The sequence below is a fragment of the Pseudomonas sp. MF08817 genome (assembly GCF_059862705.1).
The window spans coordinates 57,672-114,406 of sequence record NZ_JCBCUY010000012.1 but is presented as its reverse complement, the minus strand read 5'-3'; the positions used below and the strand labels follow the sequence as shown (position 1 = coordinate 114,406).

General features: G+C 63.1%; 53 protein-coding genes (2 of these 53 cut by a window edge). 18 read left to right on the top strand and 35 right to left on the bottom strand.

All coding sequences use genetic code 11. The annotated features are described in order from the left end of the window. Positions 1-185: the 3' end of a DMT family transporter gene (locus AC19YR_RS09760; protein ID WP_500598209.1), read on the top strand. It extends 727 nt beyond the left edge of the window; 185 of the gene's 912 nt are visible here — the last part of the coding sequence; its start codon lies off the left edge, out of view; it ends in the stop codon at positions 183-185. Positions 186-214: 29 nt separating this feature from the next. Here the strand turns inward: AC19YR_RS09760 and AC19YR_RS09755 are convergent, their stop codons facing one another. The 8 genes from AC19YR_RS09755 to AC19YR_RS09720 form a co-directional block, all read right to left on the bottom strand. Continuing rightward, the gene (locus AC19YR_RS09755; RefSeq protein ID WP_095106342.1) at positions 215-1,216 is read right to left on the bottom strand and encodes a response regulator; all 1,002 of its coding nucleotides are present in this window, start codon (positions 1,214-1,216) and stop codon (positions 215-217) included. A gap of 48 nt (positions 1,217-1,264) precedes the next feature. Then, positions 1,265-2,275, bottom strand: coding sequence for a chemotaxis response regulator protein-glutamate methylesterase (locus AC19YR_RS09750; RefSeq protein WP_095106341.1), 1,011 nt, complete (start codon positions 2,273-2,275; stop codon positions 1,265-1,267). Continuing rightward, positions 2,272-4,575, bottom strand: coding sequence for a hybrid sensor histidine kinase/response regulator (locus AC19YR_RS09745; protein WP_500598207.1), 2,304 nt, complete (start codon positions 4,573-4,575; stop codon positions 2,272-2,274). The genes AC19YR_RS09750 and AC19YR_RS09745 overlap by 4 nt, the downstream gene beginning before the upstream one ends. Next, positions 4,572-5,252, bottom strand: coding sequence for a chemotaxis protein CheW (locus AC19YR_RS09740; RefSeq protein ID WP_095106336.1), 681 nt, complete (start codon positions 5,250-5,252; stop codon positions 4,572-4,574). Before AC19YR_RS09740 ends, AC19YR_RS09745 begins: the two co-directional genes overlap by 4 nt. Beyond that, positions 5,249-6,520 carry a CheR family methyltransferase gene (locus AC19YR_RS09735; protein ID WP_095106331.1) on the bottom strand — a complete coding sequence of 424 codons (1,272 nt, stop codon included), beginning with the start codon at positions 6,518-6,520 and terminating at the stop codon, positions 5,249-5,251. The genes AC19YR_RS09740 and AC19YR_RS09735 overlap by 4 nt, the downstream gene beginning before the upstream one ends. Continuing rightward, a complete protein-coding gene (locus AC19YR_RS09730) occupies positions 6,517-7,026 on the bottom strand; it encodes a chemotaxis protein CheW (protein ID WP_095106327.1) in 510 nt (169 codons plus the stop codon). Before AC19YR_RS09730 ends, AC19YR_RS09735 begins: the two co-directional genes overlap by 4 nt. Continuing rightward, positions 7,026-8,648: a methyl-accepting chemotaxis protein gene (locus AC19YR_RS09725; protein ID WP_500598205.1), complete on the bottom strand. Its 1,623-nt coding sequence runs from the start codon at positions 8,646-8,648 to the stop codon at positions 7,026-7,028. The genes AC19YR_RS09730 and AC19YR_RS09725 overlap by 1 nt, the downstream gene beginning before the upstream one ends. A 272-nt stretch (positions 8,649-8,920) precedes the next feature. After that, positions 8,921-9,637 carry a tellurite resistance TerB family protein gene (locus tag AC19YR_RS09720; RefSeq protein ID WP_095106322.1) on the bottom strand — a complete coding sequence of 239 codons (717 nt, stop codon included), beginning with the start codon at positions 9,635-9,637 and terminating at the stop codon, positions 8,921-8,923. 195 nt (positions 9,638-9,832) lie between these two features. Here AC19YR_RS09720 and AC19YR_RS09715 point away from each other — a divergent pair, with 195 nt between their 5' ends. The 8 genes from AC19YR_RS09715 (at position 9,833) to AC19YR_RS09680 (ending at position 20,071) form a co-directional block, all read left to right on the top strand. After that, complete coding sequence (locus tag AC19YR_RS09715) at positions 9,833-10,747, top strand: LysR family transcriptional regulator (RefSeq protein ID WP_095106320.1); 915 nt, start codon at positions 9,833-9,835, stop codon at positions 10,745-10,747. A gap of 103 nt (positions 10,748-10,850) precedes the next feature. Further along, entirely contained in the window at positions 10,851-12,338 is a 1,488-nt protein-coding gene (locus AC19YR_RS09710; protein ID WP_095106318.1) for a gamma-aminobutyraldehyde dehydrogenase, read from the top strand. Positions 12,339-12,469: 131 nt separating this feature from the next. Next, positions 12,470-13,621 (top strand): putative ABC transporter substrate-binding protein YdcS, encoded by a 1,152-nt coding sequence (gene ydcS / locus AC19YR_RS09705; protein WP_500598202.1) that lies wholly within the window; start codon positions 12,470-12,472, stop codon positions 13,619-13,621. Between the two features lie 223 nt (positions 13,622-13,844). Beyond that, entirely contained in the window at positions 13,845-14,882 is a 1,038-nt protein-coding gene (locus AC19YR_RS09700; protein WP_500598201.1) for an ABC transporter ATP-binding protein, read from the top strand. Between the two features lies 1 nt (position 14,883). Further along, positions 14,884-15,813 (top strand): ABC transporter permease, encoded by a 930-nt coding sequence (locus AC19YR_RS09695; RefSeq protein WP_095106312.1) that lies wholly within the window; start codon positions 14,884-14,886, stop codon positions 15,811-15,813. Then, complete coding sequence (locus AC19YR_RS09690) at positions 15,803-16,612, top strand: ABC transporter permease (RefSeq protein ID WP_095106310.1); 810 nt, start codon at positions 15,803-15,805, stop codon at positions 16,610-16,612. The genes AC19YR_RS09695 and AC19YR_RS09690 overlap by 11 nt, the downstream gene beginning before the upstream one ends. Positions 16,613-16,678: 66 nt before the next feature. Then, positions 16,679-18,103, top strand: a complete 1,425-nt coding sequence (locus tag AC19YR_RS09685; RefSeq protein ID WP_500598198.1) for a gamma-aminobutyraldehyde dehydrogenase — start codon at positions 16,679-16,681, stop codon at positions 18,101-18,103. Between the two features lie 105 nt (positions 18,104-18,208). Beyond that, positions 18,209-20,071: an NAD(P)-binding protein gene (locus AC19YR_RS09680; RefSeq protein WP_500598196.1), complete on the top strand. Its 1,863-nt coding sequence runs from the start codon at positions 18,209-18,211 to the stop codon at positions 20,069-20,071. A gap of 500 nt (positions 20,072-20,571) precedes the next feature. Here AC19YR_RS09680 and AC19YR_RS09675 read toward each other — a convergent pair whose 3' ends face one another. After that, positions 20,572-20,757 (bottom strand): hypothetical protein, encoded by a 186-nt coding sequence (locus tag AC19YR_RS09675; RefSeq protein ID WP_095106305.1) that lies wholly within the window; start codon positions 20,755-20,757, stop codon positions 20,572-20,574. Between the two features lie 273 nt (positions 20,758-21,030). On the opposite strand from AC19YR_RS09675, the gene AC19YR_RS09670 reads away from it, so the two are divergent. Beyond that, positions 21,031-22,212, top strand: a complete 1,182-nt coding sequence (locus AC19YR_RS09670; RefSeq protein WP_500598194.1) for a DUF418 domain-containing protein — start codon at positions 21,031-21,033, stop codon at positions 22,210-22,212. A gap of 48 nt (positions 22,213-22,260) precedes the next feature. Here the strand turns inward: AC19YR_RS09670 and AC19YR_RS09665 are convergent, their stop codons facing one another. The 3 genes from AC19YR_RS09665 to AC19YR_RS09655 form a co-directional block, all read right to left on the bottom strand. Next, positions 22,261-23,367, bottom strand: a complete 1,107-nt coding sequence (locus tag AC19YR_RS09665) for an NADH:flavin oxidoreductase/NADH oxidase (RefSeq protein ID WP_500598192.1) — start codon at positions 23,365-23,367, stop codon at positions 22,261-22,263. A 184-nt stretch (positions 23,368-23,551) separates the two neighbouring features. After that, positions 23,552-25,261: a single-stranded-DNA-specific exonuclease RecJ gene (recJ, locus tag AC19YR_RS09660; protein ID WP_095106300.1), complete on the bottom strand. Its 1,710-nt coding sequence runs from the start codon at positions 25,259-25,261 to the stop codon at positions 23,552-23,554. A gap of 60 nt (positions 25,262-25,321) precedes the next feature. Further along, positions 25,322-25,864, bottom strand: coding sequence for a YaeQ family protein (locus AC19YR_RS09655; protein WP_095106298.1), 543 nt, complete (start codon positions 25,862-25,864; stop codon positions 25,322-25,324). A gap of 148 nt (positions 25,865-26,012) precedes the next feature. On the opposite strand from AC19YR_RS09655, the gene AC19YR_RS09650 reads away from it, so the two are divergent. Continuing rightward, entirely contained in the window at positions 26,013-27,212 is a 1,200-nt protein-coding gene (locus AC19YR_RS09650; protein WP_095106297.1) for a CaiB/BaiF CoA transferase family protein, read from the top strand. Next, complete coding sequence (locus tag AC19YR_RS09645) at positions 27,193-28,134, top strand: TIGR02285 family protein (protein WP_500598189.1); 942 nt, start codon at positions 27,193-27,195, stop codon at positions 28,132-28,134. The genes AC19YR_RS09650 and AC19YR_RS09645 overlap by 20 nt, the downstream gene beginning before the upstream one ends. 167 nt (positions 28,135-28,301) lie before the next feature. On the opposite strand, the gene AC19YR_RS09640 is transcribed toward AC19YR_RS09645, so the two are convergent. From AC19YR_RS09640 to ffh, 12 genes are all read right to left on the bottom strand, one after another. After that, positions 28,302-28,589, bottom strand: coding sequence for a DUF3509 domain-containing protein (locus AC19YR_RS09640; RefSeq protein ID WP_095106293.1), 288 nt, complete (start codon positions 28,587-28,589; stop codon positions 28,302-28,304). 152 nt (positions 28,590-28,741) lie between these two features. Further along, positions 28,742-30,082 carry a transporter substrate-binding domain-containing protein gene (locus AC19YR_RS09635; RefSeq protein WP_500598187.1) on the bottom strand — a complete coding sequence of 447 codons (1,341 nt, stop codon included), beginning with the start codon at positions 30,080-30,082 and terminating at the stop codon, positions 28,742-28,744. Positions 30,083-30,203: 121 nt separating this feature from the next. Further along, on the bottom strand, positions 30,204-31,613 hold the full coding sequence (gene thrC, locus AC19YR_RS09630) for a threonine synthase (RefSeq protein ID WP_095106289.1): 1,410 nt from the start codon (positions 31,611-31,613) through the stop codon (positions 30,204-30,206). Between the two features lie 104 nt (positions 31,614-31,717). Further along, complete coding sequence (locus AC19YR_RS09625) at positions 31,718-33,022, bottom strand: homoserine dehydrogenase (RefSeq protein ID WP_095106287.1); 1,305 nt, start codon at positions 33,020-33,022, stop codon at positions 31,718-31,720. A 129-nt stretch (positions 33,023-33,151) separates the two neighbouring features. Continuing rightward, complete coding sequence (locus AC19YR_RS09620; protein WP_500598184.1) at positions 33,152-33,883, bottom strand: DsbC family protein; 732 nt, start codon at positions 33,881-33,883, stop codon at positions 33,152-33,154. A 111-nt stretch (positions 33,884-33,994) separates the two neighbouring features. Beyond that, on the bottom strand, positions 33,995-34,891 hold the full coding sequence (xerD, locus tag AC19YR_RS09615; protein WP_095106283.1) for a site-specific tyrosine recombinase XerD: 897 nt from the start codon (positions 34,889-34,891) through the stop codon (positions 33,995-33,997). A gap of 104 nt (positions 34,892-34,995) precedes the next feature. After that, positions 34,996-35,409, bottom strand: a complete 414-nt coding sequence (locus AC19YR_RS09610) for an acyl-CoA thioesterase (RefSeq protein WP_095106282.1) — start codon at positions 35,407-35,409, stop codon at positions 34,996-34,998. Between the two features lie 82 nt (positions 35,410-35,491). Then, positions 35,492-35,842, bottom strand: coding sequence for a 50S ribosomal protein L19 (rplS, locus tag AC19YR_RS09605; protein ID WP_003175895.1), 351 nt, complete (start codon positions 35,840-35,842; stop codon positions 35,492-35,494). A 45-nt stretch (positions 35,843-35,887) separates the two neighbouring features. Further along, entirely contained in the window at positions 35,888-36,640 is a 753-nt protein-coding gene (trmD, locus tag AC19YR_RS09600) for a tRNA (guanosine(37)-N1)-methyltransferase TrmD (RefSeq protein ID WP_500598182.1), read from the bottom strand. 2 nt (positions 36,641-36,642) lie between these two features. Then, positions 36,643-37,179 carry a ribosome maturation factor RimM gene (gene rimM / locus AC19YR_RS09595; protein ID WP_095106280.1) on the bottom strand — a complete coding sequence of 179 codons (537 nt, stop codon included), beginning with the start codon at positions 37,177-37,179 and terminating at the stop codon, positions 36,643-36,645. Positions 37,180-37,184: 5 nt separating this feature from the next. Next, positions 37,185-37,436 (bottom strand): 30S ribosomal protein S16, encoded by a 252-nt coding sequence (gene rpsP / locus AC19YR_RS09590; RefSeq protein ID WP_007944872.1) that lies wholly within the window; start codon positions 37,434-37,436, stop codon positions 37,185-37,187. A 250-nt stretch (positions 37,437-37,686) separates the two neighbouring features. Then, on the bottom strand, positions 37,687-39,063 hold the full coding sequence (gene ffh, locus AC19YR_RS09585; RefSeq protein WP_095106278.1) for a signal recognition particle protein: 1,377 nt from the start codon (positions 39,061-39,063) through the stop codon (positions 37,687-37,689). 209 nt (positions 39,064-39,272) lie between these two features. Here ffh and AC19YR_RS09580 point away from each other — a divergent pair, with 209 nt between their 5' ends. The 3 genes from AC19YR_RS09580 (at position 39,273) to AC19YR_RS09570 (ending at position 42,881) form a co-directional block, all read left to right on the top strand. Beyond that, complete coding sequence (locus tag AC19YR_RS09580; protein WP_095106277.1) at positions 39,273-40,085, top strand: cytochrome C assembly family protein; 813 nt, start codon at positions 39,273-39,275, stop codon at positions 40,083-40,085. 12 nt (positions 40,086-40,097) lie between these two features. Beyond that, positions 40,098-41,324 carry an HlyC/CorC family transporter gene (locus AC19YR_RS09575; RefSeq protein ID WP_500598180.1) on the top strand — a complete coding sequence of 409 codons (1,227 nt, stop codon included), beginning with the start codon at positions 40,098-40,100 and terminating at the stop codon, positions 41,322-41,324. Between the two features lie 240 nt (positions 41,325-41,564). Continuing rightward, positions 41,565-42,881, top strand: coding sequence for an MFS transporter (locus tag AC19YR_RS09570; RefSeq protein ID WP_500598178.1), 1,317 nt, complete (start codon positions 41,565-41,567; stop codon positions 42,879-42,881). An 80-nt stretch (positions 42,882-42,961) separates the two neighbouring features. Here the strand turns inward: AC19YR_RS09570 and purT are convergent, their stop codons facing one another. The 5 genes from purT to AC19YR_RS09545 form a co-directional block, all read right to left on the bottom strand. Then, the gene (purT, locus tag AC19YR_RS09565; RefSeq protein ID WP_095106271.1) at positions 42,962-44,143 is read right to left on the bottom strand and encodes a formate-dependent phosphoribosylglycinamide formyltransferase; all 1,182 of its coding nucleotides are present in this window, start codon (positions 44,141-44,143) and stop codon (positions 42,962-42,964) included. Positions 44,144-44,242: 99 nt separating this feature from the next. Further along, positions 44,243-44,710: a VUT family protein gene (locus tag AC19YR_RS09560; RefSeq protein WP_095106269.1), complete on the bottom strand. Its 468-nt coding sequence runs from the start codon at positions 44,708-44,710 to the stop codon at positions 44,243-44,245. 100 nt (positions 44,711-44,810) lie between these two features. After that, positions 44,811-45,026 (bottom strand): DUF1289 domain-containing protein, encoded by a 216-nt coding sequence (locus AC19YR_RS09555; RefSeq protein WP_095106267.1) that lies wholly within the window; start codon positions 45,024-45,026, stop codon positions 44,811-44,813. Beyond that, positions 45,023-45,547 (bottom strand): gamma carbonic anhydrase family protein, encoded by a 525-nt coding sequence (locus AC19YR_RS09550; RefSeq protein WP_500598177.1) that lies wholly within the window; start codon positions 45,545-45,547, stop codon positions 45,023-45,025. The genes AC19YR_RS09555 and AC19YR_RS09550 overlap by 4 nt, the downstream gene beginning before the upstream one ends. Positions 45,548-45,589: 42 nt before the next feature. Then, positions 45,590-46,189 carry a CoA pyrophosphatase gene (locus tag AC19YR_RS09545; RefSeq protein ID WP_095106263.1) on the bottom strand — a complete coding sequence of 200 codons (600 nt, stop codon included), beginning with the start codon at positions 46,187-46,189 and terminating at the stop codon, positions 45,590-45,592. Between the two features lie 149 nt (positions 46,190-46,338). On the opposite strand from AC19YR_RS09545, the gene AC19YR_RS09540 reads away from it, so the two are divergent. Further along, entirely contained in the window at positions 46,339-46,890 is a 552-nt protein-coding gene (locus AC19YR_RS09540; RefSeq protein WP_500598175.1) for an NUDIX hydrolase, read from the top strand. 33 nt (positions 46,891-46,923) lie between these two features. Further along, positions 46,924-47,427, top strand: a complete 504-nt coding sequence (locus tag AC19YR_RS09535; protein WP_095106261.1) for a L,D-transpeptidase family protein — start codon at positions 46,924-46,926, stop codon at positions 47,425-47,427. A 75-nt stretch (positions 47,428-47,502) separates the two neighbouring features. Here the strand turns inward: AC19YR_RS09535 and AC19YR_RS09530 are convergent, their stop codons facing one another. After that, positions 47,503-47,814, bottom strand: coding sequence for an NGG1p interacting factor NIF3 (locus AC19YR_RS09530; RefSeq protein ID WP_500598173.1), 312 nt, complete (start codon positions 47,812-47,814; stop codon positions 47,503-47,505). A gap of 4 nt (positions 47,815-47,818) precedes the next feature. Then, positions 47,819-51,715, bottom strand: coding sequence for a phosphoribosylformylglycinamidine synthase (purL, locus tag AC19YR_RS09525; RefSeq protein WP_095106257.1), 3,897 nt, complete (start codon positions 51,713-51,715; stop codon positions 47,819-47,821). Between the two features lie 286 nt (positions 51,716-52,001). Here purL and mltF point away from each other — a divergent pair, with 286 nt between their 5' ends. Further along, positions 52,002-53,462, top strand: coding sequence for a membrane-bound lytic murein transglycosylase MltF (mltF, locus tag AC19YR_RS09520; RefSeq protein ID WP_095106254.1), 1,461 nt, complete (start codon positions 52,002-52,004; stop codon positions 53,460-53,462). Positions 53,463-53,581: 119 nt separating this feature from the next. Here mltF and pdxJ read toward each other — a convergent pair whose 3' ends face one another. From pdxJ to rnc, 4 genes are all read right to left on the bottom strand, one after another. Continuing rightward, positions 53,582-54,328, bottom strand: a complete 747-nt coding sequence (pdxJ, locus tag AC19YR_RS09515; RefSeq protein WP_095106252.1) for a pyridoxine 5'-phosphate synthase — start codon at positions 54,326-54,328, stop codon at positions 53,582-53,584. Between the two features lie 46 nt (positions 54,329-54,374). Then, positions 54,375-55,064: a DNA repair protein RecO gene (recO, locus tag AC19YR_RS09510; RefSeq protein ID WP_500598170.1), complete on the bottom strand. Its 690-nt coding sequence runs from the start codon at positions 55,062-55,064 to the stop codon at positions 54,375-54,377. Positions 55,065-55,230: 166 nt separating this feature from the next. Further along, positions 55,231-56,133, bottom strand: a complete 903-nt coding sequence (gene era / locus AC19YR_RS09505) for a GTPase Era (protein ID WP_095106248.1) — start codon at positions 56,131-56,133, stop codon at positions 55,231-55,233. Next, positions 56,126-56,735, bottom strand: partial view of a ribonuclease III gene (gene rnc / locus AC19YR_RS09500; protein ID WP_095106246.1) — the 3' portion only. 80 nt of this gene lie beyond the right edge of the window; 610 of the gene's 690 nt are visible here — the last part of the coding sequence; its start codon lies beyond the right edge, outside the window — the gene reads right to left on this strand; the stop codon is at positions 56,126-56,128. Before rnc ends, era begins: the two co-directional genes overlap by 8 nt.

The following is a 56,735-nucleotide window of genomic DNA, read 5'->3' as shown; positions in this document are numbered from 1 at the left end:
CGTTGTCGCTGATCGTTCCGGTGTCGGGGGTGCTCACCTCCTACCTGTTTTTCGATGAGCGCCTGAGCCCCGCCCAAGGGCTGGCGATTGCGCTGGTGCTGATCGGCATTGCGATCTTCATCAATTCAGAGCGGATTGCCCGGCGCTTTATCAAGGCCACGCCCGGCACCGCCTCGCCCCTGTGAGTGCCGCACGCCAGCCACAGGGCGGGCGGTCACTCAACGCCCACCCGGTTGCGGCCGTTGTGCTTGGCCAGGTACAGGCCCTTGTCCGCCGCCGAGATCAGCTGCCGGCAATCGCTGCCCTGCTGTGGGGTGATGGTGGACAGGCCGATGCTGATGGTCAGGCTCGCGCCTTCGGTGGGGGCGATGTGGGGGATTTTCAGGGCGGCGACGGTCTGGCGCAGTTTTTCCGCCACCAGGCGCGCACCGCCGGGCGAGGTGTTGGGCAGCACCAGCACGAACTCTTCGCCGCCGTAGCGGGCCGGCAGGTCCGAGGGGCGGCTGCTGGCATCGCGAATGGCCAAGGCCACTTTGCGCAGGGCTTCGTCGCCCTCCAGGTGGCCGAAGGTGTCGTTGTAGGTTTTGAAGTAGTCGACGTCGATCATCAGCAGCGACAACTGGGTCTGGTCGCGCATGGCGCGGCGCCATTCCAGTTCCAGGTATTCGTCGAAGTGGCGGCGGTTGGACAGCCCGGTCAAGCCGTCGGAGTTCATCAAGCGTTGCAGCACCAGGTTGGTGTCGAGCAACTGCTGCTGGCTGACCCGCAGCGCGCGGTACGCGGCGTCACGCTGCAACAGGGTCATGAAGGAGCGCGAGTGATAGCGGATGCGTGCCACCAGTTCGATGTTGTCCGGCAGTTTGACCAGGTAATCGTTGGCCCCGGCCGCGAAGGCCGCGCTTTTAATCATCGGGTCTTCCTTGGTGGAGAGCACGATGATGGGGATGTCCTTGGTGGCCGGGTGGTTGCGGTACTCGCGCACCAGGCTCAGGCCGTCCAGGCCGGGCATGACCAGGTCCTGGAGGATCACCGTGGGCTTGATGCGAATCGCCTGGGCAATGGCCTGGTGGGGGTCGGAGCAGAAGTGAAAGTCGATGTTCTCTTCATTGGCCAGCCCACGCCGCACAGCTTCGCCGATCATCGCTTGGTCATCGACTAACAACACCATGGCGGCATTTTCATCGTTCTTGAATTCGTCGAGCTGTAAGTTATGCATGTGCGGTCACCTGAAAGACTACGTGGCCAAAAAAGCAGTAATTGTCGGTCATTGGGCAAATATCTCCAGCAAACGTGGGGCGATCCTGTCCAGCGGGCAGATCTCCACGGCGGCGTCGATGGCGGCGGCAGCCTTGGGCATGCCATACACCGCGCAACTGTTCTGGTCCTGGGCGATGGTCAGGTAGCCCTGCTGGCGCATCAACTTGAGCCCTTGGGCGCCGTCGCGGCCCATGCCGGTAAGCAAGACGCCCACGGCATCGCCGTTCCAGTAACTGGCGACGCTCTCGAAAAACACGTCGATGGACGGCCGGTAGATCTCGTTGACCGGCTCGGCGGTGTAAGCCAGGGTGCCGTTTTTCAACAAGCGGATATGGTGGTTGGTGCCGGCCAGCAGCACGGTGCCGGGTTGCGGCGGCTCGCCCTCGCGGGCCAGGCGCACCGTCAGGCCCGAGGCGCTGCTCAGCCATTCGGCCATGCCTTGGGCGAACACCTGGTCCACGTGCTGCACCAGCACGATGGCGGCGGGAAAGTTGGCCGGCAAGCCCTTGAGCAAGATTTCCAGGGCTGCCGGGCCACCCGCCGACGAGCCGATGGCCACCAGGCTCTGGCGCTGCACCATGGTGCGCAGGGGCTTGGGCTCGGCGCGCACGCGGCTGCCGCTCTGGCCCACCAGCCAACCGATATTGAAGATCTTGCGCAGCAGCGGCGCGGCGGCCTCCTTGGCATTGCCGCCGCCGATGGCCGGTGTATCGACCACATCCAGCGCGCCGTGGCCCATGGCCTCGAACACGCGGTGGACATTCTGCTGGCGATCGACGGTGACGATGACGATGGCGCACGGGGTTTCGGCCATGATCCGCCGCGTGGCTTCCACGCCGTCCATCACCGGCATTATCAGGTCCATCAGGATCAGGTCCGGGGTCAGCTCGGCGCAGCGCTGCACCGCTTCCTGGCCATTGCTGGCCACCCACACCACTTCATGGGCGGGCTCGAAGGCCAAGGCGCGGCGCAGGGCCTCGATGGCCATGGGCATATCGTTGACGATGGCGATTTTCATGCGTGGGCTCCTCCGATGAGCTCAACCACAGCATCGAGCAGGGCGTCGTCATGGAAGCTGGCTTTGGCTAGATAGTAGTCGGCCCCAGCGTCCAGTCCACGGCGACGGTCTTCTTCACGGTCCTTGTACGACACCACCATCACCGGCAGTGACTGCAAACGGTTGTCGCGGCGCAGCAGGGTGACCAGCTCGATGCCGTCCATGCGCGGCATGTCGATGTCGGTAATCAGCAGGTCGAAGTTCTCCGAACGCAGGGCGTTCCAGCCGTCCATGCCATCGACCGCCACCGCTACGTCGTAACCGCGGTTGAGCAGCAACTTGCGCTGCAACTCGCGCACGGTGAGGGAGTCATCCACCACCAGCACGCGCTTGCGTGCCACTTGGGCCACGTGTTGGCTGTGGCGGGCGATACGTTCCAGGCGCCCGGTGTTGAGCAGTTTGTCCACCGAACGCAGCATGTCTTCGACATCGACGATCAGCACCACCGAGCCATCGTCCAGCAGCGCCCCGGCGGAAATGTCCTGGACCTTGCCCAGGCGATCGTCCAGGGGCAGCACCACCAGGGTGCGCTCGCCGATAAAGCGTTCCACCGCCACCCCATACACCGCATCGCGCTCGCGGATTACCACGACCTTGAGGGTTTGCGCGGCGTTTTGCGCGGCCGGGCGTTGCAACAGCTGGCTGGCGGCCACCAGGCCGACATGGCGGCCTTCGTGCCAGAAGTGCTGGCGGCCTTCGACCTGCACGATGTCGTCCGGCTCCAGGTCGCACATGCGTTCGATGTGGGCCAGCGGAAAGGCGTAGGCCTCCTCGCCCACTTCCACCACCAGGCTGCGCACCACCGAGAGGGTCAGCGGCACTTCCAGGTGGAAGCGGCTGCCCTGCCCCGTGGTCTGCTCCAGCACCACCGCACCGCGCAGTTGGCGCACCATGTGCTGCACCGCGTCCAGGCCGACGCCGCGCCCGGACAGTTCGGTGACCTTGTCCCGCAGGCTGAAGCCCGGTAGGAACAGGAAGGTCAGCAACTCTTCTTCGCTCAACTGGGCGGCGGTTTCGGCCGGGGACAACTGGCGCTCGATGATGCTGCGGCGCACCCGGTCCAGGTCGACACCGTTACCGTCGTCACTCAGTTGCAGCACCAGCAGCCCGGCCTGGTGGGAAGCGCGCAGGCGGATCAGGCCTTCGGCAGGTTTGCCGGCCAGCAGGCGCTGCTCGGGCATTTCGATGCCGTGATCCACCGCGTTGCGCAGCAAATGGGTCAGAGGCGCTTCGAGTTTTTCCAGCACGTCACGGTCGACCTGGGTTTTTTCCCCTTCGATCTCCAGGCGCACTTGCTTGCCCAGGCTGCGGCCCAGGTCGCGGACCATACGCACCTGCCCCGCCAGCACATCGGCGAAGGGCCGCATGCGGCAGGCCAGGGCCGTGTCATAGAGCACCTGGGCGCGTTGGCTGGCCTGCCAGCCGAACTCATCCAGCTCGGCGGCCTGTTCGGCCAGCAGTTGCTGGGATTCGGCGAGCATGCGCCGGGCATCGCTGAGCACTTCCTGGGCTTCGAGGCTCAGTTCGTGTTCCTTGAGGTGTACGTTGAGGCTTTCCAGGGCGCGCAGGCCGTTGTTCTGCATGCGCTTGAGGCGCTGCAACCCGGTCAGCCAGGGCTTGAGGCGCTGGGTTTCGACCAGGGATTTGCTCGACAAATCCAGCAGGCTGTTGAGCCGCTCGGCGGTCACCCGCAACACCCGCTCGCCGCCCTCGGTGACGGTGCGCGTGCCACGGCCCCGCTCCACCGTGGGCGCCGGCATCTGCGCTTCGCGCAGCAGGGTATCGAGCACCGGCGCCTCGGGGGGTGGTTCGCTGGGTTCCGGCGCCGCGGACACCGCGGACACCGTGGGCGGCGCGGGCACGGGGGCGGCGGCCGGGTCGAGCAGGCGCTCCATCAGGCCCACATAGGCCTCGATATCCGCCGGCGCCAGGCTATTGCCCGGCGTGGCGATGCGCATCAGGTAATCGGTGCCTTGCAGCAAGGCGTCGATGTGCTCCGGGCGCAGCAGCAGGCGCCCTTCCTGGGCACTGACCAGGCAATCTTCCATCACGTGGGCGACGCTGACCCCGGCGTCCACGCCGACGATCCGCGCCGCGCCCTTGAGGGAGTGGGCGGCGCGCATGCAGGCTTCGAGCTGGTCGGCCTGGGTCGGGTTGCGTTCCAGGGCCAGCAGCCCGGCGTTGAGAACCTGGGTCTGGGCGTCGGCTTCCAGGCTGAAGAGTTCCAGCAACGAGGCGTCGCGCATCTGATCGGGGGTCATGTCAGGCTCCGGGTCACGGCGGCCAGCAGTTGTTCTTCATCGAGCCAGCGCAGGCTGCGGCCCTTGAAAGGCAGCACGCCACGGGTGTACTTGGCGCTGGCCTGGGGGCCGGGCACCGAGGCGGCGTCGAGGGCGTGCTGGTCGATGGCGTGGATGCCATCCACCTCATCCACCGGCACCACCACCGGGCCACCGTGGGCGGCGATGATAAGCATGCGCGGCGTCACCCGCCCGCCGGCTGAGGCCACGGGGGCGGGGTCCAGCCCCAGCAGCTCCACCAGCGACAGGCACGCCACCAGCGCACCGCGCACATTGGCCACGCCGAGCAAGGCCCGCGAACGCTGGTGCGGCAGGGAGTGAATGGGTTGCTGCGGCGCCACTTCCACCAGGCAACGGGTCACCAGGCCCAGCCACTCTTCGCCCAGGCGGAACATCAACAGCGAGCGGGTGACGACGTCGGCTTCCTGCTCGGCGCCGGCGTGGTGGTCTTCCTGTTGCAGGGTGTAGCGGTCGAGCAGGCGCGTGGCGGCGGCCGAATACACCGCGCAGTTGCGGCAATGGATATGGTCGGCCAGCAAGGGGCAGGTTTTGTCGCCATGGATGCCGATACGGTTCCAGCAGTCATCGATGGCCTGGGCATCGGCGCAGGTGACGTTCAACGCAGCGGATTGACTCATCGTTTACGCTCACTGTCGGCGCCGCGCTCACTGCGCGCGGCACGTTGCTGCAATCGGCGGGCCCCCGCCTCGTCGCCCTGGGAAGCCAACAGGGCGGCCAAGTGCATCAGGGCTTCGGCGTGTTGCGGGTCCAGGTACAAGGCCTTGCGGTAAAAGCCCTGGGCCTGCAGCGCGCTACCGGCCACGTCGCTGAGCAGGCCGAGCCAGTAGAACACCTGGGCCACCGGCTCGTGGCTGCGCAAATACTGTTCACAGGCGCGCTGCGCTTCGCTGCTTTTCCCTTCATTGGCCAGGGCAGCGATGGTGGCGAGCAAGGCCTGGGCATCGCTGGCCGGGGCCACGGGCTTGCTCACCGGGCTGGCGGGCGCGCTGCTGATAAAGGGCCGCGCCCGCACAGGCAATGGTGCCGGGGCGCGAATCGGCGGCGGCACCGGCAAAGGTGTGGGCACAAAGCGGGGTGCAGGTTCCACGGCGGTGTGGCGGCTGAAGGCAAAAGACTGGGCAATACCAATCGAACGCATGCCCAAACGCCCCAGCAGGCTGCCTTCGGCCGGGCCGATGAACAGCACGCCGTCGGTGTGGGTCAGGCGTTTGAGCACCTCGAACACCTGCTGCTGGGTGGGCTGGTCGAAGTAGATCAGCAGGTTGCGGCAGAACACGAAATCAAAGGGCGCTTCATTGGCCAGCAAGGTCGGGTCGAGCACGTTGCCCACGTTCAGCGCCACTTGCTCGCGCACCCGCGCACTGAGCTGGTAGCCGTCCGCCCCGGCGCTGAAGTAGCGCTCGCGAAAATCCCCCAGTTGCCCACGGAACGAGTTCTTGCCGTACACCGCGCGCTTGGCCCGCTCCACCGACAGCGGGCTGACATCCAGGCCCTGAACCTTGAACTGATGGGGCGCCAGCCCCGCATCGAACAGCGCCATGGCGATGGAGTACGGCTCCTCGCCCGTGGAACACGGCAGGCTGAGGATGCGCAGCGCACGCATGTTGTTCAGCTCGCCCAAGCGCTTGAGGGCCAGTTTGCCCAGGGCGGCGAAGGATTCGGGGTAACGGAAAAACCACGTCTCGGGGACGATCACCGCTTCGATCAGCGCCTGTTGCTCGTCCCGCGAGCCCTGCAAGCGTTGCCAATACTGGTCGCTGCTCAGGCCCTCGGCCGCCAGGCTGCGCTGGCGCACGGCGCGCTCGATGATTGCCGGGCCGACGGACGCCACGTCCAGGCCGATGCGCTCTTTGAGGAAGTCGAAAAACCGCTGGTCGCTGCTCATGGCTGCGCCTCCAACGGATCGAGGCCCGTTGCCTGCGCGGGGAACAACAGCCCCCGCACGTCGTCATCCAGCAGGTCGGCGACACGGATCCATTGCACCAGGCCCTCTTCGTCCTGGCGCACCGGGCCCAGGTAGCGGGCAGCGGGGTTGTCCAGGCCATAGGGCTGGAAGTCTGCCGGGTTGCAGCGCAGGGTATCGGTGGCCTGTTCGAGCACCAGCCCCAGCACTTGGCCGGGGCGGTAGTTGACCAGCACCCAGCGCGTGCTGGTGCGCGCCTGGGCCGGGTGGCCGAAGGCCAGGGCACTGAGGTCGATCACCGGCACCACCACACCGCGATGGCCGAACACCCCGGCGACCCAGGCCGGGGCCCGGGCGATAGGCTTGAGCGGCAGGCGCGGGAGCACTTCCAGCACCTCGGTGGCCTTGAGGGCAAAGCGTTCGTTGGCAATGCGAAACAACAGGAACAGCGCCGCGCTGGCGCCCTGTTTGAGCGCGCTCTGGCTCATCAGACTTTGAAACGCGAGACGCCGCTGCGCAGCCCCACCGCGACCTGGCTCAACTCGTCGATGGCGAAACTGGCCTGGCGCAGGGATTCCACGGTCTGGCTGCTGGCATCGCCCAGTTGCACCAGCGCATGGTTGATCTGCTCGGCGCCAGTGGCCTGGGCCTGCATGCCTTCATTGACCATCAGCACCCGCGGCGCCAGGGCCTGGACCTGATGAATGATCTGCGACAGTTGCTCGCCCACCTGCTGCACCTCGGACATGCCGCGGCGCACCTCTTCGGAGAACTTGTCCATGCCCATCACCCCGGCCGACACCGCCGACTGGATCTCGCGCACCATTTGCTCGATGTCGTAGGTGGCGACGGCGGTCTGGTCCGCCAGGCGTCGCACTTCGGTGGCGACCACGGCAAAACCGCGGCCGTACTCACCGGCCTTTTCGGCCTCGATGGCGGCGTTGAGGGACAACAGGTTGGTTTGGTCGGCGACCTTGACGATGGTCACCACCACTTGGTTGATGTTGCCGGCCTTCTCGTTGAGGATCGCCAACTTGGCGTTGACCAGGTCGGCGGCGCCCATCACCGAGTGCATGGTGTCTTCCATGCGCGCCAGGCCTTGCTGGCCGGAACCGGCCAAAATCGAGGCCTGGTCGGCGGCGGTGGAGACTTCGGTCATGGTGCGGACCAAGTCCCGGGAAGTGGCAGCGATCTCGCGGGAAGTGGCGCCGATTTCCGTGGTCGTGGCCGCCGTTTCGGTGGCGGTGGCCTGTTGTTGCTTGGAGGTGGCAGCGATTTCCGTCACCGAAGTGGTGACCTGCACCGATGAGCGCTGGGCCTGGGACACCAGGGCCGTGAGCTCGGCCATCATGTCGTTGAAGCCGGTTTCCACGGCGTTGAATTCGTCCTTGCGCGCCAGGTCCAGGCGCCCGCTGAGGTCGCCGGTGCGCATCACGTCGAGGATTTCCACGATGCGCTTCATCGGCGCCATGATGGTGCGCATCAGCAGCCAACCGCACAGGCCGGCGGCGATCACCGCCAGCAGCAGGGAAACGCCCATGCTCACTTTGGCGGCGGTGACTGCATCGCCAATGGCATCGGTGGCGCTGGTGGCCGACTCGCGGTTGTGGTCGATGACCCCGTTCAGATGCTGGCGCCCGGCTACCCAGGCGGGGGTCAATTCGTTGTCCAACGCCGCGCGGGCCTGGTCGTAGGCCTTGGCTTCGTACAGCGCCAGCACATTGTTCAGGGCTTTGTTGAAGGCCTGGCGGCGCTGCTCGAATTCATCGAAGGAGGCTTTGTCGAGCGCATCGAAAATGGTGCCGTGATAGTTGGCGATTTCCTGGTTCAGCCGCGCCTCGAAACTGGCGTAGGCGGCCTTGTCGGCCGGGGTCAGTTCGCGGCGGTCGGACAGGCCGACAATCTGCTGGGTCAGCACGTAGCTGTCGACCCAGGCGCTGCGGATCATCGAGCTGTAATAGACCCCCGGCACCGCGTCGGCGCGGACCATTTCTTCGCTGGACTCGATCTTCAACAGGCGGGAATACGAGACCACCACCATCAACAGCATGATGGCAATGATTACCGCAAAGCTCGCCAAAATGCGTTGGCGCAACGTCCAGTTCTTCACAGTCAGTCCTCGGGGGGCGTTCAAATGGGGGGGAGTATAGCCGAGGCGGTGCCATCATTAAGCACGCGGATGTGTGGTGGCGCAAAAGTCCGCACAAAAAACCCGGAATAGGCTCTGGATCGGGGGTTTGGTCGGGGTTTAGGCGTTTTTTCGAGGTGCCGATACGGCCCTGCGGGAGGGGGTAATGGCCATTGCCAGGCCATCAATGGGCCAGAAGCCCTGATGCGGGTGTTGTGGTAGCAAGCGGGCTTGCCCGCTTGCTACACAAGGGGTCAGGCAGAGGCCTGGCGTACCTGTTTTTCCAGTTCGGCCTTGAGCCCCGGTTCCAGCTTGAGCTGGCGGGCCAGTTCGTCGAGGTAGGACTTTTCCATGAAGCTTTCTTCGTCCACCAGCATCACGCTGGCGATGTACATCTCGGCGGCCATTTCCGGGGTGCTGGCGGCGCGGGCGACGTCGACGGGGTCCAGGGGTTTGTTGAGCTCGGCGTGCAGCCAGTGTTGCAGCTCCTGGTCGTTGTCCAGCTTGGTGAACTCACCTTCGATCAGCGCACGTTCGCGCTCATCCACATGGCCATCGGCCTTGGCCGCCGCCACCAGGGCCTTGAGGATCGCCTGGCTGTGCTGCTCCACCTGGGCGGCGGGCAAGCGGTCGAGGGTCTGGGGCTCGTTGCGCGGGGCGGTGCCCTGCTGGGCCTGCCAGTTGCCGTAGGCCTTGTAGGCCAGCACGCCGAGGGCGGCGAGGCCGCCGTAAGTCAGGGCCTTGCCGCCAAACTTGCGGGCTTTTTTGTTGCCCAGCAAAAGGCCCATGGCGCCCGCCGCCAACGCCCCGCCGCCCGCGCCGGAGAGCAGGCTACCCAAGCCTCCCGAGCCACCGAGCAAACCGCCCAGCGCACCTTTGTCGGCACCTTTGTTCTGGGTGCCGCCCGCTTTGTTCTGCAGCATGTCCTGGCCGGACTTGAGCAGTTGATCGAGCAATCCACGGGTGTTCATTTGTTGCCTCCAATAAATGGGATTAGCCGGAACAATAAGGCCATCAGCGTAGAGCTAAGTGCCCTTCGACAGTTTTCAAGAGTACTTCCAGATGTTGCTTACCCCTTGACGAGCCGGCAGGCGGTGATCCTCGGCTTTCTAAAAAAAAGATATAGACTCGAGCAAATCTATAAAAACGCCTAACCGGTAAACCCCATGATGACCCTGCGCCAGATCCGTCACTTCATCGCCGTGGCCGAAACCGGCTCCATCTCGGCCGCCGCCCAAGCGGTGTATATCTCCCAGTCCACCCTGACCCTGGCTATCCAGCAGCTGGAGCAGGAAATCGGCGTGACCCTGTTCAACCGCCACGCCAAAGGCATGACCCTGACCCACCAGGGCCATCAGTTTTTGCGCCAGGCCCACTTGATCCTGGCCACCGTGGACAACGCCAAGCGCAGCCTGCAACAGAGCACCGACCAGGTGGCCGGGCAACTGATCGTCGGCGTCACCAGCCTGGTGGCCGGTTACTACCTGGCAGACCTGCTCACCCGCTTTCAGCGCGCCTACCCCAACGTGGAAATCCGCGTGATGGAAGACGAGCGGCCCTACATCGAGCACTTGCTGGTGAGCGGCGAAATCGACGTGGGGGTGCTGATCCTGTCCAACCTGGAAGACCGCCACGCCTTGCAGACCGAGGTGCTGACCCACTCGCCCCATCGCCTGTGGCTGCCGGCCCAACACCCGCTGCTGGAGCGCGACAGCATCAACCTGGCGGATGTGGCCCGCGAGCCGCTGATCCAGTTGAACGTCGATGAGATGGACCGCAACGCCCAGCGCATGTGGGCCGCCGCCAGCCTGCAACCGCGCATCACCCTGCGCACCGCCTCCACCGAAGCGGTACGCAGCCTGGTGGCGGCGGGCCTCGGCGTGTCAGTGCAACCGGACATGACTTACCGCCCCTGGTCGCTGGAGGGCGACATCATCGAGGCGCGGCCCCTGGCCGACCTCAACCAAACCCTGGACGTCGGCCTGGCCTGGCGCCGGGGCACGGCGCGCCCGGCCCTGGTGGACCCCTTCCTGACCGTGGCCCGCGAACAACCCCATACCGGGCGCAAGCCATCTATTTAATCGAATGCCACCTTCGGTATTTAGTATTTGTCGACCTCACGCCCGACCTCTAGTCTCAGCGAACCCAATAAGAAAGGTCGGGCGCACCCAGCGGGAAGCCCCAATGACCGTACAAAAAAAGAGAACCTCCAAGATGGCTGGCGCGCAGACGCAACTGTCCACCGCATTGCTGATCGACGGCGAACTGGTCCAGGGCCAGGGCGTGGCCGAGCCGATCCTCAACCCCGCCACCGGGGAGGTGCTGACGCGCATCGCCGAGGCCAGCACCGAACAGGTCGAAAGCGCCGTACTGGCCGCCCACCGCGCCTTCGCCGGATGGTCGCGGACCACGCCGCAACAGCGCTCCAATATTCTGCTGGCGATAGCCGGGGCCATCGAAAAACACGCCGACCACCTCGCCCGCCTCGAAGCCCTCAATTGCGGCAAGCCCCTGCACCTGGCGCGCCAGGACGATTTGAACGCCACCGTGGACGTGTTCCGCTTTTTTGCCGGTGCGGTGCGCTGCCAAACCGGGCAACTGAGCGGCGAATACCTGCCGGGCTACACCAGCATGGTGCGCCGCGACCCCATTGGCGTGGTCGCCTCGATTGCACCGTGGAACTACCCGATCATGATGGCCGCGTGGAAAATCGCCCCCGCCCTGGCCGCCGGCAACACCCTGGTGTTCAAGCCGTCGGAGCACACGCCGCTGTCGATCCTGGCCCTGGCGCCGACCCTGGCCGAGCTGCTGCCGCGCGGGGTCATCAACATCATCTGCGGCGGTGGCGAAGGCGTGGGCAGCCACTTGGTCAGCCACCCGAAAGTGCGCATGGTGTCGCTGACCGGCGATATCGTCACTGGCCAGAAAATCCTCCAGGCCGCAGCCAAAACCCTCAAACGCACGCACCTGGAGCTGGGCGGCAAGGCGCCGGTGATCGTCTGCGACGACGCCGACCTGCAAGCGGTGGTCGAGGGTGTACGCAGCTACGGCTACTACAACGCCGGGCAAGACTGCACCGCCGCCTGCCGCATCTACGCCCAGGCCGGCATCCATGACCGCCTCGTCGCCGAACTGGGCGCGGCGGTCAGCAGCCTGCGCTTTGCCGGCAAGCGCGACGCCGACAACGAGATCGGCCCGCTCATCAGCACCCGCCAGCGCGACCGCGTGGCCAGTTTCGTCGAACGTGCCCTGAACCAGCCCCATATCGAGCGGGTGACCGGCGCGGCGGTGCACTCCGGTGCCGGGTTCTACTACCAGCCCACGCTGCTGGCCGGGTGCAAGCAAGGCGACGAAATCGTCCAGCGCGAAGTGTTCGGGCCGGTGGTGACGGTGACCCGTTTCGATGAACTGGCACAGGCCGTGGACTGGGCCAACGATTCGGAATACGGCCTGGCGTCGTCGGTGTGGACGCAGAACCTGGACAAAGCCATGCAAGTGGCCGCCCGCCTGCAATACGGCTGCACCTGGATCAACAGCCACTTCATGCTCGTCAGCGAAATGCCCCACGGCGGCCTGAAACGCTCCGGCTACGGCAAGGATTTGTCCAGCGACTCATTACAGGACTACAGCGTGGTCAGGCACATCATGGCCCGCCATGGCGGGCAGTTGTGAACGGCAAGTTTCAAGCGGCAAGCCGATGCGGGCGGGCCTTGTTCGTGCAGCTTGCCGCTTAAAACTTGCCGCTCGCCCCTAAGAGCTACGCTTCAACAACCCACAATAACTACAACCGCCGAGGGAATCCCATGTTCGCGCACAAGACCGCACTGCTCAGTGCACTCACCACCGCGTTGCTGGCCAGCGCCAGCCTGCAGGCCGCCGAACCGCTCAAGGCTTTGGGTGCGGGCGAGGGGCAGTTGGATATCGTCGCCTGGCCCGGCTATATCGAGCGCGGCGAAAGCGACAAGGCCTACGACTGGGTCACCGGGTTCGAGAAGGAAACCGGCTGCAAGGTCAACGTCAAGACCGCCGCCACCTCCGATGAGATGGTCAGCCTGATGGCCAAGGGCGGCTACGACCTGGTCACCGCCTCAGGCGACGCCTCGCTGCGCCTGATCGTTGGCAAGCGGGTGCAGCCGATCAACACCGCGCTCATCCCCAACTGGAAAAACCTCGACCCGCGCCTCAAGGACGCGCCTTGGTATGTGGTCGGCCAGCAGACCTTCGGCACCCCGTACCAGTGGGGCCCCAACGTGCTGATGTACAACACCGACGTGTTCAAGCAGGCGCCAACCAGTTGGAACGTGCTGTTCGAGGCCCAGAACCTGCCCGACGGCAAGGCCAACAAGGGCCGCGTGCAGGCCTATGACGGGCCGATCTACATCGCCGATGCGGCGCTGTACCTCAAGTCGGCCAAACCGGAGCTGGGCATCCAGAGCCCCTATGAGCTGACCGAAACCCAGTACCAGGCTGTGCTCGAACTGCTGCGCGCCCAGCAACCACTGATCCACCGCTACTGGCACGACACCACGGTGCAGATGAGCGATTTCAAGAACGAAGGGGTGGTGGCCTCCAGCGCCTGGCCGTATCAGGTCAACGGCCTGATAAACGAAAAGCAGCCGATTGCTTCCACCATTCCCAAGGAAGGTGCCACCGGTTGGGCCGACACCACCATGCTCCACGCCGAGGCCAAGCACCCGACCTGCGCCTACAAGTGGATGGACTGGTCGTTGCAACCCAAGGTACAGGGTGACGTGGCGGCGTGGTTCGGCTCCCTGCCGGCGGTGCCCGCTGCGTGCAGCGCCAGCGAACTGCTGGGCGGCGAAGGGTGCAAGACCAACGGTTTCGACCAGTTCGACCAGATCGCCTTCTGGAAAACCCCACAGGCCGAGGGCGGCAAGTTCGTGCCCTACAGCCGCTGGACCCAGGACTACATTGCCATCATGGGCGGTAGATAAATACTGCTGCCCTTGTGGGAGCGAGCCTGCTCGCGATAGCGATCCGAGACTCATGATCGATATCGACGGCTACACCGCCATCACGAGCAGGCTCGCTCCCACAGAAGGGCTGCACCGGTAGGGATACCGTGCCTCCCCACATCACGTTCGACCAACGCCTTGTTTTTTCAGAAGTCCAGGCAGGGCCGCTGCGACGGCCCGCGCCTTTTTGGAGCACCGCACCATGACGCTTGCAGTCCAATTCACCCAGGTTTCCCGACAGTTCGGCGAAGTCAAAGCCGTCGACCGGGTTTGCATCGATATCCAGGACGGCGAGTTCTTTTCCATGCTCGGCCCCTCCGGCTCGGGCAAGACCACCTGCCTGCGCCTGATTGCCGGGTTCGAGCAGCCCAGTGCCGGTTCCATCCGCATCCACGGCGAAGAAGCCGCCGGGTTGCCGCCGTACCAGCGCGACGTCAACACCGTGTTCCAGGATTACGCCCTGTTCCCCCACATGAACGTGCGTGACAACGTGGCCTACGGCCTCAAGGTCAAGGGCGTGGCCAAGGCCGAACGCCTGGCCCGGGCCGAGGAAGCCCTGGGCATGGTGGCCCTGGGCGGCTATGGCGAGCGCAAACCGGTGCAACTGTCCGGCGGCCAGCGCCAGCGTGTGGCCCTGGCCCGCGCCTTGGTCAAACGCCCCCGCGTCTTGCTGCTGGACGAACCCCTCGGCGCGCTGGACCTGAAACTGCGCGAACAAATGCAAAGCGAGCTGAAAAAGCTCCAGCGCCAACTGGGCATCACCTTTATTTTCGTCACCCACGACCAGACCGAAGCGCTGTCGATGTCCGACCGCGTGGCGGTGTTCAACAAGGGCCGCATCGAGCAGGTGGACACCCCGCGCAACCTCTACATGAAACCGGCCACGCCTTTCGTCGCCGAGTTCGTCGGCACCTCCAACGTGATCCGTGGCGAACTGGCCCAGCGCCTGAGCGGCAGCGCCCAACCGTTTTCGATCCGCCCCGAGCACGTGCGCTTTGCCGAGGGCCCGTTGGGCGCCGGCGAGGTGCAAGTGCGCGGCGTGCTCCACGACATCCAATACCAGGGCAGCGCCACCCGCTATGAGTTGAAACTGGACAACGGCCAGGCCCTGAACATCAGCCAGGCCAACACCCAGTGGCTGGACACCACGGCCCGCCATGCGGTCGGCCAGCCCCTCAGCGCGCGCTGGGCCCGTGAAGCCATGGTGACGCTGCGCGACACCGACGCAGGCGAGGTATGACATGAGCCTGGCCCTGACCCAACCGCCGCTGCGCCGGTTTTCCAACCTGCTGTACCGCAAGCCCAACCTGTACCTGTCGCTGCTGCTGGTGCCGCCGCTGATCTGGTTCGGCGCGATCTACCTCGGCTCGCTGCTGACCCTGCTGTGGCAAGGTTTCTACACCTTCGACGACTTCACCATGGCCGTTACCCCGGACCTGACCCTGGGCAACTTCGCCGCGCTGTTCCAGCCGTCGAACTTCGACATCATCCTGCGCACCCTGAGCATGGCCATCGTGGTCTCCCTGGCCAGCGCCGCCCTGGCCTTCCCCATCGCCTACTACATGGCGCGCTACACCACGGGCAAGACCAAGGCGTTTTTCTACATCGCGGTGATGATGCCGATGTGGGCCAGCTACATCGTCAAGGCCTACGCCTGGACCCTGCTGCTGGCCAAGGGCGGCGTGGCGCAGTGGTTCGTCGAGCACCTGGGGCTCACGCCGGTGTTGCAGTTCATCCTGGGCATCCCGGGTGTGGGCGGCAGCACCCTGTCCACCTCGCACCTGGGGCGTTTCATGGTGTTCGTCTACATCTGGCTGCCGTTCATGATCCTGCCGATCCAGGCCTCCCTGGAACGCCTGCCGCCGTCCCTGCTGCAAGCCTCGGCCGACCTGGGCGCCAAGCCGCGCCAGACCTTCATGCAAGTGATCCTGCCGCTGTCGATCCCGGGCATCGCCGCCGGGTCGATCTTCACCTTCTCCCTGACCCTGGGCGACTTCATCGTGCCGCAACTGGTGGGCCCGCCGGGCTACTTCGTCGGCAGCATGGTCTACGCCCAGCAGGGCGCCATCGGCAACATGCCCATGGCAGCGGCCTTCACCCTGGTGCCGATCGTGCTGATCGCCATCTACCTGTCCATCGTCAAACGCCTGGGGGCCTTCGATGCACTCTGAAAAATCTTCCTGGGGCCTGAAGATCGCGGCCTGGGGCGGGTTGGTGTTCTTGCACTTCCCGATCCTGATTATCTTTCTCTACGCCTTTAACACCGAAGAAGCGGCGTTCAGCTTCCCGCCCCAGGGCCTGACCCTGAAGTGGTTCAGCGTGGCCTTCTCGCGCCCGGACGTGCTCGAAGCCATCAAGCTGTCATTGCAGATCGCCGCTATCGCCACCCTGATCGCCATGGTGCTCGGCACACTGGCCTCGGCGGCGCTGTATCGCCGGGACTTCTTCGGCAAACAGGGCATCTCGCTGATGCTGATCCTGCCCATCGCATTGCCGGGGATCATCACCGGTATCGCCCTGCTGGCGACCTTCAAGACCCTGGGCATTGAGCCGGGGATGTTCACCATCATCGTCGGCCACGCGACCTTCTGCGTGGTGATCGTCTACAACAACGTCATCGCCCGCCTGCGCCGCACCTCCCATAGCCTGATCGAGGCCTCCATGGACCTGGGCGCCGACGGCTGGCAGACCTTCCGCTACATCATCCTGCCCAACCTCGGCTCGGCTTTGCTGGCCGGCGGCATGCTGGCGTTTGCCCTGTCGTTCGACGAAATCATCGTCACCACCTTCACCGCCGGCCACGAACGCACCCTGCCGCTGTGGCTGCTCAACCAACTGAGCCGCCCGCGCGACGTACCGGTGACCAACGTGGTGGCGATGCTGGTGATGCTGGTCACCATGATCCCCATCCTGGGCGCCTATTACCTGACACGCGGCGGTGAAAGCGTGGCGGGCAGCGGCGGCAAGTAAGCCTTGGCGCGCCTTGCTCCCGCGCACCGACAAAAAGAAAAACTCAGCTTTGAAAAGGACCGCACCATGCAAACCAAACTCCTGATTAACGGCCAACTCGTCGCCGGCGAAGGCCCGGCCCAAGCGGTGCTCAACCCGGCCCTGGGCCAGGTGCTGGTGGAAATTGCCGAAGCCAGCGAAGCCCAAGTCGATGCCGCCGTGCGCGCCGCCGACGCGGCGTTCGAGGGCTGGTCGCAAACCCCGCCCAAGGACCGCGCCCTGTTGCTGCTCAAACTGGCCGACGCCATCGAGGCCCACGGCGCGGAACTGGCGAAGCTGGAGTCGGACAACTGCGGCAAGCCCTACAGCGCCGCCCTCAACGACGAGATCCCGGCGATTGCCGACGTGTTCCGCTTCTTCGCCGGCGCCAGCCGCTGCATGGGCGGTTCGGCCGGTGGCGAATACCTGGCCGGCCACACCTCGATGATCCGCCGCGACCCGGTGGGCGTGATCGCCTCCATCGCGCCGTGGAACTACCCGCTGATGATGGTCGCCTGGAAAATCGCCCCGGCCCTGGCCGCCGGTAATACCGTGGTGCTCAAGCCGTCGGAACAAACCCCGTTGACCGCCCTGCGCCTGGCGCAACTGGCGGCGGATATTTTCCCTGCCGGCGTACTCAACCTGGTGTTTGGCCGTGGGCCAACGGTGGGCAGCCCTCTGGTGAACCACCCCAAAGTGCGCATGGTGTCGCTGACCGGCTCCATCGCCACGGGGGCAAACATCATTTCCAGCACCGCCGACAGCGTCAAACGGATGCACATGGAACTGGGCGGCAAGGCGCCGGTGCTGATCTTCAACGACGCCGACATCGATGCCGCCGTCGAAGGCATCCGCACCTTCGGCTTCTACAACGCCGGGCAAGACTGCACCGCCGCGTGCCGCATCTACGCCCAGGCCGAGATCTACGACGCGTTCGTCGAGAAGCTCGGCGCGGCGGTGGCCAGCCTCAAGTACGGCCTACAGGATGACCCGGCCACCGAGCTGGGGCCGCTGATTACCGCCCAACACCGCGACCGCGTGGCCGGGTTTGTCGAGCGGGCCGTGGCCCAGCCCAACATCCGCCTCATTACCGGCGGCAAAGCCGTGGCCGGCGACGGCTTCTTCTTCGAGCCCACGGTGCTGGCCGACGCCCAGCAGGACGACGAAATCGTGCGCCGCGAAGTGTTCGGCCCGGTGGTTTCGGTGACCCGCTTCAACGACGAAGCGCAAGTGCTGGCCTGGGCCAACGATTCGGACTACGGCCTCGCCTCGTCGGTATGGACCGCCGACGTCGGCCGCGCCCATCGCCTCGCCGCGCGCCTGCAATACGGCTGCACCTGGGTCAACACACACTTTATGCTGGTCAGCGAAATGCCCCACGGCGGTCAGAAACTGTCCGGTTACGGCAAGGATATGTCCATGTATGGGCTGGAGGACTACACCACGGTGCGCCATGTGATGTTCAAGCACTGAGCCCGCAAAACCTGCCCAGAAACCTGTTCTGTGGGAGCGTTCCCACAGACTGGCATGCCCTGCCTTGCGCCCGCTGTCCCATAAGAAAACACCTCAGGAATCCCCATGGATATCACCCGTCGCGACTTCCTCAACGGCGTCGCCATCACCGTCGCCGCCGGCATGACCCCGCTGCAATTGCTGCAAGCCGCCCCCGACGGGCGCTATTACCCGCCCGCCCTCACTGGGCTGCGGGGCAGCCATGTCGGCTCGTTCGAAATCGCCCACCAAATGGGCTGGGATAAGAAAGTGTTCAACACCGATCACCTGCCCGTCAGCGAGGATTACGACCTGGTGGTGGTCGGCGGGGGCCTGAGTGGATTGTCGGCGGCCTGGTTCTACCGGGAGAAACACCCCCACGCACGCATTCTGATCCTGGAAAACCACGACGACTTCGGCGGCCACGCCAAGCGCAACGAATTCCAGGCCGGCGGGCGCACGATCATCGGCTACGGCGGCAGCGAGGCCTTCCAGTCGCCTAATCACCTGTACAGCGCCGAGGTCAACGGCCTGCTGAAAAAACTCGGGGTCGATATCAAGCGTTTTGAAACCGCGTTCGACCGCCCGTTCTATCCCAGCCTCGGCCTGTCGCGGGGGGTGTTCTTCGACAAGGAAAACTTCGGCGAAGACAAACTGGTCAGCGGCGACCCGACGCCCATGGTCGCCGACGACATCGCCCCGGATCAGTTACACGCCCGCAGCCTGCGCGACTTCATCAACGACTTCCCGCTGCCGCAAAGCGACCGCGACGCCCTGATCGCCCTGCACACCGCGCCGCGGGATTACCTCGCGGGCAAAACCCAGGCAGAAAAAACCGCGCACCTGGAAAGCACCAGTTATCGCGATTTTTTACTCAAGGACGTAGGCCTGACCCCGGCCGCAGTGAAGTACTTCCAGAGCCGCACCAACGACTTCATGGCCCTGAGCATCGATGCCGTGGCGGCGTATGACGCCTACAACGTCGGTTTCCCCGGTTTCAGCGCGATGGATCTGGAACCCATCAGCGAAGAAGCCCAGGCAGAAATGGAAGAGCCCTACATCTACCACTTCCCCGACGGCAATGCGTCCCTGGCGCGGTTGTTGGTGCGCAGCCTGATTCCCACCGTGGCCCCGGGCCATGACATGGAAGACATCGTCCTCGCGCCGTTCGACTACGCCAAACTCGACCAGCCCAAGGCCCCGGTGCGCCTGCGCCTCAACAGCACGGTGGTCAGCGTGCGCAATGTCGGCGCCGGCGTGCATATCGGCTACAGCCGCGGCGGGCAACTGAGCCAGGTGCGCGGCAAGCGTTGCATCATGGCCTGCTACAACATGGTCATTCCCTACCTGCTGCGCGACCTCCCCGCCGACCAGGCCCACGCCTTAAGCCAGAACGTGAAGTTCCCGCTGGTGTACACCAAGGTGCTGATCCGCAACTGGGAGGCGTGGCGCAACCTGGGTGTGCATGAGATCTACGCTGCGACCCAGCCCTACAGCCGCATCAAGCTCGACTACCCGGTGAGCATGGGCGGCTACGAACACCCGCGTGACCCGAGCCAGCCCATTGGCCTGCACATGGTCTACGTGCCCACCAGCCCCACCAGCGGCATGACCGCCCGCGACCAGGCCCGCGCCGGCCGTGGCCGCCTCTACGGGCAAACTTTCGAGGTGCTCGAAGCGCAACTGCGCGACCAGTTGCAACGCATGCTCGGGCCGGGCGGCTTCGACCACCAGAACGACATCCTGAGCATCACCGTCAACCGTTGGTCCCACGGCTACGCGTACTTCTCCAACAGCCTCTATGACGATGCCGACGAAAGCGAAAAATGGATGAACCTGGCACGCCAGCCTGTCGGCAATGTGAGCATCGCCAACTCGGATGCGGCCTGGAGCGCCTACGCCCACGCGGCCATCGATGAAGCACACCGAGCGGTGGAGGAAGTGGGCTAACCGCCCACCGGTCCCCTAAGGGCCGTGGCTGGCCTACACCTACTGTGTGAACAGGCTTGTGTGGTGTGGGCGGGGCTTGTTTTTCCTCTGTGGGCGAGATTTTTCTTCTGTGGGAGCGAACCTGCTCGCGATGGCGGCATTCCAGCCGCCACAAGTGCATCGCCTATCTTGGCCTCATCGCGGGCAAGGCCCGCTCCCACAGGGTGGGTAGGATTTTTCTCTCATCTGGGGGCGGGATTTTTCTTCTGTGAGAGCGAGCCTGCTCGCGATGGCGGCATTCCAGCCGCCACAAGTGCATCGCCTGTACTGGCCTCATCGCGGGCAAGGCCCGCTCCCACAGGGTGGGTAGGATTTTTCTCTCCTCTGGGGGCGGGATTTTTTCTTCTGTGGGAGCGAGCCTGCTCGCGATGGCGGCATTCCAGCCGCCACAAGTGCATCGCCTGTACTGGCCTCATCGCGGGCAGGGCCCGCTCCCACAGGGGGAGTGGGGGTTTGCCGTGCTAAAACCGTGAGACGCTGCGCATCGCATCCACCAGGTAGCGCATGGCGGTGCGGTCGGCCTCGGACAAGGTTCGGTATTGCTCCACCAACTTCAACTCTTCTGAACTCAAGCGCCGGGTGCGGCGCGTCAGGCCCAGGCCCGAGAGAAAACCCAACAACCTGACTGCGCTCTGTTCTTTTGCCATGGACGATGTCCCTCTGCATTCGGAATAACTTCAGACACTTCATCGCCCTGCGTCCCTTTTCAGCAGCGGCTGTCCCTGTGCCGCTGTTTGAAACCTTCCGGCTTAAGGGCTGAAGCCGGTGATGGGCTTAAGAATAGAAAGTTTTTTCAGATCGTGAGAATTTTTTAGAGTAATTAGTCAAAAAACTTCCCAGCGGTTTTTTCACCCTAAACAATCACCGTGATCCGCTACCATCGCGCACCCACGCCACTCATCCCCACAAGGACGTTACTGATGACCGGCCCCCTCCCCCCTGCGACGCGCCTGCACACGGTCGATGCCCTGCGCGGTTTTGCCCTGTTGGGCATTCTGGCAGTCAATGTGTGGGCGTTTGCCGACCCGATGTACGGCACCGGCGCCACCAGCCTGTTTTACGCCAGCCCCCTCGACCACGTGCTGCGGGTGCTCACCAGCACCCTGGTGGAAACCAAGTTCTACCTGCTGTTCTCCTTCCTGTTCGGCTACAGCTTCACCTTACAAATGGCCAGCGCCGAGCGGGCGGGCGCGGCGTTCGTGCCGCGCATGCTGCGCCGGCAACTGGGTTTGCTGGTGCTGGGGGTGCTCCATGGCGTGCTGTTGTTCCATGGCGAAATCCTCACCATTTACGCCGTGCTGGGCCTGGTGCTGCTGGCCGCGCACCGTGTGCGGCCCAAAACCGCCGTGCTCATCGCCTGCACCTTGCTGTTGACGACGGGGACGCTGTTCGTCGTCGCCGGCGCCCTGGCCATCAGCACCGGCGACCCGTTCGACACGGTGATTACCGCCAGCGACCCCGCCCTTACCGCGTACCGCAATGGGCCGTTGGCGACCCTGGCCTATCACGCCAGCCGTTTTGTGCCGACCCAAGTGTTTTTGTGGATCATCCAGGGCCCCAGCGCCCTGGCGATGTTCCTGCTGGGCTTTGCCGCCGGCCGCCAGCAATTACTGAGCGCCCCGGACCCCGTGCAGCCCTACGCGCGCAGGCTGCTGGCGATTGGCTTGCCCATCGGCCTGCTGGGCGGGTTGTTTTATGGCCTGGTGGAGACGTTCATCCCCGGCGGCGGCCTGGAATTGCTGGCCTTCGGCATCGGCCAATTGAGCGCGCCACTGCTGACGGCGAGCTATGGGCTGCTGATGCTGCGCCTGTTCCGCGGCGCGGGTGGGGAGCCCCTGGTGCGGCACCTGGCGCCGTTGGGGCGGATGTCGTTGAGCAACTACGTGCTGCAATCGGTGGCATTGGGCCTGTTGTTCAGCGGCTATGGCGGGGCGCTTATCGCCGAAATGCCATCACCGTTGCTGCTCGTCTCGGTGCTGGTGATTTTCACCGTGCAACTGCGCCTGAGCACGTGGTGGCTGGCGCGCCACCCTTACGGGCCGCTGGAATGGCTGCTGCGGGCGGTGACGTTGCGGCAAGTGCCGGCATGGCGGCGGGCCTGAAAAAACCCAGCCCCGCTCAACGGAGCAGGGCTGGGGCGTGGCGCAGGGTCAATCCCGCAGGTCGGATTCGTGGATCGGTGAGTCGCGGTGGGTTGCCCGTTGGTACTGCGCCGGCCAGGTGGCTTGGCGGCTGCCCAGGTCATCGTCGGCGTGCAGCGGCCAGTACGGGTCGCGCAGCAGTTCCCGGGCCAGCAGGATGATATCGGCCTGGCAGGTGCGCAGGATGTGCTCGGCCTGAGCCGGCTCGGTAATCAGGCCGACAGTGCCGGTGGCGATACCTGACTCCTTGCGCACCCGTTCGGCAAAGCGCGTCTGGTAGCCCGGGCCGATGGGGATTTCCGCGTTGGCTGCGGTGCCGCCGGAGGACACGTCGATCAAATCCACCCCAAGGGCCTTGAGGCGCCGCGCCAGTTCCACGGTTTCGTCCGGGTTCCAACCGTCCTCGACCCAATCGGTGGCCGAAACCCGCACAAACAGCGGCAGCTCTTGCGGCCACACCTCGCGCACCGCCTCGGTGACTTGCAGCACCAGGCGAATGCGGTTGTCGAACGAGCCACCGTATGAGTCCTGGCGCTGGTTGCTCAGGGGCGAGAGAAATTGGTGCAGCAGGTAACCGTGGGCCGCGTGCACCTCGACTACCTTGAACCCCGCTTCCAGGGCACGTTTGGCGGCCTCGACGAAGGCCTGGATGATCTCGCCGATCTGCCCTTCGCTCAGTTGCACGGGCGCGGTGTGTTCCGGGTCGAAGGCAATGGGCGACGGGCCGACCGGCACCCAGCCGCCGTCCGCCGGTTTGACGCTGCCATGCTTGCCCAACCAGGGCCGGTGGGTGCTGGCCTTACGCCCGGCGTGGGCCAGTTGGATGCCGGCCACGGCGCCCTGGGCGGTGATGAACCGGGTGATGCGTTGCAGGGGTTCGATCTGTGCGTCATTCCATAGGCCCAGGTCTTGGGCGGTGATGCGGCCATCGGCGGTGACGGCGGTGGCTTCGGTGAAAATCAGGCCGGCGCCACCCACGGCGCGGCTGCCCAGGTGCACCAGGTGCCAGTCGTTGGCCAGGCCATCAACGCTGGAATACTGGCACATGGGTGACACCGCGATGCGGTTGGGGAGGGTCAGTTGACGCAGGGTATAGGGCTCAAGCAGCAGACTCATGGGGCACCTCTCGATCAGTGGTCAGGCTCCAGGGTTCTGTTTGAATAGTCCGCGAGTGACAAGAAGGGTGCAGCGCCCGCCCCCGCGGGCAAAAAATGAAGGATAGGTCACAAGGCCAATCAAGCAGTGCTTAGAGACTAGTCGACAACCCGCGATGCAGGAGGGTTCGCTTTATCGGTGCGAATCAACGCGGCTCGATGTGGGCGATCATCAGTTGCACACTTTCCTTGCCGCGAAACTCGTTGAGGTCGAGCTTGTAGGCCAGTTCCACCCAATCCACCCGGGCGTTGGCCCAGGCCTGGGGGTCGATGCCGAAAGCGATGCCGTCGATTTTCACCGAGCCACATTCGCTTTTGAGCACCACTTTGAGGTGGCGCTCGCCGACGATGCGTTTTTCCAGCAACTGGAACACCCCGTGGAACAACGGCTCGGGAAAGTGCTGGCCCCAGGGCCCGGCGTCGCGCAGGGCGCGGGCCAGTTCCAGGTTGAACTCGGTCATCGCCAGGGCGCCATCGGTGAGCAGGCGCCCGGTCAGGTCTTCTTCGCGCAGTTGGCGGCGCACTTCGGCGTCGAAGGCCTCGGCGAACAACGGGAAGTTTTCCTGGGGCAGGCTCAGGCCCGCCGCCATGGCGTGGCCGCCGTATTTGCCCATGAGGTCCGGGTGCTGGGCGGCGACGACACTCAGGGCATCGCGGATGTGAAAGCCCTGCACCGAACGCCCGGAGCCTTTGAGCATGCCGTCCCCCGCGTCGGCGAAGGCGATGGTGGGCCGGTGGTAGCGGTCCTTCATACGCGAGGCGAGGATGCCGATCACGCCCTGGTGCCAGTCCGGGTCGAACAGGCACAGGCCGAACGGCATCGATTCCACCGGCAAGTCCTTGAGCTGGGCCAGGGCCTCGCGCTGCATGCCTTGTTCGATGGATTTGCGATCCTTGTTCAGGTCATCGAGTTGCACCGCCATGTCCCGCGCCAACTCCGGGTCGGCGGTGAGCAGGCATTCGATGCCCAGGCTCATGTCGTCCAGGCGCCCCGCCGCGTTCAGGCGCGGGCCGAGGATGAAGCCCAGGTCGGTGGAGGTGATGCGCGATGCCTCGCGCTTGGCCACGTCGAGGATCGCCTTGATGCCCGGGCGGGCGCGCCCGGCGCGGATCCGCTCCAGGCCCTGATGCACCAGGATGCGGTTGTTGGCATCCAGCGGCACCACATCGGCGACGCTGCCCAGGGCCACCAGGTCCAGCAGGTCGCCGATGTTGGGCTGCGCCTGGTTGGCGTAGCGGCCGAGGCTGCGCAGGCGTGCGCGCAGGGCCATCAGCACGTAGAAAATCACCCCGACGCCGGCCAGGGCCTTGCTGGGGAACGCGCAACCGGGTTGGTTGGGGTTGACGATGGCGTCCGCCGCGGGCAACTCCTGGCCGGGCAAGTGGTGGTCGGTGACCAGCACCTTCAAGCCCGCCGCCTTGGCCGCCGCCACGCCTTCGACGCTGGAAATGCCGTTGTCCACGGTTATCAACAGGTGCGGCTCACGGGTCAGCGCCACTTCGACGATTTCCGGGGTCAGGCCGTAGCCGTACTCAAAACGGTTGGGCACCAGGTAATCGACATGGGCCGCCCCCAGCAAGCGCAGGCCCAGCAGGCCCACGGTGCTGGCGGTGGCGCCGTCGGCGTCGAAGTCGCCGACGATGAGGATGCGTTGGCGCTCGTCCAGCGCGGTCACCAGCAAATCCACCGCCGCCTCGATGCCCTTGAGCTGTTGGAACGGGATCAACCGCGCCAGGCTCTTGTCCAGCTCAGCCTGGGATTGCACGCCACGGGCGGCGTACAAGCGGGTCAATAGCGGCGGCAGGTCGCCAAGAAACGGCAGGGTGGCGGGCAACGGGCGGGGTTCGATACGCATAGGGCGGTGCAGGCTTCTCGTTATCAGGCAGGGAGCGGCGGTTGGCGAAGGGGCGAGCGATCAGCCGCGTTCGCCCATCAGCCACTGCAACTGGACTTCGTGCTGGCCGCGGTCGTCGGTGACGAAAATCGTCCCTTCGCTAATCATCACGTCCCACTTGATGACGCGGGGCATGTCCTTGGCCAGGGTTTCGAGGACGTCTTCGGGCACGGCGGCGACGTTGACGTTCTTCAGGTTTTTCACCGCGGGGATGACCTTGCCTTCCCATACGCGCAGGCTGCCGTAGGCCAGCAGGCTGGTGCGTTCGGTGCGCCGCGAGCACCAGGTCAGGCGCTCGGCGTCGGGTTGGCCGACTTCGATCCAGTGCAGCACGCGATCATCCAGGCTTTTTTCCCACAAGGCCGGCTCGTCCACTTCCGAAAGGCCACGGCCAAACGACAATTGCTCGTTGTACCAGAAGGCGTAGGCCAGCAGGCGCACGGTCATCCGCGTTTCGGTTTCCGAGGGGTGGCGGGCGATGGTTTGCTTGACGCTTTCGTACACCCCGCGGTCGAGGTCGGTGAGGTTCAGTTCAAACTTGTAGGTCGTGGACGGCTGGGCCATGAACGGGCTTCTTGATACGGGGAAAGGCGGCAAGTCTAACCGATGCGTGAGTCATTCAACGAATCCGTGACGCATCGCACTTTAGCCGGAATGCCCGGCTATGTTAAAAGGCTGACTTCGCTTAGTCGTTTGTCCTACAGGATCTTTCATGCCGCTTACTGCCAAACCTCTGTCCGGGGTCAAAGTCGTCGAACTCGGCACTTTGATCGCCGGGCCGTTTGCCTCGCGCATCTGCGGCGAATTCGGCGCCGATGTCATCAAGGTGGAATCCCCGGACGGCGGCGACCCGCTGCGCAAATGGCGCAAGCTGTATGAAGGCACGTCGCTGTGGTGGTTCGTGCAGGCGCGCAACAAGAAGTCCCTGACCCTAAACCTCAAGCACCCCGAAGGCCTGGCCATCCTCAAGCAATTGCTGGGCGAAGCGGACATCCTGATCGAGAACTTCCGCCCTGGCGTATTGGAAAAACTTGGCCTGGGCTGGGACGTGCTCCACGCCCTGAACCCGAAACTGGTGATGGTGCGCCTGTCCGGCTTCGGCCAGACCGGGCCGATGAAGGACCAGCCCGGTTTCGGCGCGGTCGGTGAATCCATGGGCGGGCTGCGCTACATCACCGGGTTCGAGGACCGCCCGCCGGTGCGCACGGGGATTTCCATCGGTGATTCGATTGCTGCCCTGTGGGGCGTGATCGGCGCACTGATGGCGCTGCGACATCGCGAGATGAACGGTGGCCAGGGCCAAGTGGTGGACGTGGCGCTGTATGAAGCGATCTTCGCCATGATGGAAAGCATGGTGCCGGAGTTCGATGTGTTCGGTTTTATCCGCGAACGCACCGGCAACATCATGCCGGGCATCACGCCCTCCTCCATCCACACCAGCGCCGACGGCAAGCATGTGCAGATCGGCGCCAATGGCGATGCGATCTTCAAGCGCTTCATGCACACCGTTGGCCGCGACGATTTGGCCAATGACCCGGCGCTGGCCAGCAATGATGGGCGCGACAGCCGCCGCGACGAGCTGTATGGGGTGATTGATCGCTGGGTCAGTGCCTTGCCGCTGGAGACGGTGATCGAGCGCCTGAACCAAGCCGAAGTACCCGCCAGCCGGATCTTCAGCGCCGAGGATATGTTCAGCGACCCGCAGTTCCTGGCCCGGGAAATGTTCCTGCAGGCCAAGCTGCCCGACGGCAAGAACTTCAAGATGCCGGGCATCGTGCCCAAACTTTCCGACACGCCCGGCAGCGCGCAATGGGTGGGGCCGCAACTGGGCGAACACAACAGCCAGATACTGGGTGAGTTGGGTTTCGACGCCGAGCAGATCCGCCGCCTGCATGAAGCAGGAGCCATTTAAACTGGCCAGCCGTTTTCGACCGGCGGCGGCGCGCCTGAACCTGCTGCTGCGGCGCTGCCGGGCGCTGCTGGCGTTCGGCCTGCTGATGGGGCTGTGCGCCATGCCCCAAGCGGCGCAGGCCAAGCAAGTGCTGGTATGGCTGTTACGCGACTTACCGCCGCTGACCATTTTCGAAGGCCCGCAAAAGGGCCGTGGTGTGATCGACCAACTGATGCCCGCGCTGATCGCCAGCCTGCCGGAATACGAACACAGCATCCTGCGGGTCAACCGCGCCCGCGGCTTGCAGATGCTCCAGGAACCCACTTTCACCTGCGACCCGTCTTTGCTCTGGAGCCAGGAACGGACGCGTTGGATCGCCTATTCCAGCCCCAGCCTGCGGATCATGAGCAACGGTTTGGCGGTGCGTCGGCAAGACCGTGAAGCCCTGGCGCCCTTTATCCAGGACGGCGAAATCGACCTCGCCGCGTTGCTCGCCAGCGATGGCAAAAAACTCGGCGTGGTGGCCGAGCGCAGCTATGGGCAGAACGTCGACCAATGGCTCAAGCAGGCCCCCGCCCAGGCCCTGACGGCGCACTACGGCAATGATGCTTTGGGCAGCCTGCTGCAAATGCAGCGCCTGGGGCGCTTGAGCGCGTTGTTGGGGTATTGGGCAGAGATCCGCTACCAGGCGCAGCAGCAAGGCATCGACCCGGCCGAGTTGAGCTTCTATCCAATCCGCCAGACTCCGCACTATCAATCGCTGCATATCGGCTGCTCGGACACCGAGGAAGGTCGTCAGGTCATCGCCCGCATCAACCAAACCCTGCACACCCTGGACTTGCAACAACTGAGCGAAAGCTACGCCGCGTGGCTAGACACCTCCATGCGCGGCGCCTATCGCGAAGAGATCCGGGGCTTTTTCGCGGCCCCGCCGCAGCCCTGAGAAACGCCGGGCAAAAAGAAACCCCGAGAAGTGGGGAGACGACTCGGGGTTAAACGTGGTCTATCGAGACCAGTACAGCAAGCGGCAAACACCGGAGCACAATGTTTGATCCTGCTGTTAAAAACTCTGACTGACTAAAGCTGTGGAAGGTTCCCACAAAAAACCAATCAATTTCCTCTAGCACGGGCCAGATCCGCCGCAGCACTACGCATGGCGGCGATCAGGCAGGGCTCCAAGCGGCCTTCGGCAATCATCAGGTCCCGGTGCAAACCGTCGACCACATCGGTCAGCAAGCGCCGGTCATGCAGTTGCAACTGATTGACCTCCCGTTCAAGCACGATGCCACCGGCGGCATTTCTCAGGGTTACCAAGCAATGGCCCTCGGCGCCGCAGGGTGTCAATGCCACCCGGTAAGGGCTCAAGGCCTCGGACAGTAACAGGCTGATACTTTCCATCTCGTCACCACTCAATAGTCCGGACATGAAATGCCTGAAGGCAGGCTGTTTCTAGATGACCTGCGGCCCGGCGAAAAAGTTCGACGTGCCTGCCAGCCTTGGAAAGGCCAGCATGCTCCGTGAACATGACACAAAGAAAACAGCCCATGGCTTCAACGTTGCACATCCCCGGACTCGATCCAGCCGCCCATCAAGCCGCGCAACTCCCCCTGGGCGCTATAGAACGGCACCGTCCACTGGTAGACATCCAGGGTTCCTTCCCTGAAGGTCAACTGCCGATTGATGAAGCGGGACTTCTGGCTGGCCAACTGTTCGATCAGCTCCCTGTGCAACTGCTCGGCGGTTTCCCGGGGCAGCAGGTCGATATCCGTCAGCAACCGGCCCTTGACCTGGTCCTGGCGCACTGAAAAGCGTTCTTCATAGCTCTTGTTGCACAGCACCAGGCGTGCCTGCTGGTCGCGGACGAAAATCGGCGTGGGGATGGCATTGAGCAGCGCACTCTGGAAAGCCAACTGGTCGCTGAGTTGTTGCTCGGCCTTGAGGCGCAACTGCACCTGCTCGTTGAACCGGCGGCGCCATGCCATCGAGATCAGGAAAAAAGCCCCGGTAACGATCCCGCCCAGGCACAACCACGAGTACAGGCGCTGCCACAGTGATGGTGGGGTCTGCGCGATACCGCCCACCCATTTCTGGCGCATGGCGCGCAACTCGGCGGCCGTGAACGCATCGAGTGCCTTGTTGATGATGCTCAACAGTTGTGGGTGTTTTTTGTGCATCGCCAGGTGATCGGGCTCCCAGATGCCGTCGACGCTATGACCGACCTTGAGCGCCCCGGCCGGATAGAGATAGGCACCTGTTTCGTTTTCGATGGTGGCGTCGACCTCACCGTTCTCGACCAACGCCCTGGCCTCTGCCTGGGTCATGACGGTGTGCAACTTGATGGCCGGGTAATGGAGCTGGATCTTGCGCTCCAGTGCATGCCGGGCAGGCAGCGCCAACCGCTTGCCGGCGAGGTGTTCCAGGGCCTTCGGCTGCGACTCGCCGGCGCGCACCACGAACACCCAGCTCGAACCACCGTAGGCGTGGCTGAAGTTGAGGAATGCCCGGCGCTCCTCGTTGATCGCCAGGGTGGTGCTCATGTCTGCCGTGCCATTTTCCAGCAACTCAAGCATCTGCACCGTTGAGGAAACTTCCTGATGGACAAAACGCAGGCCGGTCAGCAATGAAATGCGGCCAAGAATGTCGTTGTTCAGCCCCGCCCATTCACCGCTTTCATCCTTGAACAGGTACAGCGGATACGGCAATGAAGCCACCACCACTTGCGGGTGTTCGCGGATCCATTGCAACTCGGCGTCGTCCAGGCCCAGAACGTTGCCCACCGCCTGCATGTCGCGACCGAACAGCGACGCCCCCTGGGCCGTTGCCGTGAGCCCCAGGACCCCCAATAAAAACAGCCAGCTCAAGGCTGGCTTAAACCACTCTAAGAACCTCATTTGCACTTTCCTTCACTGTCATTCGCCCGTCCTTTGGGGGGCGAAACTGCGACAAGTGTGGCACGCACAAATGCGAAAGCCCGTCAGGTGACGGGCTTAAAAATGTGACAGTTCTAGTCGGTCAAAGTGGCTTGCCGCGGTTGCCATGCTGACTGACAAAGGCCTGTACGGTTTTCAGGTCGTTGGCCAGAACCGTGCACCTCTCTTCTCGCTCAAACAAATCAGAAAGGTGAGCAGGCAGCTCAAGGGCTTTTCCTACTCCAGCTTTCTCGACAGCCTCAGGGAATTTCACCGGGTGGGCGGTGCCCAAGATCACCATCGGGACATCCAGACTGCGTCGGCACTCACGGGCCGCCCGAACACCGATGGCAGTGTGCGGGTCGAGCAACTCGCCGGTTTGCTCGAAGACATCGGCGATGGTTTCGCAGGTCTGCTCATCGTCCACTGCCAGAGAGTCGAACAGCTTGCGGGTTTCGGTCCAGCGGTCCTGTTCGACGCTGAAACCGCCGCCCTGCTTGAAGCTGTCCATCAGGCCGGCCAGCGCCGCGCCATTGCGCCCGTGCATGTCGAACAACAAACGCTCAAAGTTCGACGACACCATGATGTCCATCGACGGCGACAGGGTGGCGTGCAGGGTTTCCTTGACGTACTGATTGCCGCTCATGAAGCGGTGCAGGATGTCGTTGCGGTTGGTGGCCACGATCAATTGGTTGATCGGCAGGCCCATGTTGCGGGCCAGATAGCCGGCGAAGATATCGCCGAAGTTGCCGGTCGGCACCGAGAACGCCACCGAGCGCGCCGGGCCGCCCAACTGCAGCGCCGCGTGGAAGTAATAGACGATCTGGGCCATGATCCGCGCCCAGTTGATGGAATTGACCGCCACCAGGCGCGTGCCCTTGAGGAAGCCCTGGTCGGCGAAACTGGCCTTGACCATTTCCTGGCAGTCGTCAAAGTTGCCTTCGATGGCGATGTTGTGGATGTTCTCGCCAAAGAGCGTGGTCATCTGCCGGCGCTGCACTTCCGAGACGCGGTTGTGCGGGTGCAGGATGAAAATGTCGACATTTTCGCAATGCTTGCAGCCTTCGATGGCCGCCGAGCCGGTATCGCCGGAGGTGGCGCCGATGATGACCACTCGCTCGCCGCGCTTTTGCAGCACGTGGTCAAGCAAACGGCCGAGCAGTTGCAGGGCAAAGTCCTTGAACGCCAGGGTGGGGCCGTGGAACAGCTCCAATACCCATTCGTTGCCGTTGAGCTGGCGCAACGGCGCCACGGCGCTGTGGGAAAACACGCCGTAGGTTTCTTCCAGGATCTTTTTGAAGTCGGCGTCGGCAATGCTACCGGTAACGAACGGGCGCATGACCCGGAACGCCAGCTCGTGGTAAGGCAGGCCCGCCCAGGAGGCTATTTCTTCCTGGGTGAAGCGCGGCAGGTTTTCGGGTACGTAAAGACCGCCATCGCTGGCCAGACCGGCCAACAGGACATCTTCGAAATTGAGGGCCGGTGCCTGGCCGCGGGTGCTGATATAGCGCATAAAGGCAAACCTTTGGTTTGGGCTTCAAGCTACAAGCCATAAGCGACAAGTTGAAAGCGACTGTGCTTTAACCTGCAGCTTGCAGCTCGAAACTTGCCGCTGAGTTAGTTCAAGTGTTCGACGCGGATACGTACGACCGGCCCGACCACGCCCTGGAGCGCTTCCAGTGCCCGGATGGCGTCGTTGATGTGCTGTTCCAGCACACGGTGCGTCAGCAGGATCATCGGCACCAGGCCGTCGTGTTCCTCGACTTCCTTCTGCATGATCGATTCGATATTGATGCCGCGCTCCGACAGGATGCTGGCCACCTGGGCCAGTACGCCTGGGTGATCCTTGGCCTGGATGCGCAGGTAGTAGGCACTTTCGCATTCCTCGATCGGCAGGATCGGGTGGGCCGACAGCAGGTCAGGCTGGAACGCCAGGTGCGGCACGCGGTTTTCCGGGTCGCTGGTCATGGCGCGGACCACATCCACCAGGTCGGCGATGACCGAGGAAGCCGTCGGTTCCATGCCGGCGCCGGCGCCGTAGAACAGGGTCGAGCCGCAGGCATCGCCATTGACCATGACCGCGTTCATCACGCCGTTGACGTTGGCGATCAGGCGATCGGCCGGGATCAGCGTCGGGTGCACGCGCAGTTCGATGCCCGCAGGCGTACTGCGGGCGACACCAAGGTGCTTGATGCGGTAGCCCAGGGCTTCGGCGTAGTTCACGTCAGCGGTGGTCAGTTTGGTGATGCCTTCGGTGTAGGCCTTGTCGAACTGCAGCGGCACACCGAATGCGATGGATGCCAGGATGGTCAGCTTGTGGGCGGCATCGATGCCTTCCACATCGAACGTCGGGTCGGCTTCGGCATAGCCAAGGGCCTGGGCTTCGACCAGCACGTCCTCGAAGGTACGACCCTTCTCGCGCATTTCGGTGAGGATGAAGTTGCCTGTGCCGTTGATGATCCCCGCCACCCAGTTGATGCGGTTGGCCGACAGACCTTCGCGGATCGCCTTGATAACCGGGATACCGCCGGCCACGGCTGCTTCGAAGGCCACGATCACGCCCTTTTCCTGGGCCTTGGCGAAAATCTCGTTGCCGTGCACGGCAATCAGCGCTTTGTTGGCGGTGACCACGTGCTTGCCGTTTTCGATGGCTTTCAACACCAGTTCGCGGGCGATGGTGTAGCCGCCAATCAATTCGATGACGATATCGATTTCAGGGTTGGTGGCGACGGCGAAGACATCATTGGTAATGGGGGTACCGGTAATCTCGCATTGAGGGTTTGGCGTACGCATGGCAATTTGAGCCACTTCGATTCCACGCCCGGCACGGCGGGCAATCTCCTCGGCGTTACGCTGAAGTACGTTGAAGGTACCGCCACCGACGGTACCTAACCCACAGATGCCTACTTTGACCGGATTCACGCTGAACTCCCCATAAAACGGCCGACTCAAGGTCGGCCGTGGAAAACAGCCGCACACGCGCGGCCCTCTGTTAATGGAACGGCGAACGTTTTCGCCGGGCCATGATCGCCAAGACTCGGCGACGCAAAATTATTTCGCACCCAAGGCCAGTTTGGCGATTTGTGGTGCTGGCTGATAGCCCGGAATCACTTGGCCATCGGCCAAAACGATGGCCGGTGTGCCATTGACGCCAATGGACTGGCCCAGGGCGAACTGCTTGGAAACCGGATTGGCGCACTTGGCTGACTTGATTTCCTTGCCGTCGACCATCTGGTCCATGGCAACTTTCTTGTCCTTGGCACACCACACCGCTTGCAGTTGTTCATCGCCCGGCGAACCGAGGCCCTGGCGCGGGAACGCGACGTAGCGCACTTCGATGCCGCGCTTGTTCAGCTCGGGCACTTCGGCGTGCAGCTTGTGGCAGTACGGGCACGTGGTGTCCGTGAATACGGTGATGTGGGATTTGGTTTCGCCGATCGCCGGGTAGACCACGGTGTCGGCCACGGGAATGCCATTGACCAGTTTGGAAATGCCCAGGCGTTCGGTTTTTTCGGTCAAGTTGACCGGTTTGCCGTCCTTCAACTGGAACAGGTAGCCCTGCATCACGAATTGGCCGTCGGCGCTGGCATAGAGCACACGGCTGCCTTTGAGCTTGACTTCGTACAGGCCGGCCAATGGGCTGGCGGTGATGGTCTCGACCGGCACGTCGAGTTGCAGGTTTTCAAGGCTCTTGCGAATAGCTTGCTCGGCGCTGTTATCGGCCACGGCAAAGGTACTGGCCAACGCAAAGGCTGCGGCGGCGAAAATGTGGGTCAAGCGCATGGGAACTCCTGAAGGCGGACTAGTGAAGCGAGCAAAACACCGCACGCGAACAGCGGTTTTTGACGCCCACTGTGCAAACCGGCAAAGCCTACCACATAAGGCCTGCCAGGCTCAGCCCCGCGGATGATGCTGGGCGTGCATCTCCTGCAACCGTGCCCGCGCCACGTGGGTGTAAATCTGGGTAGTGGACAGGTCACTGTGGCCCAGCAGCATCTGCACCACCCGCAGGTCGGCGCCGTGGTTGAGCAAATGGGTGGCGAAGGCGTGGCGCAGGGTGTGGGGCGACAGCGTCTTGCTGATGCCGGCCACCTGCGCCTGATGCTTGATGCGGTGCCAGAAGGTCTGGCGGGTCATCTGCTCGCCGCGCAGGCTGGGGAACAGCACATCGCTGGGGCGCTCGCCCAACAGCTCCGAGCGCGCACCACGCATGTAGCGCTCAACCCAGACGATCGCCTCTTCGCCCATGGGCACCAGGCGCTCCTTACTGCCCTTGCCCATCACCCGCAGCACGCCCTGGCGCAGGTTGACCTGCTCCAGAGTCAGGCTAATCAGTTCAGTCACCCGCAAACCGCAGGCATAAAGCACCTCCAGCATGGCGCGGTCGCGCTGGCCGATGGCCTGGCTCAGGTCTGGCGCAGCCAACAGGGCCTCCACGTCAGCTTCTGACAGGGACTTGGGCAAAGGACGACCCAGTTGCGGCATATCCACCTGCAACGTCGGGTCAATGGCGATCAATTTTTCCCGCAGCAGGTAGCGATAAAAGCCACGCACCCCCGACAGAAATCGGGCCGTGGAGCGTGGTTTGTAGCCCTGCTCCAAGCGCCAGGCCAAATGATCGAGGATCAACTCGCGCCCCGCGCCCGGCAATTCAAGGCCCTGCTCCTGCATCCAGCCATTGAACAGTGCCAGATCGCTGCGATAGGCCTGGCGGGTATTGTCGGACAGACCCTTTTCCAACCACAGGGCATCCAGAAACTGATCTATCAGGGGGTGGTCAATGGCAGGCATGGGCACTCGGGAATCACAACGGGGGGCCGGCTACAAAAAAGACGACCGATAGTAATTGGCCGCTAGTCTTTCACAGCCCGCCCTATTCACAAAGCAGAGGCCCCTCAGTCAGCGAACCCGGGCAAGACGGGAACCGGGCGCTTGGCTTCGTCGATGGCGACAAAGCTGAACAAACCGTGGATAGCCTTCTCGCGGCCGTCGCAACTCATGCTTTCGACGAAAACTTCAACTTCTACCTTGAGGCTGGTGTTGCCCACTTTAATCACGCGCCCGATCAACTCAACGATGGAGCCAGCGGGGATGGCGTGATTGAAGTCGATGCGGTCCGTAGACACTGTCACCAGGGGCAAACGGCAAAAACGGGTGGCGGTAATGAACGACACCTCATCCATCCATGCCAAGGCGGTGCCGCCGAACAGGGTGTTGTGGTGGTTGGTGGTGGGCGGGAACACGGCTTTGGTGACGTGGGTGACACTCAGGTCGGTGCGACGCTGGATTTCTTCGAGGCGGGTGGTCATGGGCAAGGGCCTGGATCGGTTTTATGACGGGCAACAAAAAAGCAGCCCGTAGGCTGCTTTTTTCTGCATCGGGAAGCTGGACTTAAGCCAGTTTTTCCTTGATGCGAGCTGCTTTGCCCGACAGGTCGCGCAGGTAGTACAGCTTGGCTTTACGAACATCACCGCGACGCTTGACAGCCATGCTGTCGATTTGCGGGCTGTAGGTTTGGAAAGTACGTTCCACGCCAACACCGTTGGAGATTTTACGAACAGTGAAAGCACTGTTCACACCACGGTTACGCTTGGCGATTACAACGCCCTCGAACGCTTGCAGACGCGAACGGTCGCCTTCCTTCACTTTCACCTGAACGACAATGGTGTCGCCCGGGGCAAAGGTTGGGATCTCTTTGGTCATCTGCTCTGCTTCGAGTGCAAGGATGATTTTGTTAGTCATGCTGTGCTCCTAAGGCAAGTCGTCGGACTTACCATCGATACGTTGTTAACTATCGTCCCGCTCGCGGATGTATTCCTCGAGCAGCTTCTTCTCTTCTCCAGAAAGCGAGCGGCTTTCCAGAAGATCGACGCGTCGTTCATAGGTCCGACCAAGGGACTGCTGTAAACGCCAACGCCGGATGTGTGCGTGATTGCCACTTAGCAATACGTCGGGAACACGCTGATCCGCATACACCTCCGGTCGGGTGTAGTGCGGGCAATCCAGCAAACCATCCGTGAAGGAGTCTTCCTCCGCGGAGTCCGCATGCCCTAAAGCTCCGGGCAGCAGTCGTGTAACCGCATCTATCAGGACCATCGCCGGCAGCTCACCGCCAGACAGGACATAGTCCCCAATCGACCACTCTTCATCGACATGAGCCTCAATAAAGCGCTCGTCAATGCCTTCATAGCGGCCGGCAATCAGGATTAGTGCTTCCTCATTCGCCAGTTCGCGTACCGCCGACTGTTTCAGCTGGCGGCCTTGGGGTGACAGGTAAATTACCTTCGCCGCCTCCCCGGCTGCGGCCTTGGCCTGGACCAGGGCGTCTTCCAGGGGTTTGATCTTCATCACCATGCCCGGGCCACCGCCAAATGGGCGATCGTCCACAGTGTGATGTCGATCTGTGGTGTAGTCTCGCGGATTCCAACAGGTAAGCTGCAACAGCCCCTGTTTCACCGCGCGGCTGGTTATGCCGTACTCGCTGATGGCGGAAAACATCTCGGGAAACAGACTAATAACTTCTACGCGCAGGCTCGCCACGACTAGAAATCCGCGTCCCAATCCACCTTCATCTCACCCGCTGCCAGGTCGACGGCCAACACGCATTGCTCGGTATAGGGCAACAGGCGTTCGCGATCATCCAGGCTGCCAGCGCAAGGCTTGACCACCATTACATCATTGGCGCCGGTTTCCAGAAGATGATCGATTTTTCCCAGCAGTTGCCCGTGAGTATCGATGACCTTCAGACCTTCCAGCTGGTACCAGTAGTACTCGCCGTCGGTCAATTCAGGGAACAGGTTGCGCGGCACGCAGATCTCATAACCGGCCAGAAGACGCGCTTCTTCACGATCATCGAGACCCTTGAGCTTTGCGACCAGGAACTTGTCGTTCCCGCGTCCGCTGACCAGCTCGACCTGTTTGACGCTGCCTTCGCGCTTGAGCGTCCAGGTTTTGTATTCCAACAGGTTTTTAATCGGATCAGTAAAGGAGTAGACCTTCACTTCGCCGCGAACGCCGTGAACAGAATAAATCTTGCCGATAACGATCAAATCATCAGCTGCATCTGGCGTCGCGTTCATATTGCTCAGGCCGCAGCCTTAGCAGCGTCCTTGAGCAACTGAGCAACACGCTCAGAAGGTTGTGCACCAACGCTCAGCCAGTAGGCTACGCGCTCTTGGTTCACGGACAGACGAACTTCTTGACCACGAGCAACAGGGTTGAAGAAACCAACCTGTTCCTTGTGCGAACCGTCGCGCGGGTTGCGGCTGTCGGTTACGGTCAAGTGGTAAAACGGGCGCTTTTTGGAGCCGCCAAGGGCAAGACGGATTGTTAGCATGTGAAGATCGTTCCTGTAGTCGGTGCTGCAAATCTAAATGCACAGCGGGCATAGGTGCCCGAAAGGCCGCATATTCTAAGGAATATCCGGACTTTTGCAAATGTCTTTTTCCGGCACCTGCTCAGCGCGCCATTCAGATCTGCTATAGAGCCGTCGTTCAAAACGGCAAGTCAGCGCCCGCCAATGACGGGTTTGCTGGAGATCCCGCGTCCCCGCGGGAAACGCCGGCATGGCTGCCGACGCGGATTCTTTACATTTTCGGCATACCGCCGCCGGGCAACATACCGCCCATGCCGCGCATCATTTTGGCCATGCCGCCTTTGGCCGAGAACTTTTTCATCATCTTCTGCATCTGCTTGTGCTGCTTAATCAAGCGCCCGATGTCCTGCACCTGGGTGCCGGAGCCCATGGCGATCCGACGCTTGCGCGAGCCACTGATAAGTTCAGGGTCGCGGCGCTCGGCCGGGGTCATGGAGTTGATGATGGCTTCCATCTGCTTGAACTGCTTTTCTGCCGCACCCTGGGCGTTGCCCATTTGCGCCAGGTTGACGCCGCCGATGTTCGGCAACTTGTCCATCAGGCCGCCGAGGCCGCCCATGTTCTTCATCTGCTGCAATTGGTCGCGGAAGTCTTCGAGATCGAAGCCTTTGCCCTTCTTCAGTTTCTTGGCCAGCTTATCGGCCTTGTCCTTGTCGAGGGTCTGTTCGGCCTGCTCGATAAGGCTGAGCACGTCGCCCATGCCCAGGATGCGCGAGGCGATCCGTTCGGGGTGGAACGGTTCGAGCGCTTCGCTCTTCTCGCCCATACCGATGAACTTGATCGGCTTGCCGGTAATGGCGCGCACCGACAGCGCGGCGCCGCCACGAGCATCGCCGTCGACCTTGGTCAGGATTACGCCGGTCAACGGCAGCGCATCGCCAAAGGCCTTCGCCGTGTTGGCGGCGTCCTGGCCGGTCATGGCATCGACCACGAACAGGGTTTCAACCGGGTTGATCGCCGCGTGCAAGGCCTTGATCTCGCCCATCATCTCTTCGTCGATGTGCAGGCGGCCGGCGGTATCGACGATAACCACGTCGATGAATTTCAGTTTTGCTTCTTTAATAGCTGCTTGCGCAATCTCGACCGGCTTCTGGCTCAGGTCGGAGGGGAAGAAGGTCACACCCACTTCGCCAGCCAGCATTTCCAGTTGCTTGATCGCCGCCGGGCGGTAGATGTCGGCGGACACCACCATCACCGACTTCTTCTTGCGCTCTTTGAGGAAGCGCGCCAGTTTGCCCGCGGTGGTGGTCTTGCCCGCACCCTGCAGGCCGGCCATCAACACCACGGCAGGTGGCACGGCGCTCAGGTTCAGGTCTTCGTTGGCCGCGCCCATGAGGCTTTCGAGTTCGGCCTGGACGATCTTCACGAAGGCCTGGCCCGGCGTCAGGCTACGCGACACCTCGGTGCCGACTGCGCGTTCCTTGACCGAATTGACGAAGTCCTTGACCACCGGCAGGGCGACGTCGGCTTCGAGCAACGCCATGCGCACTTCGCGCAGGGTGTCTTTGATATTGTCCTCGGTCAGCTTGGCCTTGCCGGTGACATGGCGCAGCGTCTGCGAGAGACGGTCGGTTAAGTTTTCAAACATGCGCGATCCTTTCAGGCCCTATGTAGACCGGGGGTAATGGCGGCCCAGCCCGTGAAAAACGTACGCTAGGCGAGCCTGCGGCGTGGGCAGGGCGCGGATTATAGCGAAGACTTGGCCTGGCGCCCACCTCGCTGTCTGCTTGCATGGTCTTTCGTGCCTAGGGGTTCTATGCCAAACTCATCGGCTTTCGGGCTTGCCTAACAGGATTTATGCTCCCCTTGTCACCCAGTTTGCTCACCACACTCGCCGCCGCCTGTTTATACGCCGCTGCGACTCTCTATCAAGGCTCGCGCCTGGCAACCGGTGCCAAGGCGAACAAGCGCCTGCTGATCGGGCTTGGCATCCTTGCCATCCTGGCTCACAGTGCCAGCCTCTTCACCCACCTGTTGACGCCTGTCGGCCTGGGCCTGGACTTTTTCAGCGCCGCCAGCCTGATCGCCGCCGCCGTGATCGCCCTGACGCTGCTGGCCTGTTCGCGCATCCCGGTGGAGAACCTGCTGCTGTTGCTGTTCCCCCTGGGGATGGCCACGGTGCTGCTGGCGCAGTTCGCCCCGGCCGGTACGGTGCAGATCATCAATGAGGCGCCGGGCATCCTGGCGCACATCCTACTGTCGATCCTGGCCTACGGCATGTTCACCATCGCCGTGTTCCAGGCCTTGCTGTTGCTGTTGCAAGACCATCAGCTCAAGCACAAGCACCCGTCCGGCCTCATCAAGAACTTCCCGCCGCTGCAAACCATGGAAAGCCTGCTGTTCGGCTTCCTCTGGGCCGGTTGGGCCCTCCTGTCGGCTTCGCTGATTTCCGGTTGGCTGTTCGTCGAGAACCTGTTCGCCCAGCACCTGGTGCACAAAACCTTGCTGGCGTGCCTGGCCTGGATCGTGTTCAGCGTGTTGCTGTGGGGCCGCACACGCCTGGGATGGCGTGGGCACAAGGCGATCCGCTGGACCCTCGCTGGCTTCTGCCTGCTGATGTTGGCCTACTTCGGCAGCAAGCTGGTTCGCGAATACATCCTGCATATCTGACGAGCCGCGATCATGGATAACCTGGCCCAGGGCCCGCTGCTTGCCGTACTGCTCCTGTTGGTGCTGTGGTCGGGGTTGTTCACCGCCATCGAAGTCGCCCAACAACAGCTACTGGCCCGACGCCAGGCTTCGCGCGGCGGCGATAAACCGCTGGCGCGCCTGAGTTTCCCCCGCGAAAGCCTGATCCTGTGCAACACCCTGAGCCGAGTGCTGGCAGCCATCATCACCACACTGCTGGCCCTGCACCTATGGCAGGAAAACGGCCCCTGGCTCGCCTGCCTGATCGTTACCAGCCTGCTGCTGGTAGTAGCCGAATACCTGCCCCGCACCCTCGCCGCCCGTTACCCAGAGGCCATTCTCGGCTTCGGCAATACCTTACTGGGCGCGCCGTTGAAGCTGCTCTACCCGCTGGCCTGGCTACTCAACGGTGCGGCGCACCTGCTGGCGCGCCCGTTTGTCCGACGCCCCGGCGCAGTCAAGCAGAGCGACGATGCACCACCGCCCCACGATGAACACGCTGACGCCGATCATCCGGCCAACCGCCCGCACCTGCTGTCGGGCATCCACGCGCTGGACAACATCACCGTCAATGACATCCTGGTGCCGCGCAGCGACGTAGACGGCATCAACCTCGACGACCCGATCGAAGCGATCATCGAGCAACTCAAGGCCTCCAAGCGCACGCGCCTGCCGGTGTTCCACAGCGATATCAACCAGGTCGAGGCGGTGCTCAACACCCGCCAGATCCGCCATCTGCTGGCCGACGCCAGCCTGACCAAGGACGCCTTGCTGGCAGCCTGTCACGAGCCATACTTCGTGCCCGAAAGCACGCCCCTACAATTGCAGTTGCTCAATTTTCACAAGCAACAGCGGCGCCTAGGCATGGTGGTGGACGAATACGGCGAAGTGCTGGGCATTGTCACCCTGGAAGACATCCTCGAAGAAATCGTCGGCGAATTTGAAAACGAACAAAACCTCGATAACCCGCATATCCAGCCCCAGCCGGATGGGCGCCTGGTGATCGACGGCGCAGCCTCGATCCGCGAGCTGAACAAGAGCCTGGGCTGGCATCTGCCTTGCGATGGCCCGAAAACCCTCAACGGCCTGGTCACCGAAGCATTGGAGACCATTCCCGAGAGCGCGGTGTGCCTGAAAATCGGCCGCTATCGCTTGGAAATCCTCGAAACCGAGGACAACCGCGTCAGCCGCGTGCTGATCTGGCCGACAAAAGCGCTGTAGCGGCGTAAAGCCCCGCGCCCGGCCCTTGCTGGATCGTTAGGCCCCTTCCTATAATCGACCCCGCTTACCCAAGCCCCGCCGTACCGCGTGCTATCCGCACCTGCCGGTCCCCGGCCCCGCTCCACCGCGTCTTGACGGTGCGCGCTCCCATCCCGAGCCAAGCCTGCGCAGCCCTGATCCCTGGGTGTTCGACCATAATAATTCGCTCCAACGGAGCCTAAGACTGTCAGGGATATCCGCATGACCCCCAGCACGACCATGAGTGACGCCGCACCTGTTGCGCCGACCAACTCGGCCACCCGCGTGGCCACCGCCAGTTTCATTGGCACCGCCATCGAGTTCTATGACTTCTACGTCTACGCCACCGCCGCCGCGCTAGTGATCGGCCCAGTGTTCTTTCCCCAGACCTCCGGCACCGCACAGATGCTGTCGGCGTTCCTGACCTTCGGTATCGCTTTCCTCGCCCGCCCTCTGGGTTCGGCGCTGTTCGGCCATTTTGGCGACCGTATCGGGCGTAAATCCACCCTGGTGGCGTCGTTACTGCTGATGGGGGTGTGCACCACCCTGATTGGCGTCTTGCCCGGCTACGCCACCATTGGCGCCTGGGCGCCGATCCTGCTGTGCGTGCTGCGTTTCGGCCAGGGCCTGGGGCTGGGCGGGGAATGGGGCGGCGCCGCATTGCTGGCCACGGAAAATGCGCCCAAAGGCAAGCGCGCCTGGTTCGGCATGTTCCCGCAACTGGGGCCTTCGATCGGTTTCCTCGCAGCCAACGGCCTGTTTCTGACGCTGGCCATGACCCTGGACGACGAACAGTTCCGCTCCTGGGGCTGGCGCATTCCATTCCTGCTCAGTGCCGCGCTGGTGATGGTCGGCCTGTATGTGCGCCTGAAACTGCACGAAACCCCGGTGTTCGCCAACGCCGTCGCCCGCCAGGAGCGGGTAAAGATGCCGCTGGTTGAGCTGTTCAGCCAATACTGGGCCCCGACCCTGCTGGGCGCCGCCGCGATGGTGGTGTGCTATGCGCTGTTCTACATCTCAACGGTGTTCTCCCTGAGCTACGGGGTTTCCACCCTGGGCTACAGCCGGGAAACCTTCCTCGGCCTGTTGTGCTTTGCCGTGTTGTTCATGGCCGCCGCCACGCCGCTTTCCGCCTGGGCCAGCGACCGTTATGGGCGCAAACCGGTGCTGATTGTCGGCGGCGTGCTGGCGATATTGTCGGGGTTTCTCATGGAGCCGCTGTTGACCCAAGGCTCGACCTGGGGCGTAGCACTGTTCCTGTGCATCGAGCTGTTCCTGATGGGCGTGACCTTCGCCCCCATGGGCGCCCTGCTGCCAGAGCTATTTCCTACCCACGTGCGCTACACCGGCGCGTCGGCGGCCTATAACTTGGGCGGTATTGTCGGCGCTTCGGCGGCACCGTTCTTCGCTCAGAAACTGGTGGCCATGGGCGGTTTGAGTTGGGTCGGCGGGTACGTCTCGGCGGCAGCGGTGCTCAGCCTGGTGGCGGTGCTGTGCCTGAAGGAAACGCGGCATAACGATTTGAATCGGGTGGTTTGACACCAGCGCATCGCGGGCAAGCCCGCCCCACAGTGCGGTTCACTGTGGGAACGCACTTGCCCGCGATAAAAGCGCCCCGATTAAAGCTCTACAACCACTGCTTGGGCAGCGCGTGTAGCTTTGGCGCGGGCCGCTTCGATGGACTCGTCCCGCGCCAGGGCCACGCCCATGCGGCGCTGGCCGTTGACTTCAGGTTTGCCGAACAGGCGCAACGCCGTGTCCGGCTCGCTCAGGGCCTGGCCCAGATTGGCGAACGCGGTCTGGGTCGATTGCCCTTCGACCAGAATCACTGCCGACGCCGAAGGCCCGAACTGACGGATCAGCGGGATCGGTAGGCCCAGGATCGCCCGTGCATGCAGGGCAAACTGCGACAAGTCCTGGGAAATCAGAGTCACCAGGCCGGTGTCGTGGGGGCGCGGCGAGACCTCGCTGAACCACACCTGATCGCCCTTGATGAACAATTCCACGCCAAACAGGCCACGCCCGCCCAGGGCTTCGGTGACCGCCTTGGCGACCCGCTCGGACTCGGCCAGGGCAATCGGGCTCATGGCTTGCGGCTGCCAGGATTCCTGGTAATCGCCCTTCTCCTGGCGGTGGCCTACCGGCGCGCAGAACATGGTGCCGCCCACGTGGCGCACAGTCAGCAAGGTGATTTCGTAGTCGAAGTCGATAAAGCCTTCGATAATCACCCGGCCCTTGCCCGCACGGCCGCCTTCTTGGGCGTAGTCCCAGGCTTTTTGCACGTCATCGGCGCTGCGCAACAGGCTCTGGCCCTTGCCCGAAGAACTCATGACCGGTTTGACCACACAGGGGAAACCCAGGTCCTGCACGGCCTTGCGGTAGTCTTCGACGGTGTCGGCAAAGTGGTAAGGCGAGGTCGGCAGGTCCAGCTCTTCGGCGGCCAGGCGCCGGATGCCTTCGCGGTTCATGGTCAGGGAGGTGGCGCGCGCGGTAGGGATCACGGTGAAGCCTTCGGCCTCCAGCTCCACCAGGGTCGCGGTGGCAATGGCTTCGATCTCGGGCACGATGAAGTGCGGCTTTTCGGCCTCGATCACTGCCCGCAACGCGGCGCCATCGAGCATGTTGATAACGTGGCTGCGATGGGCCACCTGCATCGCCGGCGCGTTGGCGTAGCGGTCCACGGCGATCACTTCAACGCCCAGGCGTTGCAGCTCGATGACCACTTCCTTGCCCAATTCGCCGCAACCACACAGCAAAACGCGGGTCGCGGTTGGCGACAATGGAGTTCCGATACGGGTCATTTCAGGTCCTCAAAGGAGCAGATCATCGAGGGACGCACGCCGGGCGCGCTTCCCGTGGGGAGAAAGCGCGGCATTTTACATGAACCGCGACACTTGGCCTCAGTTGGCGACCGGGTTGCGGCGTAAACGCCAAGCCATGGCCAGCCACACCACCGTCACGCCGGCGAACTTGGAACCCAGGGCGGTGAGCACCACACCGGGGGTGAGCGCGCCGATCAGGCCGAAGAAGATAAAGGTATCGAGTGGAATGCTCAGGGCCGAGCTGATCCACAAGCGGTCGTGCAGCGGGCGTTTGGTGATGCTGAACACCAGCCAGTCGATGCATTCGGAGACCGCGAACGCCGTGGCGCTGGCCAGGGCAATGGAAGGGTCGGACGTCAGGTACGAGAGCACCAGCGCCGCCAGCATGGCGATGATTGCGCCGTGGCCGAAGCGGGTCTGCACCATGTCGCGCAGCACAAACACCAGGCCACCCCAGGCAGACCAGATGATGTCCAGGTGCGGCGCGGTGGAAAAGGCGTAGTTAATCAGCACGACACTGCTGATATAGGCAATCAGGAAGAGCATGGGGCGAGGGACCTGTGAACAAGGCGCACAGGGTACTGCACAATTAAAATGATGTCGTCTTGGATATCGTTATCGCGGGCAAGCCCGCTGCTGCGCCGGCTCAGGCACCCGAGCGCCCCGGAATCATCCACAGCCGCCCATTCGCCTTCGCCCGCTCATGGCACACGCCCAGCACCCGACGGCGCTCGGCGTTGTCCATGCGGCTCCATCGGGTGATTTCGTCGACATTGCGCTGGCAACCGGTGCAAATATCCTGCTCGTCCAGGGCGCAGATACTGACACAGGGCGAGGCTACCGGGCGTTCGCTGGCGGTCATGGCTCCTGCTCGGCCAGGTCGCGGGCGTAGCGCTGGGCGTTATGCACATAGTGCGCGGCGCTGGCCTGGAGCATGTTCTTTTGCGCTTCGGTCAACTCGCGCACCACTTTGCCTGGCGAGCCCATGACCAGCGAACCATCGGGGATTTCCTTGCCTTCACCGATCAGCGAGTTGGCGCCGATGATGCAGTGCTTGCCGATCTTGGCACCGTTGAGGATCACCGCGTTGATGCCGATCAGGCTGTAGTCGCCCACCGTGCAGCCGTGGAGCATGGCGTTGTGGCCGATAGTGACGCCGGTGCCGATCGTCAGCGGGAAGCCCATGTCGGTGTGCATCACCGTGCCATCCTGCACATTGCTGTCCTTGCCGATCAGGATCAGCTCGTTGTCCCCACGCAGCACTGCGTTGAACCAGACGTTGGCGCCCTCCTCCAGCTTGACCTTGCCCACCAGCGTGGCGTTAGGCGCAACCCAGCTCTGGGGGTGGGTTTGAACACGGGCATCGCCCAAGCGGTATTTCATCAGGTAATCCTCACGGCTCACGGCGCCATACGAGCGATGGCTTCAAATATTGATAAAGCTCTTGGGGGGGTGGTGCAGGCTGATCTTCGCGTCATAGAGCAAATTAACCAACTCGACGATCATGATCGCGGTCAGGCCCCAGATCTTGTACTCGCCAAAGCGGTAGCTGGGCACATACCAACTGCGGCCCTGGTAGTCGATGCGGTGGGTGTGCTCACGCGGGTCCTGGCGGAAAAACTCCAGAGGCACGCTGAACACGGCCGCGATCTCCGCGTCGTTGGCGCGGTATTCGACGAAGTCGGGAACCACCCCGACAAAAGGCGTGACACGGATGCCATGCAAGGAAATCAGTGGGCTGAGGGGCCCGATCACTTCCACCAGGCCCGGCGGCAGGCCGATTTCCTCTTCGGCCTCGCGCAGGGCGGTGAACACTAGGTCCGGGTCTTCGGGGTCGCGGCGCCCGCCAGGAAAGGCCACTTCGCCACCATGGGTCGAGAGACCGCTGGCGCGCAGGGTCAGCACCAGCTCCGGCTCGTCGCTGCGAGTGATGGGCACCAGCACCGCGGCTTCGGGAAAACGCCGGTCGGTTTCCAGGGTGCGCGGGGTGTGGTTGCTTACACGGTGAAGTAGCTCGTCCAGCATGAGTCATCTCGATCTGTTGGCTACTGGGCATCATGCACCAAAGGAATCACTCGCCCAACCCCAAAAAACCCGGCATGTCGCTTAACGACAACTTGCAGGCAAGCGACCCGCCACGCCAAGATAGCCGCAGCCTTTTCGGAAGCCCCCGTATGAATTTTTGCAGCCAGTGCGGTCACCCGGTTACCCAGCGCATTCCCGATGGCGACTCACGCCTGCGTTTTGTCTGCGATCACTGCCAGACCATTCACTACCAGAACCCCAACATCGTCGCCGGGTGCCTGCCCACCTGGGGCACGCAAGTGCTGTTGTGCCGCCGCGCCATCGAACCGCGCCTGGGTTACTGGACGTTGCCGGCCGGGTTCATGGAAAACGGCGAGACCGTACAGCAGGCCGCCGAACGCGAAACCGCCGAGGAAGCCTGCGCCCGCGTGCGCAACCTGAGCCTCTACACCTTGATCGATGTGCCTCATATCAGCCAGGTGCATGTGTTCTTTCGCGCCGAGCTGGCCGACCCGGATTTCGCCGCGGGCATCGAGAGCCTAGAAGTGCGGCTGTTCGAGGAGGCCGACATCCCTTGGTCAGAGCTGGCTTTCCGCACCGTGGGGCGTACCCTAGAATGCTTTTTCGCTGACCGCCGCGCGGGCCTCTACCCGGTGCGCAGCGAATCCATACCGCCGCTGGCCCAGCCTGCGATCACTTAAAACAACAACACCGTACCTTGGGAAATCGTTTCAATGCGCTGGTTGCTTGCACTGCTCTGCCTCTCTGTCATGGCTGTATCCCAGGCCTCCCCGATGGGAACCCTGGACGGCAAAATCATCGAAAAAGTGCTGGTGCTCAAATCGGCCCATCAACTGCAACTGATAAACGATGGCAAACCGCTCAAGACCTACCGCATCTCCCTGGGCAAGAAACCCAAGGGCCCCAAGCTGATGGAAGGCGACAAACGCACCCCCGAGGGCTTCTATTGGCTGGATTGGCGCAAAACCAGCGACCGCTTCAACCTGGCCATGCACATTTCCTACCCCAACATCACCGACGCCGCCCGCGCCCGCCGCGAAGGCGTACCGCCAGGCGGAATGATAATGATCCACGGCACCCCGGACTCCGAGGAATACCCGGAGGACTACTTCCACACCCTGGACTGGACCGACGGCTGCATTGCCATGCGTAACGTTGACATGCGCGAAGTGTGGGGCCTGGTCAAGGACGGCACGATGATTGAAATCCGGCCGTGAGCCTTTGGGCCCGCCCACAAAAAACCCGCTGACCGTTTCCGGTTCAGCGGGTTTTTCATTTGAGCGGCCCAGGAGTCAGAAATCCTCCAACCGCCACACTTCATAGGCTGGGGTTTCGTAGGGGTGGCTGAGTTTGAGGGCCGCGACGGCGGCCACTATCGACTCATCTGCCACCACCAACTCGACTCGCCATTCCTCTACCTGCTCGACCTCGCCGGTTTGCCCGAGGAACGGCTGGCTGCCGTCCAAAGGGCGGAACTGGCCAAACCCGAGCACCTGCCAGGCGCACTGGTCGTAGGCGCCGATCCGTCCGCCACCGGCGGCGAATACGGCACTTTTGACCTGCTCCACGTGGCTGGGCGGAACGAAGAAGGCGAGTTTGTACACGGCCTTAGTTCACCCACACACGGGCGTTGCGGAACATGCGCATCCATGGCGCGTCTTCGTTCCAGTCTTCCGAGCGCCACGAGTTCTGCACGGCACGGAACACCCGCTCCGGGTGCGGCATCATGATGGTCACGCGGCCGTCGCGGCTGGTCAGGCCGGTGATCCCGCGCGGCGAGCCGTTCGGGTTAGCCGGGTAGCTTTCGGTGACCTTGCCGTGGTTATCGACAAAGCGCATCGCCACACAGCCGGACAGGTCGGCTTCGAGCAGGGCCTCTTCGCTTTCAAACTCGGCATGGCCTTCACCGTGGGCGATGGCGATTGGCATGCGCGAGCCGGCCATGCCCTGCAGGAAGATCGAGTTCGACTCCTGCACCTGGACCATGGCCACCCGGGCTTCGAACTGCTCGGAGCGGTTGCGCACGAAGTGCGGCCAGAACTCGCTGCCGGGGATCAGTTCGTGCAGGTTGGACATCATCTGGCAACCGTTGCACACGCCCAGAGTGAAGCTGTCATTACGCTCGAAGAAGCCCTGGAAGGCATCGCGGGCGCGGCTGTTGAACAGCGCCGACTTAGCCCAGCCTTCACCGGCGCCCAGTACGTCGCCGTAGGAGAAACCGCCGCAGGCCACCAGGCCTTTGAACTCGTTGAGGTCGACACGGCCAGCGAGGATATCGCTCATGTGCACGTCGATCGCGCTGAAACCGGCGCGGTCGAAGGCTGCGGCCATTTCCACCTGGCCGTTGACGCCCTGCTCACGCAGCACGGCAACTTGTGGGCGGATGCCTTTTTTGATGTAGGGCGCGGCCACGTCCTGGTTGACGTCGAAGCTGAGCTTGACGCTCAAACCCGGGTTGTCTTCCTCCAGGATCAGGTCGAATTCCTGTTCAGCGCAGTCGACGTTGTCGCGCAGACGCTGGATCTGGTAGCTGGTTTCAGCCCACTGACGTTGCAACAGGCGACGCTGACCCTCAAACACGGTGTCGCCATTGAAGATGATGCTGATATCGCCACTGTTCACCGGTTGGCCGATAACCGAGACGCAATCGCCCAGGCCGGCGGCGCTGAACTGTGCAAGCACGTCCGGGGTAGCGTCCTGGCGAACCTGGATCACCGCGCCCAGCTCTTCGTTGAACAAAATGGCGGCGATATCGGCCGAGGTTTCGGCCACGCCATCGAGGTTCAGGCTCAGGCCGCAATGGCCGGCAAAGGCCATTTCCACGGTGCTGGTAAGCAGGCCGCCGTCGGAACGGTCGTGATAGGCCAGCAGGTGGCCATCAGCGTTCAAGCCCTGGATCACGGCGAAGAAGGCCTTGAGGTCTTCGGCGTCGTCAACGTCCGGGGCCTGGCTGCCAAGCTTGCCGTGGACCTGGGCCAGGATCGAGGCGCCCATGCGGTTCTGGCCACGGCCCAGGTCGATCAGAATCAGGTCGGTGGTGCCCTTGTCCATGCGCAACTGCGGGGTCAGGGTCTGGCGGATGTCGGTGACCGGCGCGAACCCGGTGACGATCAACGACATCGGCGACGTCACGGTCTTGTCCACGCCTTCATCGTTCCAGCGCGTAGCCATGGACATGGAGTCCTTGCCCACCGGAATGGTGATGCCCAATTCCGGGCACAGCTCCATGCCGACAGCCTTGACCGTGTCGTACAGACGCGCGTCTTCACCGGGGTGGCCGGCCGCGGACATCCAGTTGGCCGACAGTTTGATGTCGGAGATTTTGCCAATGCGCGAAGCAGCGATGTTGGTCAGCACCTCGCCGATGGCCATGCGGCCCGACGCCGGGGCATCCAGCAGGGCCAGCGGCGTGCGCTCGCCCATGGCCATGGCTTCACCGGTGTAGACGTCAAAACTGGTGGCGGTGACGGCAACGTCGGCCACCGGCACTTGCCATGGGCCGACCATCTGGTCACGGGCCACGAGGCCGGTAATGGTGCGGTCGCCGATGGTAATCAGGAAGCTCTTGCTGGCCACCGCTGGGTGGTGCAAGACACGCTCGACACACTCGGCGATGTTCAGGCCTGAGGGGTCGAAGTCATCGCCCAGCTCGCTTTCACGAACCGCCGAACGGTGCATGCGCGGGGCCTTGCCCAGCAGCACTTCCAGCGGCATGTCCACGGGGCTGTTGCCGAAGTGGCTGTCGGTGACCGTCAGTTGCGGCTCGGCAGTGGCTTCGCCGACCACGGCGAACGGGCAGCGCTCGCGCTCGCAGATCGCCTGGAAACGGGCGAAATCCTCAGGGCCAACGGCCAGCACGTAGCGTTCCTGGGATTCGTTGCTCCAGATCTCGTGCGGGGCCATGCCCGGCTCGTCGTTGGGAATGTTGCGCAGCTCGAAGCGACCGCCACGGCCACCGTCGTTGACCAGTTCCGGGAAGGCGTTGGACAGGCCGCCCGCGCCGACGTCGTGGATGAAGCTGATGGGGTTTTTGTCACCCAACTGCCAGCAACGGTCGATGACTTCCTGGCAACGACGCTCCATCTCCGGGTTTTCCCGTTGCACGGAAGCGAAATCCAGGTCCGCCGAGCTGGCGCCAGTGGCCATGGAGGATGCCGCACCGCCGCCCAGGCCGATGAGCATGGCCGGGCCGCCGAGGACGATCAGCTTGGAGCCGACAACGATCTCGGCCTTCTGCACGTGTTCGGCGCGGATGTTGCCCATGCCGCCGGCCAGCATGATCGGCTTGTGGTAACCGCGCACTTCATCGCCACGGGGGGTGGTGATGGACTGCTCGAAAGTACGGAAATAGCCCGTCAGGGCCGGACGGCCGAATTCGTTGTTGAACGCTGCGCCGCCCAGCGGGCCTTCGATCATGATGTCCAGCGCGGTGACGATGCGCTCGGGCTTGCCGTAAGGCACTTCCCAGGGCTGCTCGAAACCGGGGATCTGCAGGTTAGATACGGTGAAACCGGTCAGGCCGGCCTTGGGCTTGGCGCCGCGACCGGTTGCACCTTCATCGCGGATCTCGCCACCGGAACCGGTGGACGCGCCCGGGAACGGCGCAATGGCGGTCGGGTGGTTGTGGGTCTCGACCTTCATCAGGATGTGCACCGGCTCCTGCACCGCGCCGTACTGGCGGGTCTCAGGGTTCGGGAAGAAACGCCCGGCCACGCTGCCGACGATGACCGAGGCGTTGTCCTTGTAGGCCGACAGGACACCTTCGCTGTGCATCACGTAGGTGTTCTTAATCATGCCGAACAGGCTTTTCTCCTGGCTCTGGCCGTCGATATCCCAACTGGCGTTGAAGATCTTGTGGCGGCAGTGCTCGGAGTTCGCCTGGGCGAACATCATCAGTTCGATGTCGTGAGGGTTGCGCCCCAGGCCAACGAAGGCGTTGACCAGGTAGTCGATCTCGTCTTCCGCCAGGGCCAGGCCCAGTTCGCGGTTGGCGGTTTCCAGCGCGGTACGACCGCCGCCCAGCACATCGATAGCGGTCAGCGGCTTGGGCTCGGCGTGGCTGAACAGACCGGCAGCCTGCTCCAGGTCGCCGAGCACGATTTGCGTCATGCGGTCGTGCAGGGCATCGGCCACCAATTGCGCCTGGGCCTCACTGAATTCACCGGCTACATAGAAGGCAATGCCGCGCTCCAGGCGCTGGACCTTCGCCAGGCCACAGTTGCGAGCGATGTCGCTGGCCTTGCTCGACCACGGCGAGATGGTGCCAAAACGCGGCAGCACCAGGAACAGGCGGCCGGTCGGCTCTTGAACAGGAACGCTTGGGCCGTACTTCAGAAGGCGCGCGAGCACCTGCTGTTCGTCGCCGGTCAGGACGCCGGTAACTTCGGCGAAGTGAGCGAATTCAGCATACAAGCCACTGACAGCCGGAACCTTCTGGCTCAGTTGCTCAAGGAGTTTGCTGTGGCGAAAGGCAGAAAGGGCAGGAGCGCCGCGCAGGATCAACATCTTCGGGACAGCCTCGGGAAGGGGTGTGCTTTGAGGCCGCGTATTCTAGCCTAAACCGCCCGCGACAGCACCCGAAACGGCACGCCACGGGCGAGCCGGACATCGCCTGAGCATCGCATCGGGGTAACCGAGGCCAGCGAGGGGCGAGGCGCATAGTTTTTTTGCGTCGAAATATGCCAGAACAACAGCGGCGCTTCAGGCCCGCCAGGGTGTTTGCCCTGCGCTAGCAGACCTGCCTCGCGCTGTCGAGATATGGCGCTGATGGTCCTTTGCGTATACTGCGCAGATGTTTTCCCAAATGGCTTTCCGTCCGCGCTGCGCCAAATGGCTCATCGCAACCGGACTCTTCCTGATGCTCGGTGCCTGTGTTGATAAACCCAGCACACTGGAGCGCGTAAAGGAGGATGGCGTACTGCGGGTGATAACCCGCAACAGTCCCGCCACCTACTTTCAGGACCGCAACGGCGAAACCGGCTTCGAATACGAGCTGGTGAAACGTTTCGCCGACGATCTGGGCGTAGAGCTGAAGATCGAAACCGCCGACAACCTTGACGACCTCTTCGATCAGTTGGGCAAGCCCAACGGCCCTGTGCTGGCTGCTGCCGGTCTGGTCAGCAGCGAGAAACGCAAACAGCAGGTCCGCTTTTCCCACACCTACCTGGACGTCACCCCGCAGATCATCTATCGCAACGGCCGCTCCCGCCCCACCAACGCGGCCGACCTGGCTGGCAAGCGCATCATGGTGCTTAAGGGCAGCACCCACGCCGAGCAATTGGCGGCACTGAAACAGAAATACCCTTCTATAGAGTACGAAGAATCCGACGCCGTCGAAGTAGTTGACCTACTGCGCATGGTGGACGAAGGGCAAATCGACCTGACCCTGGTCGATTCCAACGAAGTGGCGATGAACCAGGTCTACTTCCCCAATGTGCGTGTCGCCTTCGACCTAGGCGAAGCCAGCCAGCAAAGCTGGGCGGTAGCCGCCGGCGAAGACAACAGCCTGCTCAATGAGATCAACGAATACCTGGACAAGGTCCAGGCGAACGGCACCCTGCAACGCCTAAAGGACCGCTACTACGGCCATGTCGATGTGCTCGGTTATGTTGGCGCCTACACCTTCGCCCAGCACCTGCAACAACGCTTGCCTAAGTACGAGAAGTTCTTCAAGACCTCGGCCAAGGCAGAAAAGGTCGATTGGCGCCTGCTGGCGGCCATCGGCTATCAGGAATCGTTGTGGCAACCGGCCGTGACTTCCAAGACCGGGGTGCGCGGCCTGATGATGCTGACCCAGAACACCGCCCAGGCCATGGGCGTGTCCAACCGCCTCGACCCCAAGCAGAGCATCAGCGGCGGCGCTAAGTACCTGGCCCTTATAAAGGCACAACTGGACGACAAGATCGAAGAACCGGATCGCACCTGGTTCGCTCTGGCGGCCTACAACGTGGGCGGCGGCCATCTGGACGACGCCCGCAAGCTCGCGGAAAAAGAAGGGCTGAACCCTAATAAATGGCTGGATGTAAAGAAAATGCTGCCGCGCCTGTCGCAGAAGCAGTGGTATAGCAAGACCCGCTACGGCTATGCCCGGGGCGGCGAGCCGGTGCATTTTGTGGCCAACATTCGGCGTTACTACGACATCCTGACCTGGGTCACGCAGCCGCAGTTGGAAGGCGATCAGGTCGCCGAAGGCAACCTGCATGTACCTGGCGTGGACAAGACCAAGCCAGCCCAAGAAACCCCGCCGCTCTAACCCCCTGAATCGACTGTGGGAGCGAGCCTGCTCGCGATGGTGCCGCAGCTATTCGCATTGCTCTACCGCGACAATACCGCTATCGCGGGCAAGCCCGCTCCCACAGGGTTTGGTTGTCTTCAGGCCTTGGCGGCGGCCGCCAGGATCAGCGCCTTCATCTCCGCCACCGCGCCCTTGAAGCCGACGAACAGCGCATGGGCCACCAGCGCATGGCCGATGTTCAATTCGTTGATGCCCTTGATCGCCGCCACCGCTTCGACGTTGTGATAGTGCAAACCATGCCCGGCGTTGACGATCAAGCCCTGGGCCAAGCCGCAAGCCACACCATCGACGATGCGTTGCAACTCATCGGCCACGTCACTTGGGGTTTGCGCATCGGCGTAGCGGCCAGTATGCAACTCGATGGCCGGAGCACCGACACGCCGCGAAGCTTCGATTTGCCGCTCGTCGGCGTCGATAAACAGCGAAACTTCACAGCCGAAGCTCGCCAGGCGTTCCACCGCGGCCTTGATACGCGCTTCCTGGCCGGCCACGTCGAGGCCGCCTTCGGTGGTCAGTTCCTGACGGGTTTCCGGCACCAGGCAGATGTGCGCCGGGCGGATGCGCTCGGCAAACAGCATCATTTCTTCGGTGACGCCCATTTCGAAGTTCATGCGGGTTTGCAGCACGTCCTTGAGCAACAGCACGTCGCGCTCCTGGATATGCCGGCGATCTTCACGCAGATGCACGGTGATGCCATCGGCGCCCGCCTCTTCGGCGTCCAGCGCAGCCTTGACCGGGTCCGGATAACGGGTGCCGCGAGCCTGGCGCAAGGTCGCCACGTGGTCGATGTTCACGCCAAGAAGAATGCGATTGCTGGTGGTCACGAAAAGCGCTCCAAAAGACAGGGAAGTTGGGCGCACAGCATACAGGCTAGGGCTTGCGAAACAACTCGCGGCTCACCAGTGGCCGCCCGCCCAGGTGCACCGCCAGGGCCTGGCGCATCAGGCGTTTGGCCGCAGCCAACGCGCCGGTTGCACTCCAGTCGGCCTCGGCCATGGCCAACAATTCGGCACCGTGGAACAGGCCCGGTTGCACCAGGTAAACCCTCTCCAGGCCCGCGTCGACGACCAGGCGGTAGAGGCCGTCCGGTGCAACCGGGTTGCCCTGGATATCGGTGCCCAGCGCAAAACCATAGCCCAGATCATCCAGCAGCCGCCACTCGAAGGCCCGCAGCAGCGGCTCCAGAGGGCGACCTTCGGCCAAGGCCAGCAAGGTGGCGCTGTAGTGCTCGAACACCGCTGGGTGCGGGTCTTCGGCAGGCAACAGGCGGATCAGCAACTCATTGAGGTAGAGACCGCTGAACAGCGCCTCTCCGTTGAGCCAATTGGACGCGCCGGCGCTTTCCATACGCCCGACGTTCTTCAACTCGCCGCGCCCGCGAAACTCCACTTCCAGCGCCACGAACGGCCGGGCCAGTGTGCCCGCCTTACCCCGCGCACTACGCAACACCGCCCGCAGCCGCCCCTGCGGCGTGAGGAAATCCACCAGGGCGCTGGTTTCGCGGTAGGCGCGGCTATGCAGGACGTAGGCGGGTTGACCGGTGGGGGGAGTCGAGGACATGGCGGTTCTCACGGACGCGGTACAGTTTTATGAACAGCACAAACCAATGTGGGAGCGGGCCTGCCCGCGATGGCGGACTAACGCTCAACATCACTGTTGAATGCTGCATCCTCATCGCAGGCAGGCCCGCTCCCACAGGAATGCCCCGGTGTACCGCAAACCGAAACTACAGGTCGCCGTAACCCAGCGAACGCAATGCCCGCTCATCGTCAGACCAGCCACCCTTGACCTTGACCCAAAGGTTAAGCATGACCTTGGAGTCGAACAGCAGCTCCATGTCCTTGCGCGCTTCGGTGCCAATGCGTTTGATGCGCTCGCCCTTGTCGCCAATGATGATTTTCTTCTGGCCATCGCGCTCGACCAGGATCAGAGCGTGGATGTGCAGAGTCTTGCCCTGCTGCTTGAACTCTTCGATTTCCACGGTGATCTGGTACGGCAGTTCGGCACCCATCTGGCGCATGATTTTCTCGCGCACCAGTTCGGCGGCAAGGAAACGGCTGCTGCGGTCGGTGATCTGGTCTTCCGGGAAAAAGTGTTCGTTTTCCGGCAGATGATTGGCGATCACGCGCTCCAGTGCTTCAAGGTTATGCCCGTGCTGTGCCGAGATCGGCATGATCTGAGCGTTGGGCAATTGCTCCTGAAGCCAGCTCAGGTGCGGCATCAACTCGGCCTTGTCTTCGATGCGGTCGGTCTTGTTCAGCGCCACGATCAACGGGCCGGTCACGTACTGCACGCGCTCAAGAACCATCTGGTCTTCGTCGGTCCACTTGGTGCGGTCCACCACGAAGATCACCACATCAACGTCCTTCAACGCGGCCGAGGCAGTTTTGTTCATGTAGCGGTTCAGGGCTTTTTCGCCGCCCTTGTGCATACCTGGGGTATCGACGTAGACGGCTTGCACATTGCCTTCGGTCTTGATGCCCAGCATGTTGTGGCGCGTGGTCTGGGGTTTGCGCGAAGTGATCGCCAGTTTTTGCCCCAGGATATGGTTCAGCAGCGTGGACTTGCCCACGTTGGGACGGCCGACGATGGCAACATAGCCACAGCGAGTTGCGGTTGAATCAGTCATGGCCATTCTCCACGCCCAGGGCTATCAGAGCTGCGGCCGCCGCTACCTGTTCGGCAATACGACGGCTCACACCCTGACCTCGGCTTTTTTCATTCAATAGGGTGATCTCGCATTCGACGAAGAACGTCCGGCAATGCGGCTCACCCTGGATATCCACCACTTCGTAACGCGGCAGTTCGCAACCGCGGGACTGCAAAAACTCCTGCAGGCGGGTTTTGGGATCTTTGTTGGTGTCAACCAGGGTCAGCGTTTCAAACTCCGAAGCCAGCCAGGCCAATACGCGCTCGCGGGCCACTTCCATTCCGGCATCGAGGTAGATCGCCCCAATCAGGGCCTCCAGGGCATCGGCCAGGATCGATTCACGGCGAAAACCGCCGCTCTTCAATTCGCCAGAACCCAGGCGCAGGTACTCGCCCAGGTCGAAACCACGGGCCAGTACTGCCAGGGTCTCGCCCTTCACCAGGCGTGCGCGCAAACGCGACAACTGGCCTTCGCGAGCCAGGGGGAAGCGGTCGAACAAGGCTTCACCGGCGACGAAGTTGAGGATGGCATCACCGAGAAACTCCAGGCGTTCGTTGTTGCGCCCGGCAAAACTGCGGTGG

Bases quoted from the DNA above. Each gene is read 5' to 3' on its own strand.
- AC19YR_RS09755 (WP_095106342.1), bottom strand. From the start codon at position 1,216: ATGCATAACTTACAGCTCGACGAATTCAAGAACGATGAAAATGCCGCC.
- AC19YR_RS09750 (WP_095106341.1), bottom strand. From the start codon at position 2,275: ATGAAAATCGCCATCGTCAACGATATGCCCATGGCCATCGAGGCCCTG.
- AC19YR_RS09745 (WP_500598207.1), bottom strand. From the start codon at position 4,575: ATGACCCCCGATCAGATGCGCGACGCCTCGTTGCTGGAACTCTTCAGC.
- AC19YR_RS09740 (WP_095106336.1), bottom strand. From the start codon at position 5,252: ATGAGTCAATCCGCTGCGTTGAACGTCACCTGCGCCGATGCCCAGGCC.
- AC19YR_RS09735 (WP_095106331.1), bottom strand. From the start codon at position 6,520: ATGAGCAGCGACCAGCGGTTTTTCGACTTCCTCAAAGAGCGCATCGGC.
- AC19YR_RS09730 (WP_095106327.1), bottom strand. From the start codon at position 7,026: ATGAGCCAGAGCGCGCTCAAACAGGGCGCCAGCGCGGCGCTGTTCCTG.
- AC19YR_RS09720 (WP_095106322.1), bottom strand. From the start codon at position 9,637: ATGAACACCCGTGGATTGCTCGATCAACTGCTCAAGTCCGGCCAGGAC.
- AC19YR_RS09715 (WP_095106320.1), top strand. From the start codon at position 9,833: ATGATGACCCTGCGCCAGATCCGTCACTTCATCGCCGTGGCCGAAACC.
- AC19YR_RS09710 (WP_095106318.1), top strand. From the start codon at position 10,851: ATGACCGTACAAAAAAAGAGAACCTCCAAGATGGCTGGCGCGCAGACG.
- ydcS (WP_500598202.1), top strand. From the start codon at position 12,470: ATGTTCGCGCACAAGACCGCACTGCTCAGTGCACTCACCACCGCGTTG.
- AC19YR_RS09700 (WP_500598201.1), top strand. From the start codon at position 13,845: ATGACGCTTGCAGTCCAATTCACCCAGGTTTCCCGACAGTTCGGCGAA.
- AC19YR_RS09695 (WP_095106312.1), top strand. From the start codon at position 14,884: ATGAGCCTGGCCCTGACCCAACCGCCGCTGCGCCGGTTTTCCAACCTG.
- AC19YR_RS09690 (WP_095106310.1), top strand. From the start codon at position 15,803: ATGCACTCTGAAAAATCTTCCTGGGGCCTGAAGATCGCGGCCTGGGGC.
- AC19YR_RS09685 (WP_500598198.1), top strand. From the start codon at position 16,679: ATGCAAACCAAACTCCTGATTAACGGCCAACTCGTCGCCGGCGAAGGC.
- AC19YR_RS09680 (WP_500598196.1), top strand. From the start codon at position 18,209: ATGGATATCACCCGTCGCGACTTCCTCAACGGCGTCGCCATCACCGTC.
- AC19YR_RS09675 (WP_095106305.1), bottom strand. From the start codon at position 20,757: ATGGCAAAAGAACAGAGCGCAGTCAGGTTGTTGGGTTTTCTCTCGGGC.
- AC19YR_RS09670 (WP_500598194.1), top strand. From the start codon at position 21,031: ATGACCGGCCCCCTCCCCCCTGCGACGCGCCTGCACACGGTCGATGCC.
- AC19YR_RS09665 (WP_500598192.1), bottom strand. From the start codon at position 23,367: ATGAGTCTGCTGCTTGAGCCCTATACCCTGCGTCAACTGACCCTCCCC.
- recJ (WP_095106300.1), bottom strand. From the start codon at position 25,261: ATGCGTATCGAACCCCGCCCGTTGCCCGCCACCCTGCCGTTTCTTGGC.
- AC19YR_RS09655 (WP_095106298.1), bottom strand. From the start codon at position 25,864: ATGGCCCAGCCGTCCACGACCTACAAGTTTGAACTGAACCTCACCGAC.
- AC19YR_RS09650 (WP_095106297.1), top strand. From the start codon at position 26,013: ATGCCGCTTACTGCCAAACCTCTGTCCGGGGTCAAAGTCGTCGAACTC.
- AC19YR_RS09645 (WP_500598189.1), top strand. From the start codon at position 27,193: ATGAAGCAGGAGCCATTTAAACTGGCCAGCCGTTTTCGACCGGCGGCG.
- AC19YR_RS09640 (WP_095106293.1), bottom strand. From the start codon at position 28,589: ATGGAAAGTATCAGCCTGTTACTGTCCGAGGCCTTGAGCCCTTACCGG.
- AC19YR_RS09635 (WP_500598187.1), bottom strand. From the start codon at position 30,082: ATGAGGTTCTTAGAGTGGTTTAAGCCAGCCTTGAGCTGGCTGTTTTTA.
- thrC (WP_095106289.1), bottom strand. From the start codon at position 31,613: ATGCGCTATATCAGCACCCGCGGCCAGGCACCGGCCCTCAATTTCGAA.
- AC19YR_RS09620 (WP_500598184.1), bottom strand. From the start codon at position 33,883: ATGCGCTTGACCCACATTTTCGCCGCCGCAGCCTTTGCGTTGGCCAGT.
- xerD (WP_095106283.1), bottom strand. From the start codon at position 34,891: ATGCCTGCCATTGACCACCCCCTGATAGATCAGTTTCTGGATGCCCTG.
- AC19YR_RS09610 (WP_095106282.1), bottom strand. From the start codon at position 35,409: ATGACCACCCGCCTCGAAGAAATCCAGCGTCGCACCGACCTGAGTGTC.
- rplS (WP_003175895.1), bottom strand. From the start codon at position 35,842: ATGACTAACAAAATCATCCTTGCACTCGAAGCAGAGCAGATGACCAAA.
- rimM (WP_095106280.1), bottom strand. From the start codon at position 37,179: ATGAACGCGACGCCAGATGCAGCTGATGATTTGATCGTTATCGGCAAG.
- rpsP (WP_007944872.1), bottom strand. From the start codon at position 37,436: ATGCTAACAATCCGTCTTGCCCTTGGCGGCTCCAAAAAGCGCCCGTTT.
- ffh (WP_095106278.1), bottom strand. From the start codon at position 39,063: ATGTTTGAAAACTTAACCGACCGTCTCTCGCAGACGCTGCGCCATGTC.
- AC19YR_RS09580 (WP_095106277.1), top strand. From the start codon at position 39,273: ATGCTCCCCTTGTCACCCAGTTTGCTCACCACACTCGCCGCCGCCTGT.
- AC19YR_RS09575 (WP_500598180.1), top strand. From the start codon at position 40,098: ATGGATAACCTGGCCCAGGGCCCGCTGCTTGCCGTACTGCTCCTGTTG.
- AC19YR_RS09570 (WP_500598178.1), top strand. From the start codon at position 41,565: ATGACCCCCAGCACGACCATGAGTGACGCCGCACCTGTTGCGCCGACC.
- purT (WP_095106271.1), bottom strand. From the start codon at position 44,143: ATGACCCGTATCGGAACTCCATTGTCGCCAACCGCGACCCGCGTTTTG.
- AC19YR_RS09560 (WP_095106269.1), bottom strand. From the start codon at position 44,710: ATGCTCTTCCTGATTGCCTATATCAGCAGTGTCGTGCTGATTAACTAC.
- AC19YR_RS09555 (WP_095106267.1), bottom strand. From the start codon at position 45,026: ATGACCGCCAGCGAACGCCCGGTAGCCTCGCCCTGTGTCAGTATCTGC.
- AC19YR_RS09550 (WP_500598177.1), bottom strand. From the start codon at position 45,547: ATGAAATACCGCTTGGGCGATGCCCGTGTTCAAACCCACCCCCAGAGC.
- AC19YR_RS09545 (WP_095106263.1), bottom strand. From the start codon at position 46,189: ATGCTGGACGAGCTACTTCACCGTGTAAGCAACCACACCCCGCGCACC.
- AC19YR_RS09540 (WP_500598175.1), top strand. From the start codon at position 46,339: ATGAATTTTTGCAGCCAGTGCGGTCACCCGGTTACCCAGCGCATTCCC.
- AC19YR_RS09535 (WP_095106261.1), top strand. From the start codon at position 46,924: ATGCGCTGGTTGCTTGCACTGCTCTGCCTCTCTGTCATGGCTGTATCC.
- purL (WP_095106257.1), bottom strand. From the start codon at position 51,715: ATGTTGATCCTGCGCGGCGCTCCTGCCCTTTCTGCCTTTCGCCACAGC.
- mltF (WP_095106254.1), top strand. From the start codon at position 52,002: ATGTTTTCCCAAATGGCTTTCCGTCCGCGCTGCGCCAAATGGCTCATC.
- recO (WP_500598170.1), bottom strand. From the start codon at position 55,064: ATGTCCTCGACTCCCCCCACCGGTCAACCCGCCTACGTCCTGCATAGC.
- era (WP_095106248.1), bottom strand. From the start codon at position 56,133: ATGACTGATTCAACCGCAACTCGCTGTGGCTATGTTGCCATCGTCGGC.